This is a genomic window from Bacillus sp. V5-8f (assembly GCF_002863565.1).
Classification (GTDB): domain Bacteria; phylum Bacillota; class Bacilli; order Bacillales; family DSM-1321; genus Peribacillus.
On the sequence record NZ_PGUW01000004.1, the window covers coordinates 690795 to 737412 of the forward strand.

40 protein-coding genes and 4 pseudogenes (1 of these 44 running past the window's edge) are annotated in these 46618 nt (G+C 39.3%); 35 read left to right on the forward strand and 9 right to left on the reverse strand.

The window, feature by feature from the left end:
- The 4 genes from CUU64_RS07400 to CUU64_RS07415 all read left to right on the forward strand — a co-directional run.
- Nucleotides 1-537: the 3' portion of an ABC transporter ATP-binding protein gene (locus CUU64_RS07400; protein ID WP_101632868.1), read on the forward strand. The gene continues 477 nt to the left of window position 1, outside the view; 537 of the gene's 1014 nt are visible here — the last part of the coding sequence; its start codon lies off the left edge, out of view; its stop codon occupies nt 535-537.
- The gene (locus CUU64_RS07405) at nt 530-1513 is read left to right on the forward strand and encodes an ABC transporter ATP-binding protein (RefSeq protein WP_101632869.1); all 984 of its coding nucleotides are present in this window, start codon (nt 530-532) and stop codon (nt 1511-1513) included. The genes CUU64_RS07400 and CUU64_RS07405 overlap by 8 nt, the downstream gene beginning before the upstream one ends.
- Before the next feature lie 28 nt (nt 1514-1541).
- The gene (locus CUU64_RS07410) at nt 1542-3098 is read left to right on the forward strand and encodes an acyl-CoA carboxylase subunit beta (protein WP_101632870.1); all 1557 of its coding nucleotides are present in this window, start codon (nt 1542-1544) and stop codon (nt 3096-3098) included.
- Nucleotides 3099-3302: 204 nt separating this feature from the next.
- Complete coding sequence (locus tag CUU64_RS07415; RefSeq protein WP_101632871.1) at nt 3303-5042, forward strand: AMP-binding protein; 1740 nt, start codon at nt 3303-3305, stop codon at nt 5040-5042.
- A gap of 216 nt (nt 5043-5258) precedes the next feature.
- On the opposite strand, the gene CUU64_RS07420 is transcribed toward CUU64_RS07415, so the two are convergent.
- Both CUU64_RS07420 and CUU64_RS07425 read right to left on the reverse strand, forming a co-directional pair.
- Nucleotides 5259-6902, reverse strand: coding sequence for an alkaline phosphatase D family protein (locus CUU64_RS07420; protein WP_101632872.1), 1644 nt, complete (start codon nt 6900-6902; stop codon nt 5259-5261).
- 431 nt (nt 6903-7333) lie between these two features.
- Nucleotides 7334-7987, reverse strand: a complete 654-nt coding sequence (locus CUU64_RS07425; RefSeq protein WP_257985450.1) for a GntR family transcriptional regulator — start codon at nt 7985-7987, stop codon at nt 7334-7336.
- Nucleotides 7988-8105: 118 nt separating this feature from the next.
- Here CUU64_RS07425 and CUU64_RS07430 point away from each other — a divergent pair, with 118 nt between their 5' ends.
- The 6 genes from CUU64_RS07430 to CUU64_RS07455 all read left to right on the forward strand — a co-directional run bounded on the left by CUU64_RS07430 (nt 8106) and on the right by CUU64_RS07455 (nt 14621).
- The gene (locus tag CUU64_RS07430; protein WP_142383600.1) at nt 8106-9779 is read left to right on the forward strand and encodes a 2-oxoacid:acceptor oxidoreductase family protein; all 1674 of its coding nucleotides are present in this window, start codon (nt 8106-8108) and stop codon (nt 9777-9779) included.
- An 11-nt stretch (nt 9780-9790) separates the two neighbouring features.
- Nucleotides 9791-10615: a thiamine pyrophosphate-dependent enzyme gene (locus CUU64_RS07435; RefSeq protein ID WP_101632875.1), complete on the forward strand. Its 825-nt coding sequence runs from the start codon at nt 9791-9793 to the stop codon at nt 10613-10615.
- Between the two features lie 43 nt (nt 10616-10658).
- Complete coding sequence (locus CUU64_RS07440) at nt 10659-11753, forward strand: Leu/Phe/Val dehydrogenase (protein WP_101632876.1); 1095 nt, start codon at nt 10659-10661, stop codon at nt 11751-11753.
- Between the two features lie 22 nt (nt 11754-11775).
- On the forward strand, nt 11776-12537 hold the full coding sequence (locus tag CUU64_RS07445; RefSeq protein WP_219621862.1) for an SDR family NAD(P)-dependent oxidoreductase: 762 nt from the start codon (nt 11776-11778) through the stop codon (nt 12535-12537).
- 14 nt (nt 12538-12551) lie between these two features.
- A complete protein-coding gene (locus CUU64_RS07450; RefSeq protein WP_180954498.1) occupies nt 12552-12905 on the forward strand; it encodes a cupin domain-containing protein in 354 nt (117 codons plus the stop codon).
- A 249-nt stretch (nt 12906-13154) separates the two neighbouring features.
- The gene (locus CUU64_RS07455) at nt 13155-14621 is read left to right on the forward strand and encodes a sodium/proline symporter (RefSeq protein WP_101632879.1); all 1467 of its coding nucleotides are present in this window, start codon (nt 13155-13157) and stop codon (nt 14619-14621) included.
- A 320-nt stretch (nt 14622-14941) separates the two neighbouring features.
- On the opposite strand, the gene CUU64_RS07460 is transcribed toward CUU64_RS07455, so the two are convergent.
- Nucleotides 14942-15652 (reverse strand): SDR family NAD(P)-dependent oxidoreductase, encoded by a 711-nt coding sequence (locus tag CUU64_RS07460; RefSeq protein ID WP_101632880.1) that lies wholly within the window; start codon nt 15650-15652, stop codon nt 14942-14944.
- 724 nt (nt 15653-16376) lie between these two features.
- The gene (locus tag CUU64_RS21900) at nt 16377-16553 is read right to left on the reverse strand and encodes a hypothetical protein (RefSeq protein WP_180954499.1); all 177 of its coding nucleotides are present in this window, start codon (nt 16551-16553) and stop codon (nt 16377-16379) included.
- A gap of 310 nt (nt 16554-16863) precedes the next feature.
- On the opposite strand from CUU64_RS21900, the gene CUU64_RS07465 reads away from it, so the two are divergent.
- The 13 genes and pseudogenes from CUU64_RS07465 to CUU64_RS07520 all read left to right on the forward strand — a co-directional run bounded on the left by CUU64_RS07465 (nt 16864) and on the right by CUU64_RS07520 (nt 28003).
- Nucleotides 16864-17649 carry an SDR family oxidoreductase gene (locus CUU64_RS07465; RefSeq protein ID WP_101632881.1) on the forward strand — a complete coding sequence of 262 codons (786 nt, stop codon included), beginning with the start codon at nt 16864-16866 and terminating at the stop codon, nt 17647-17649.
- Between the two features lie 330 nt (nt 17650-17979).
- Nucleotides 17980-18285, forward strand: coding sequence for a YciI family protein (locus CUU64_RS07470; RefSeq protein ID WP_101632882.1), 306 nt, complete (start codon nt 17980-17982; stop codon nt 18283-18285).
- 323 nt (nt 18286-18608) lie between these two features.
- Nucleotides 18609-19085, forward strand: coding sequence for a YusW family protein (locus CUU64_RS07475; protein ID WP_101632883.1), 477 nt, complete (start codon nt 18609-18611; stop codon nt 19083-19085).
- Nucleotides 19086-19344: 259 nt separating this feature from the next.
- Nucleotides 19345-19611, forward strand: a pseudogene (locus CUU64_RS07480) (MarR family transcriptional regulator); the annotation flags it as partial.
- 49 nt (nt 19612-19660) lie between these two features.
- A pseudogene (tnpB, locus tag CUU64_RS23325) lies at nt 19661-19864 on the forward strand (IS66 family insertion sequence element accessory protein TnpB); the annotation flags it as partial.
- Nucleotides 19865-19954: 90 nt separating this feature from the next.
- A pseudogene (locus CUU64_RS23330) lies at nt 19955-20128 on the forward strand (IS66 family transposase); the annotation flags it as partial.
- 340 nt (nt 20129-20468) lie between these two features.
- On the forward strand, nt 20469-20903 hold the full coding sequence (locus tag CUU64_RS07490) for a MarR family winged helix-turn-helix transcriptional regulator (protein WP_101632885.1): 435 nt from the start codon (nt 20469-20471) through the stop codon (nt 20901-20903).
- Nucleotides 20904-21237: 334 nt separating this feature from the next.
- Nucleotides 21238-22269 (forward strand): NADH:flavin oxidoreductase/NADH oxidase, encoded by a 1032-nt coding sequence (locus CUU64_RS07495; protein ID WP_101632886.1) that lies wholly within the window; start codon nt 21238-21240, stop codon nt 22267-22269.
- Between the two features lie 145 nt (nt 22270-22414).
- Entirely contained in the window at nt 22415-23626 is a 1212-nt protein-coding gene (locus CUU64_RS07500) for a multidrug effflux MFS transporter (RefSeq protein ID WP_101632887.1), read from the forward strand.
- Nucleotides 23627-23685: 59 nt separating this feature from the next.
- Nucleotides 23686-24510 carry an aldo/keto reductase gene (locus tag CUU64_RS07505; protein WP_101632888.1) on the forward strand — a complete coding sequence of 275 codons (825 nt, stop codon included), beginning with the start codon at nt 23686-23688 and terminating at the stop codon, nt 24508-24510.
- Nucleotides 24511-25215: 705 nt separating this feature from the next.
- Complete coding sequence (locus tag CUU64_RS07510) at nt 25216-26244, forward strand: NADH:flavin oxidoreductase/NADH oxidase (protein WP_101632889.1); 1029 nt, start codon at nt 25216-25218, stop codon at nt 26242-26244.
- 626 nt (nt 26245-26870) lie between these two features.
- On the forward strand, nt 26871-27146 hold the full coding sequence (locus tag CUU64_RS23095; RefSeq protein WP_142383603.1) for a DUF3231 family protein: 276 nt from the start codon (nt 26871-26873) through the stop codon (nt 27144-27146).
- 656 nt (nt 27147-27802) lie between these two features.
- Complete coding sequence (locus CUU64_RS07520) at nt 27803-28003, forward strand: cold-shock protein (protein WP_101632891.1); 201 nt, start codon at nt 27803-27805, stop codon at nt 28001-28003.
- Nucleotides 28004-28335: 332 nt separating this feature from the next.
- On the opposite strand, the gene CUU64_RS07525 is transcribed toward CUU64_RS07520, so the two are convergent.
- Entirely contained in the window at nt 28336-28485 is a 150-nt protein-coding gene (locus CUU64_RS07525) for a YjcZ family sporulation protein (RefSeq protein WP_101632892.1), read from the reverse strand.
- A 109-nt stretch (nt 28486-28594) separates the two neighbouring features.
- On the opposite strand from CUU64_RS07525, the gene CUU64_RS07530 reads away from it, so the two are divergent.
- The 5 genes from CUU64_RS07530 to CUU64_RS07550 all read left to right on the forward strand — a co-directional run bounded on the left by CUU64_RS07530 (nt 28595) and on the right by CUU64_RS07550 (nt 33737).
- The gene (locus CUU64_RS07530) at nt 28595-28789 is read left to right on the forward strand and encodes an N-acetylmuramoyl-L-alanine amidase (protein WP_219621863.1); all 195 of its coding nucleotides are present in this window, start codon (nt 28595-28597) and stop codon (nt 28787-28789) included.
- 391 nt (nt 28790-29180) lie between these two features.
- On the forward strand, nt 29181-29789 hold the full coding sequence (locus CUU64_RS07535) for a DUF5317 domain-containing protein (protein ID WP_180954501.1): 609 nt from the start codon (nt 29181-29183) through the stop codon (nt 29787-29789).
- Nucleotides 29790-29918: 129 nt separating this feature from the next.
- Nucleotides 29919-31736, forward strand: a complete 1818-nt coding sequence (locus CUU64_RS07540) for a diguanylate cyclase (RefSeq protein ID WP_101632894.1) — start codon at nt 29919-29921, stop codon at nt 31734-31736.
- Nucleotides 31737-32552: 816 nt separating this feature from the next.
- Nucleotides 32553-32657 carry a YjcZ family sporulation protein gene (locus CUU64_RS07545; RefSeq protein WP_101632895.1) on the forward strand — a complete coding sequence of 35 codons (105 nt, stop codon included), beginning with the start codon at nt 32553-32555 and terminating at the stop codon, nt 32655-32657.
- Between the two features lie 660 nt (nt 32658-33317).
- Nucleotides 33318-33737: a DoxX family protein gene (locus CUU64_RS07550; protein ID WP_101632965.1), complete on the forward strand. Its 420-nt coding sequence runs from the start codon at nt 33318-33320 to the stop codon at nt 33735-33737.
- A 151-nt stretch (nt 33738-33888) separates the two neighbouring features.
- On the opposite strand, the gene CUU64_RS07555 is transcribed toward CUU64_RS07550, so the two are convergent.
- Nucleotides 33889-36486, reverse strand: coding sequence for an Ig-like domain-containing protein (locus CUU64_RS07555; RefSeq protein WP_101632896.1), 2598 nt, complete (start codon nt 36484-36486; stop codon nt 33889-33891).
- Between the two features lie 607 nt (nt 36487-37093).
- On the opposite strand from CUU64_RS07555, the pseudogene CUU64_RS07560 reads away from it, so the two are divergent.
- Nucleotides 37094-37273, forward strand: a pseudogene (locus CUU64_RS07560) (hotdog fold thioesterase); the annotation flags it as partial.
- Nucleotides 37274-37366: 93 nt separating this feature from the next.
- Here the strand turns inward: CUU64_RS07560 and CUU64_RS07565 are convergent.
- The 3 genes from CUU64_RS07565 to CUU64_RS07575 form a co-directional block, all read right to left on the reverse strand.
- Nucleotides 37367-37696, reverse strand: a complete 330-nt coding sequence (locus tag CUU64_RS07565; protein ID WP_101632898.1) for a cyclic-phosphate processing receiver domain-containing protein — start codon at nt 37694-37696, stop codon at nt 37367-37369.
- A gap of 610 nt (nt 37697-38306) precedes the next feature.
- Nucleotides 38307-38480 carry a YppF family protein gene (gene yppF, locus CUU64_RS07570; RefSeq protein WP_101632899.1) on the reverse strand — a complete coding sequence of 58 codons (174 nt, stop codon included), beginning with the start codon at nt 38478-38480 and terminating at the stop codon, nt 38307-38309.
- 307 nt (nt 38481-38787) lie between these two features.
- Nucleotides 38788-39804, reverse strand: a complete 1017-nt coding sequence (locus CUU64_RS07575; RefSeq protein WP_101632900.1) for a metallophosphoesterase — start codon at nt 39802-39804, stop codon at nt 38788-38790.
- A gap of 499 nt (nt 39805-40303) precedes the next feature.
- On the opposite strand from CUU64_RS07575, the gene CUU64_RS07580 reads away from it, so the two are divergent.
- The 6 genes from CUU64_RS07580 (at nt 40304) to CUU64_RS07605 (ending at nt 46377) form a co-directional block, all read left to right on the forward strand.
- Entirely contained in the window at nt 40304-40678 is a 375-nt protein-coding gene (locus CUU64_RS07580; RefSeq protein WP_101632901.1) for a GntR family transcriptional regulator, read from the forward strand.
- 14 nt (nt 40679-40692) lie between these two features.
- Nucleotides 40693-41394 (forward strand): ATP-binding cassette domain-containing protein, encoded by a 702-nt coding sequence (locus tag CUU64_RS07585; RefSeq protein WP_101632902.1) that lies wholly within the window; start codon nt 40693-40695, stop codon nt 41392-41394.
- Nucleotides 41378-42196 carry a hypothetical protein gene (locus CUU64_RS07590; RefSeq protein ID WP_101632903.1) on the forward strand — a complete coding sequence of 273 codons (819 nt, stop codon included), beginning with the start codon at nt 41378-41380 and terminating at the stop codon, nt 42194-42196. The genes CUU64_RS07585 and CUU64_RS07590 overlap by 17 nt, the downstream gene beginning before the upstream one ends.
- 14 nt (nt 42197-42210) lie before the next feature.
- Entirely contained in the window at nt 42211-43434 is a 1224-nt protein-coding gene (locus tag CUU64_RS07595) for a hypothetical protein (RefSeq protein WP_101632904.1), read from the forward strand.
- Nucleotides 43435-43897: 463 nt separating this feature from the next.
- Nucleotides 43898-44002, forward strand: a complete 105-nt coding sequence (locus CUU64_RS07600) for a YjcZ family sporulation protein (RefSeq protein ID WP_101632905.1) — start codon at nt 43898-43900, stop codon at nt 44000-44002.
- A gap of 1106 nt (nt 44003-45108) precedes the next feature.
- Nucleotides 45109-46377, forward strand: coding sequence for a S8 family peptidase (locus tag CUU64_RS07605; protein WP_101632906.1), 1269 nt, complete (start codon nt 45109-45111; stop codon nt 46375-46377).
- Nucleotides 46378-46618: the final 241 nt, after the last annotated feature.

Genomic DNA, 46618 nt, shown 5'->3' on the forward strand with positions numbered 1-46618 from the left:
TTATCCGGTGGCATGAGGCAGCGCGTCATGATTGCAATGGCACTGGCATGCAGTCCTTCCTTATTGATTGCAGATGAACCTACTACTGCACTTGATGTAACGATTCAGGCCCAAATTCTTACGATCATGCGCGATTTGCAGAAAGAGACAGGGGTCTCTATTTTGCTCATCACCCATGATCTTGGAGTAGTAGCAGAGATAGCCGATAGGGTGCTTGTCATGTATTGTGGTGAAATTGTGGAAGAAGGCGACGTGTTTTCCATTTTCGAAAGTCCGAAGCATCCTTATACGAAAGGCCTCCTTGATAGTGTACCAAAGCTCAGGGGAGCATCGGAAAGCCGCTTGCAAGCTATTCCTGGGGTAGTTCCGAGTCCTCTGGAACTTCCAAAGGGTTGTAATTTTCAAACCCGTTGCGGCTATGCGACTAGTGAATGTCTCACCAACGCTCCAGTTCTTGAACAAATAGACCGGCAAAACCGTGTTTCCTGTTGGAACCCTTTGGAGGTAAAAACAAAAGAGGTGGCCAATCATGCTTGAACCATTAGTCTCCATAAAAAATGTAAGAAAATATTATCCTGTCGGAAGCGGATTGTTTGGGAAGAAGGATAAATGGCTAAAAGCCGTGGATGGAATAACTCTTGAGGTGAATCCCGGTGAAACATTGGGTTTGGTTGGTGAATCGGGTTGCGGAAAATCTACCTTGGGCCGAATGGTGGTAGGGCTGCACGCTCCAACAGAAGGCCAGGTTCTTTTTGAAGGGAAACCACTGTTGTCCAAAGGAAGAAACAAATTTGAGGTAGGTAAAAAAATCCAGATGATATTCCAGGACCCCTATTCTTCACTTAATCCAAGGATGACTGTGACAAATATCATTGCTGAGCCTTTAATTCTTCACCGTATTGGAACTAGCAAGGAACGAAAACGGCGTGTAGATGAACTTCTTGAACGGGTTGGTTTAACTTCCAGCCATGGTACACGTTATCCGGAAGAATTCTCTGGCGGACAACGTCAAAGAATTGGGATTGCGAGGGCCTTGGCTTTGAATCCACGGTTAATTGTATGTGATGAACCCGTTTCTGCTCTTGATGTTTCCATTCAAGCCCAGATCTTAAACCTTTTAAAGGATATACAGGAAGAGATGAATCTTTCCTATATATTCATTGCCCACGGCCTTCAGGCAGTTAAGCATATTAGTGACCGGACAGTGGTGATGTACCTTGGAAAAGTAATGGAAGTAGCAAAAACGGACCAGTTGTTTGAATCTCCCCTTCATCCTTACACAAAAGCTTTGATATCTGCTGTTCCGGAGCCAGATCCCTCGCTGAGGAACCGTGAAAGAATCATCCTTTCCGGGGATCTTCCAAGTCCGGCAAATCCTCCCGCAGGCTGCAGGTTCCATACACGCTGTCCCTTGGTTCACGACCGTTGCAAACAAGAAGAGCCGCCACTTATTAAAACAGGTGAAGGAAGACATGCTGCATGTTTTTTATATGGTGACCAAACGTACTCATGAGAAAAATAACAGTTTTAGGAGGAATAAGATGAATTGGGAGCCGGAGATCAGCGAACTTCGTCATCGCGAAGAATTAGCGAAGCAAATGGGAGGCACGGAAAGAATTGAGAAGCATAAATCGCGAGGAAAACTGACTGTCAGGGAAAGGATAGATAAGCTGCTTGACCAAGACTCCTTCCATGAAACTGGAGCGATTGCTGGAAAAGCAAAATATAATGAGACAGGTGAAATGATCGACTTTACCCCAGCGAATTTTATCTTGGGGACTGGAAAAATCGAAGGCCGAAAAGTTGTTGTCGGTGCAGATGACTTCACAGTCCGCGGAGGTGCTGCTGATGGAGCAATATACGGGAAACAGCATTATGCAGAACGCATGGCACATGACCTTCAACTTCCAATCATCCGGCTTGTAGACGGCACAGGGGGAGGGGGGAGCGTTAAGGTTCTGGATATGCATGGCCACACTTACGTTCCTGTCAACCCGGCTTGGGATTTGGTAGTGGCTAATATGGAACGTGTTCCGGTTGTAGCTGCTTGCATGGGTTCAGTAGCGGGGTTAGGTGCCGCAAGGGTCGCTGCCTCCCACTTTTCAGTCATGGTAGAGGAAACCTCCCAGCTTTTTGTAGCCGGTCCTCCGGTCGTGAAATATGGAATGGGACAGAATGTGACTAAGGAGGAGTTAGGTGGTATTCGAGTACACCGTTCGAGCGGGGCTGTAGATAATATAGCAAAATCGGAAGAAGATGCCTTCCATCAAATTCGCCGTTTTCTGTCTTATCTGCCGTCGAGTGTGTGGGAGCTGCCTCCTGTTTTACCTACTGAAGATGTCATCGACCGCAGGGATGACCGATTGATTTCGGTGATACCTAGAAACCGAAGGAAGACATACAAAATTCGTGATATCTTACCTATGATATTTGATGAAGGCAGTATTTTTGAGATGGGCCGCTATTATGGTGGAGGTACTGTTACATGCTTTGCCAGGCTAGATGGCCATCCAGTTGGCGTAATAGCACCAGATCCTAATATGAACGGAGGAGGACTAACAGCAGAAAGTTCAGAAAAACTTCAGCGCTTTGTTGACCTGTGCCAGACGTTCCATTTACCGATCGTAAACCTGGTGGATCAGCCTGGCATGGTCATTGGTATCCAATCCGAACAAAAGGGAACAATTCGAAAAGGGGTTCGGGCAATTGCAGCGGTATATCAAGCGACTGTACCCATGATAGAAATCATTATGCGCAGGGTATTTGGTGTAGGCGGAGCCGGAATGACGAATGGACATGGTTTAAACTTACGTTATGCATGGCCCTCAGGTGATTGGGGTTCACTTCCGGTCGAGGGAGGCGTTCAGGTTGCTTACCGCCGGGAACTTGAGGCAAGTGAAAATCCAGGTGCATTATTGCAGGAAATACTGGAACGAATGGAATCGGTTCGTTCTCCTTTCCGTACGGCAGAAGCTTTTGGTGTAGAAGAAATCATCGATCCAAGGGATACACGCCCTTTGCTTTGTGATTGGGTGAAGGATGCCTATCGTCTTCTTCCTCAACAGCTGGGCCTTTCCCATCATGGAATGAGGCCTTAGTCTGTAAAATGAACCAATCTCAATTTTTGTGTAAAGTGTAACTTTACTTCTAATAGAGAGGGACTTAGGCCATAAAAATAGAGTTTCACTATGGTCTCCTTTTTAAAAACTCCCTTTGTAAATTTGCAGCTCCAGTACGATCTTGTTCACATCATCTTATTATCGAGACTAGCATGAAACAATAATAAGAGGAGGAAGCAGGCTATGAATCAATTAGAACTATATAAATTAATCGCTTCAGAAGAAGAGGTCGTAACAAAAAGTCTTGAACGTTGGGCTGGCATCTTCGGCGACAAAACCTTTATCTATTATGGTGAAACCGAAAAAAAAATAAGCTATAAGAACTTTGATCAACTAACAAATAGCATTGGACACTGTCTGAAAGCCCGCGGTGTTGAGAAAGGTGACCGAGTGTCCGTTTTTTTGAAAAATCCTCTGATCATGACACTTGCGATGTTCGGAATTTGGAAGTGTGGCGCGGTTTTTAGTCCGATTAATTTTAATTACCGTGGAAAGCTGCTTAGTTATCAGCTAAAGGACACTCAACCCAAGATACTCATAACAGAACGGACAATGGTTCCAATCTTAAACGAAATTCGTTCGGAAATTAGCGAACTAATTACAGCTGTACATAATCCGCAAGAAGGCGACCATGACTTTGTAGCAGAAACAGCGGAAATGAAACTAGATGAGAGGTATGGCGAAACCTCCTTTGAAAAGTTTCTCCAAGGAGATATTAGTAAACCCGATATAGAACTTAACTATTGGGATACGGCGAATATCATTTATACTTCTGGAACTACCGGGCATCCGAAAGGAGTGGTCCAATCACATCGCTGGATCAATGGATATACTCAACGGATGAGGCATATTATGTGTCCGGAAGATGTGGTATATAATGATCTCCCGCTTTACCATGTGGGTGGTGCGTTTGCTAATATTGCAAAGGCAGCGTATGCGGGCTGTACAGTCGCCTTGTGGGATAAATTCAGTCCAAATCAATTTTGGAACCGGATTAAAAAGAGCCAGGCGACAAATGCTATTTTGCTGGATGTCATGATTCCTTGGCTAATGAACGCCAGGCCTAAGGAAGACGATAGGCACAATACCCTCAATAAAGTACACATGCAGCCCCTTCCTAAGTATCATAACGACGTCGCTAAACGGTTTGGTTTTGATATAGTCAGTGCTGGGTTTGGCCAAACAGAGTCAGGAAATCCGATAGGCAGCGTGATCGTGGAGATGGAGGAAGAGCAGGGAACACCTGATGACCTATTTAAGGGTTTAACTCGGCAGGAGATCATTTCTCAATGCGAGAAACATAGCATTCCGGTCATTGATGGAGAAAAAGAGCTAAGTAAAGGCTTTATGGGAAAAGAAACTGTGTTTTTTGAGGTAGCCATTCTTGATGATAACGATGTGGAAATGCCCGTTGGAGAGGTTGGTCAAATTGCGCTCCGGCCCCGTTTGCCACATCTAATATTACAAGAATATTTTAACAAGCATGAATCGACAAAAGAAGCGTTAAAGAACCTGTGGTTCCACACTGGCGATGCTGGATACCTAGGGAAAGATGGATATTATTATTTTGTTGATCGCTTAGGAAGTGTAATCCGTTGCCGTGGGGAGAAAATCTCATCCTATCAATTGGAAGATCTTATGAATGGCCATCCTCATATCGATTTTTGCGCTGCGATTCCTGTCCCCGCAGAGGAAGGAGATGAAGACGATATCGCCGTCTTTATTGTCAAACAGGATGGAGCAACAGTAGAAGAGGTTGATTTACGAGAATGGGTAAAGAATAAAATGCCTAAATATATGTGGCCAAAGTATATCCGATTTACCCAGGAGCTTCCTCGCACACCAACAAATAAAGTAGAGAAGTATAAGTTAAGAGAAGAAATAATGTCCGAATTGAAAGAATTAAAACCGGAAATGGCTTAATGTGAATAATGGAAGAATGTAGTCGTAATTACCTCTGTTATAATGTTAAAAAGCAAGTATGCTAATCACTAAATACATGCCTGCTGAGAAGAAAAATCTAGAAATATAAATATCTTTTAAATATAAAACTCTATAGAAAAAAATCCGTGGATTTCCCTACTAGCGAAATCCACGGTAGTGAAATGAACCTGTTTTTATTTACATAAGCGGGAATGCTTAAGTCAGTGCTACGGCCTGTCCAACGCTTTGCAGACCAGGTTTTCCACTTTCAACCTTAAAAGAAATTCTTGTTGAGACCGGGGCGCCGGGACGGCTTACATAAGGAATGATCCGGTAATCTGATTGCCACGATTGTGGGGTGACTGTACACCGCACATATCCCCGCTGATTGGTATAAAATTTGATATGCGGGTTTTCCTTCAACATGTTCTTTCCATAGCTCGCTATATCGTAGCCGTCTCCACCTGATGTGATAGAGGTGCCGACGAATTCTACGCCGATTGCCGGTGAGTTTGGGTTTGTATAGTCCAGTTTAATATCATTTGCCCAGTTGGTATGTACATCTCCAGTTAAAACGACAAGGTTAGGAATGTTGTGTTCGTTAATATAGGTCAGTATTCGGTTCCGTGCCGCAGGGTAGCCATCCCATGCGTCCATGCTCAGATTATCTCCGTCTCCCATTTTTCCATCACGACGTGCAAAAAACACTTGTTGAGCCAGTACATTCCAGGTGGCGGTTGATTTGCCCAGCTCACCAAGCAGCCATGCTTCTTGGTCATTTCCAAGCATTGTCCGGTTTGGATCTTCTGATTCAGCAGTTGGTGCTTTCCAAAGATCTCCATTTGCCTGGTCATCTCGGAACTGGCGAGTATCCAAAATGTTGAATTGTGCCAGGTTGCCGTATGTAAGCTTTCTGTACAACTGCATATTGTCTTTATGCGGGATTGAGGTACGCCTTAATGGCATATGTTCATAGTATGCCTGGTAGGCGGCAGCTCTTCGGATAGCAAATTGCTCAAGGGTTTGGTCATTCTGGGATGGGACGCCTCCCGCATAATTATCTTCTACCTCGTGGTCATCCCAAGTTACAACCCATGGAAATGCTTCATGCACCTTTTGAAGATCTATGTCACTTTTGTAAAGAGCATAACGATTCCTGTAATCTTCTAACGTATGAATCTCCGGAGTATTATGGATGCGACCGCCAGCTCCATCTCCGCTTTGCCCGGTTTCATATATATAATCACCTAGATGGAACACGAGATCCAAATCTTCCTTTGCCATGTGGTCATACGCAGTAAAGTAATCATTATAATGCTGGCATGAAGCAAAGGCGAAAGTGAGCTTCGAGACATCCGCCGTAAATGGGGGAAGCGTTTTCGTCCGCCCGACCTGGCTTATATCATTGCCTACCTTAAATCTATAAAAATACTCCGTACCCGGTTCAAGACCATAGACTTCTGCATGGACAGAATGGCCAAACTGCGCTCTAGCAAATTCAACTCCATGCTTCACGACATTACGGAAATATACATCTCTGGCAATCTCCCATTTTACTGGTACGTCTTGCTCTTTCATCCCTCCGCCAGTAAGCGGGTCTGGCGCAAGGCGAGTCCAGAGGACAACGCTGTCTGGCAATGGTTCCCCGGAGGCAATGCCGAGCGTAAAAGGATAAGACTTAAACATTGGTGTTTCAGCGGAAACCGAGAGTCCGTTAAACTGGTTGGCTATCGTTAAACCAAGAGCCAGGCTTGCCACTCTGCCAGATGCTTGGAGAAATTTCCTGCGGTCAAGCGATCCAGCAGCTTCTTCCTTTTTTAGAATTCTTCTGACTTCATCAAAACCATGATTATGTTTCAAACTGATTTTCCCCTCTCATTAACCTCTGAAAATTAGCTGGATAATTGTGTTTGTCAAATTCATTTTAAAGAAGGAATATTGGCGAACTATTAAAAAAATTTAATAAAATTATAAATTTTTACTAGAAATGTAAATAGAAACTTTACCTAAATGAGGACTAATGGATGGTGGGAATTTTTGAATTTCATTCTAATTGCTTAAATCAATCATGGTTCCACTACGATCGATATGGCATAAAGTGCTGGAGGGCGATGGAATTAGGTGTAGAGTTGAGAGGGGAATTTTTTTGGTAGATGTATGTATTGTTGTGTTTAAGAATGAAGTCAATTATACTGGCTAAAAAAATGAATCGCAATGGTTCTCGCATGATCTTATACATACGAGAAAGGACTCTCCCACAGGTGAAGTCCTTTTTTTACGCTTATCATCTATTATATAAAATCCTTTAAAGTCATCTGTTTAACCTCTTCTATATGCTCATCCATTAAATCCTGGGCTATCGAAATATTCATTTTTATTAGAGCATTTAGAATATCCTTATGTTTTTCATTTGCACGGCGGGGGCGTTCCGGAGTTTTGGCAACCATTACGCCAATCCAGGTAATTTGAGCCTCGAGAGACTCCATCATTTTGATCAATCGGCCGTTTTTTGAATGAAGCACAAGGGATTTGTGAAAATGTCGGTCAAATTGGAAAAACGACTGATAATCTCCTTTTATGATCTCCTTATCCACATCCAATGCAGTTGCGTAGATGGTTTCTAAATATTGGTGTGAGATATTAGGCATTGCGAGCTTTATAGCCTGCCTTTCAAGAGCTTTTCTAACCTCAAATATTTCTTCGATATCCTTTTGGTTTGGCGTGCTTACGAATGTGCCAGATCGGCTTTTCACTTCAATTAATCCATCCTGCTGGAGTAATTGTAAGGCATCTCTTAATGGAGTTTTACTGACACCTAACTCATTTGCGATGTCATTGTAATCAATCCTTGTCCCGGGCTTTAAGTCGTTATGGACAATTTTATCTCTTAAATAAGAATATATTTTTTGATTTAAATTACGGGTATCCAATTGTGCTTTACTCAAGTTTTTCACTCCTATTCATAGTAATAACTTAAGTTTTAGAAAATATTGTCATTTTTATCTAATATATCAGATATAATGTACCAATATTACTTTTTCTTCACCAAAAGGGGGGAGCTTGTTGAAAAGTATTGCACTATTTGGATTAACAGGACAGGGGATTGAAACCGCTGGTGAAATCCTATCTAAAGCAATCGAAGCTCTAGGTTATGCACATAGAAATTGGCGTGATTTCTCAACCATTATTCGCGGCGGAAATACTTCCTTTGAAATCTACATCGCTGATAAATTCGAAGCCGAACCACCACCTAGAATAGAAGAAATAGATTTGGCAGTTGTTTGGAACGAGGAAGGAGCAGATCGCTATTTATCCAGGCTAAAGGATAAAGCGATGATTTTCGGTCCCGAGAACGTTAAGAGTATATCAAGTGAGCATCAAGGAAATTCTCCGAAACTTGGATTTAACGTTTGGGCTCTTGGAATAGTAAGCGGTTATCTCGGTATTCCGTATCAACAGGTTGAAGTCGAAGTTGAAAGAAGATTTAAAAAAGGGAGAAATACCGATCTGTTAGATGCAGGTTATCAGTTGGGATTATTTGTTACAACGGCGGAGCCGCTCACAAATTTATCGATTGAAAATGCAACCATTTCCGGAAATGATGCATTGTGTCTTGGGGCTATTGCTGGAGATGTTAGATACTACTACGGTTACCCTATTACTCCAGCCTCCGAGATACTGGAAAACCTGACAAAATGGCTGCCGCCACTAGGCGGAGGAGCATACCAGGTTGAAGATGAAATGGCAGCCATACATGCAGCTTTAGGGTGCAGCTATGCCGGGAAACGGACTTTTGTTGCTACGAGCGGGCCTGGATTAGCATTAATGACCGAAGGATTAGGGTATGCTGCAGCAACAGAAATCCCGTTGGTGTTAGTTGATAATCAACGTGGAGGACCCTCTACAGGCATGCCAACAAAAACAGAACAAAGCGATTTATTGCACCTTATGAATGCAGGACATGGGGAATTTCCCCGTATCCTGCTAACCCCAACAAGTGTATTGGATTGTATCGTCACGATACAAGAAGCATTAAACCTCTCTGAGTATTATCAATGCCCCGTAATTATAGCTTTAGATTTAGATCTTGCACTTAGAAAAATATCCCTTCCATGGCAAAACATAGAGAACGCGATCAAATCCATTGAAATAGACCGTGGACCAACCATCTTAGATTCTGAAGTAACAGGACCCTACAAAAGGTATGAGGCAGCTGGCAGCGGATCGCCCGTGCGGACAGTACCTGGGGTAAAAGGCGGTGAACATGTAGTCAGCGGTGATGAACATGATGAAAGAGGACTCATGGAGCCTGATTTTAAAAAGGTTCGCAACACGTTACATATAAGGCGGTTAAGAAAGGCTGATTCCATCCAATACAATCGCCCATTTACAACAATAGGAGATGAGGATGCACTCATTACGATTATTGGTACGGGGGCGATGGGTGAGTTAATTAAGAATTTTGTGAATAATAACTCCGGTTATAATGGCTTGTTGATTCGCCAGCTTTGTCCACTGCCTGATGAGGCCTTGAGAATTGCCTTAAAGAACTCGAATAAAATCATAGTTGCAGAATACAATGCCAAAGCTCAAATACGTACTATATTAGAAGCAGGACTGAAAGACAAAGAAGTCCAATCTCTCCTAAGGTATGATGGCGAACACTATACGGACAGAGAATTTAATGACGAAGTGGCAGCCATATTAACAAGATTTACTAGGAATCTTACATTTTAGGGGGCCATATAATGGTGGAAACATTAACAGCAAAGGATTTTTCGAATGGGAATACACCTACATGGTGTCCAGGTTGTGGAGACTTTGGTGTACTGAGAGGCATCCAAAGCGCATTAGCAAAATTAAATGTCAGGCCGGAAAATGCAGTACTTGTGTCTGGCATCGGATGCAGCGGTAAAATATCGCATTATTTTGGCGGCTATTCAATCCATACAACTCATGGAAGAACATTGCCAACAGCATTAGGGATTAAATCCTCCCGACCTGAGTTAACAGTGATTGCAGCAGGTGGTGATGGAGACGGATACGGAATAGGCGTAGGCCATCTTGTACATGCTGCACGGCGAAATTTAAATGTTACCTATATTGTGATGGATAATTCGGTATATGGAAATACAAAAGGTCAAACTTCACCAACCAGTCCGATTGGGTATCAATCCTCCACTACCCCTGGAGGCAATAGTGACCAGCCAATTAACCCGCTTTTATTAGCATGGTCTTCTGGGGCAACTTTCATTGGCCAGGGTTTCTCAGGTGATATCAAGCATTTGGAAGACTTAATCATCAAGGGCATTCAACATAATGGATTTTCATTAATCAATATATTTAGTCCATGTGTTGTTTTCAATAAAGCTCAGGGATACGATTTTTATAAAAAGAATATAACTTATCAAGAACGTCCTGCTGAAACAAGTCCGGAATTAGTTTCGGTAATCTCTGAAAATCCTTTTAGTGTTGGTGTGCTTTGGCAGAACAATACTCGCAAAACCAAAACTCCACAACCACAAGTAGTGCAAAGAGATCTCATAACCTACTTAAAAGCCAGCATCGGATAAAGTCCCGGGCAAAAGGAGAGTAACGAATACAAGGGGTGATGAAATGGAAGGTAAAATCTTCGAATACTTAGATAAATATAATTATGAAAATCTATTCTTTTTCAATGATAATGAAACGGGGCTAAAGGGTGTTGTTTGTATTCATGATACAACCTTGGGACCAGCAACCGGCGGACTTAGAATGTGGACTTATCAGAATGAATGGGATGCAATCGAAGATGCCCTAAGGCTGGGCAAAGGAATGACATATAAATATGCTGCTGCCGGGGTGGACCTTGGCGGTGGAAAAGCTGTTATAATTGGCGATCCAAAAAAGCAAAAAAGTGAAGCCTTGTTTCGAGCATTCGGACGCTTTATCAATCGATTAAACGGCTTATATATTACTGGGCAAGATGTAGGTACTACATTACGGGATATGGAAACCATCCGGCTGGAGACTCCTTATGTAGTGACTCTGCCAAGAGAGTTTGGCGGTGCAGGAGAAATCTCTCCCTATACTGCCCTCGGTGTTTATCAGGCAATCAAAGCTTGCACAAAGGAGAAGCTGGGAACAGATCGTCTCGAGGGTGTGCGAATTGCCGTTCAAGGTGTGGGAAGTGTAGGCTATCACCTTGTTAAACATCTAGCAGAAGAAGGAGCTATCATTACGATTGCAGACATCGATGCGAAGAGGACGAATGAAGTAGCAGAAGAGTTTGGAACAAATGTAGATTCCATAGATAAGATTCATGCATTGGATGTTGATATTTTCTCCCCTTGTGCACTTGGTAAAGTGATAAATGACCGTTCTATAGAGGAATTGAAATGTTCGATCGTTGCAGGGTGTGCAAACAACCAACTAGCTGAAGAAAAACATGGTGACTACCTGGATGAACTTGGCATCCTATATGCACCTGACTACATTGCAAATGCTGGGGGAACGATTTTTGATACAGATCGTATCAAACCAGGCGGATTTAATGAACAAAGAGGGGTCAATGCTGTGAAACGCATTTATGAAACAATGACAGATTTAATTCATATTTCAAAAACTGAGAAAATACCAACCTATAAAGCTGCGGATTTATTTGCAGAAAGAAGAATTGAGAGTGTTGGAAAAGCGAAGCATGTGCGAAAACAAAGTTCCATCTTTAAATAGTAATTTGAAGGGAGAGATTGATTTGCGGTTAAAAGACAAGGTTTGTATTGTAACAGGTTCTAGCATGGGAATCGGTGAAGCAATTTCGGAAAGATTTGCCGAGGAAGGGGCAAAAGTAGTTGTAAACTCCCGCAGTCAGGAAAGAGCGGATCAAACGGCAAGAAGCCTGCGAGAAAAGGGGTATGAGGTATGTGCGATTGCTGCGGATATGGCGAACAAACAATCTGTAGAGAACCTAGTTGCAACAACCATCCAAAAATACGGACAAATCGATGTATTTGTAAATAATGCAGGGATCAACCGGATCGGCCCTTCCATGGCATTAAGTGAAGAGGATTGGAAGGCTGTACTGGACACGAATCTATCCGGGGTTTTCTTTGGATGCCAGGAAGCAGGAAAAGCGATGGAAAAGGTCGGAGGGGGCTCCATCATCAATATTACCTCTGTTTATGGCCAGGTCTGCGTTCCAATGAGAGCAGCCTATAGCTCGACTAAACACGGCATGATCGGCTTAACAAAGGTATTAGCAGTCGAATGGGCAGAAAAAAACATCCGAGTTAACGCGGTAGCACCTGCTTATATAAAAACTCCATTAGATGAAACGGACCAAGAGGCTGGCGGCTATGATGACCAGGATGTAGTCAGGCGAACACCGCTTCGCCGCTTTGGGACAACAAAGGAAGTGGCAGATGTTGTCTTGTTTTTAGCAACCGATGAATCAAGCTATGTGACCGGTACTACCTATAACGTAGATGGAGGTTGGGTAGCATATGGAGGCTGGTAAAGGGGGGATGTTTATTGGCGGTAAAATTGATTCGCTCGGAAAACTATGAATTTGAAAAAATGGACGGTACCATCGGGCCTGGTGAAGGGTTGATTTCAAGAAGCGTTACAGATGAAGTATCCGAAACTTTGGGTGCCGGCATCGTTATATTAAAACAATGCAAATTTCCTTGGACTCTTTTATATGACGAAACGATTTATGTAATTGACGGCGAGGTAAAAATTGAAACGGATGGAAACAGGTTTATCGGGCATCAAGGAGATTCCTTTTTTATTGAAAAAGGTACATCGATTATATATGAAAGTACAACACAGGCATCCTTTTATTATGCTTTGTATCCAGCAAACTGGAAGCATAAATACAGATAATAAAGTACTTTTAAAGCCAATAGAAGAATCTTTTCTTAATGGAAAGATTCTTCTATATCAATATACACAATCATTCTTCTTTCCCTAACCTCCATTATTCTGCAGTATCATTTACCATCTCATTCCTTTCCAATAGTCTTAGTACATGTAAAATTTTCAAAATATTCTTTAAATTAATCAACTTGTTGGTTGATCAAACGAACTCACAAGGTTGAAAAATTAGTAAATATTGAATGGAGTGTGAAACGTATGAATATGGTCATTCTATTTGAATTGATTCTTTACTTTGTAGCGATGCTGGGAGTTGGAGTCTATTATAGCCGTAAAAATCTTGGGTACGATGACTATCATCTTGGAGGCAATAAAATTCCGGGATGGGCTTTGGCTTTTTCAGAAAGGTCAACTGAGGCTTCGGCATGGTTGTTATTAGGAGCAACAGGTTTTGCTTTTTCGACAGGACTTTCAAGCATATGGCTATTTCTTGGAATGTTAGCAGGAATTATAGTGTCATGGGTATTTTTAGCGAAAAAGTTTATGGAAGAAAGAATAAAGTATAACGTACTGACACTGCCTGATTATTTATCAGCCAAGTTCCCAAAACATGCAAACTTAATCAGGGGCATTGGGGCTATCATTATTATTCCTTTCTTTACTCTGTACGTGGGAACTCAGTTTGGAGGGACAGGGAAGACGTTAGAGCAAACAATGGGCATTGATCCATTAACAGGTATTCTGATCGTGGCAGCGGTTGTAATTGTATATTCTTGCCTGGGAGGGTTTCTATCAGTTGTATGGACAGATGCCATCCAAGCGATTTTAATGGTGACTACACTCGTTATTTTGCCTATTGTAGCATTGATCAAAATCTCGGCATCAGACCTGTCCATAAGTCATGCACTAATTCAAGCAGGCAATGGAGCGGATTCCTGGACTGGTGGTGCAACTGGATTTGCTATTGGGCTTTTAATATATACAAACTTTTCTTGGGCGTTAGGGTATCTTGGAGGGCAACCGCATATCAGTGCAAGGTTTATGGCATTAAAAAACGAACAGGATGCCAAAATCGGAAGAAACTTTGCGATTCTTTGGGGAGTATTAGCCTATGGCGGTGCATTCTTGATCGGTATTACAGGTTTGACGTTATATGGTTCTGATTCAGTAGAAAATGTTGAAATGATTTTACCTTTTATGCTGACCGAGCTGCTTCCAGGATGGTTAGTTGGTATCTTGCTTGCCGGGATTTTAGCAGCTATTATGTCTACAGTGTCTTCTCAGTTATTAGTGGTCACTAGTTCGATAAGTGAAGATATTTTGCACAAGATTATGGGTATCCAGTTCACCGAAAAACAGCTTTTAATGATTTCACGTTTGACCGTTACTGTGGTTGGACTAATTGGATTAGTAATCGGGCTTATGTCTAAATCTTTAATTTATGTTGTGATTGGCTGGGCTTGGGCCGGGGTTGGAAATAGCTTTGCCGCTGCCATTCTATTAACTTTCTTTTGGAAACGAGTCTCGGGTGCTGGTGTCATTGCTGCGCTTCTTACTGGATTTGTTAGCACCATTATCTGGATCAATACACCGCTCGAATCCATGTTTACTTCCCGTGGCGCAACATTGATTCTTGCCTTAATCGCTGGAGTCATTGTCAGTTTGATGAAGCCTGAAGAGAAGGAGGGCTCCTCTGGAGAGAATCGGGGAATATTGACATCGTGATTGTGCGTAAGGGTAAAAAGTCCACATTAATGTGATTCTATAAAAAATCACATGGTGGAATTTTACACTATTACTACGAGCAGCTAATAGCTAGCTCTTTTTTAATTGTTTTAATTTAGATTGATGTTTTTACCGATATTGCTAGGACCTTGCTATAATTGCGGCTACAAGGCGGTTGCCATCAGGCGGGAAAACAAAAGGGCTGAATCCGAGACAATAACGAACTCATGCCCAACTAGCTGATTAAAATTTGGGTCTACCTTTTTTGTTTCAGATACAGCTTCTCCAGTAGTATAATACATAGCTTATATTAATAATGATTACCAAGGAATAATCCCATTTTCATTTAGAATTTTACCATTGTAATTTGTTTCGCTTAAGGCATATTTGACAATGATTTGTGCACCTTCCGCAGTTGTTTTGCCTCCTGGGGCATTTCCGTTAAGGTCAGTGCTGGTAAAACCAGGTGTCACGCCTAAAATTTCAGGGCCGTTTGTGCCAAATTCTTTACCAAAGGTTAATGTTAAAGAGTTCACAGCGGTTTTTGATGAGTTATAGCCTAATATATTGAGTGGTGCAACTTCACCATTCTCGAACATTGTTTGAGAAGCCATATCGGTAGTAACGTTTAGGATTTTTCCGGATGGTGATTTTTTTACTAGTGGTAAAAACGTTTGGATCATTTGAAACGTTCCAAAGAAGTTAACATCAAATTCTTGACGCAGCGTTTCTAATTTTAGTTCACTAGGCAAAATGTTGAAATCGAGTGCAATCCCTGCATTATTTATTAACAAGTCTAGGTGATCCGTAACTTGAAGGATTTTATTTTTTGCGTTTTGAATGGATTGTGTGTCTGAAATGTCAACTTGAACATATGTAACATTCGAAAAGCCTAATGCTTGTACAGCTTTTTCTCCGAGTTCTTCGTTGCGGGCTCCTAAAAATACGTGATAATTTTTTTCTGCTAATTGACGGACAATTTCATACCCAATACCTTTATTAGCTCCTGTTACAAAAGCGAATTTTGTCATCTTTTTTCCTCCAATGTTTTATTGATTCATACAATAAAAAGATACACCTTAAACCTATGATCAGGTCAAGTTTCTTGTGTTTTTTTAGGTCAAACGGTAAAACTTTTTTTATCGGGAACAATAGTTTTATTTAAGGAAATCAGAGTTATTATCCTGCTATGATAAGGTATGGATGGCCACTATTTTTTATTCAGATAATATGTTGAGGATTAGGCTGCCATTAGGCGGATTAAAGGGGGAAGAGGTTAGAAAGGTTTGTTAAAATGTTATTTAATGGGAGTTAATGGATGTACAAGTTCTAAGGTATTTTGAGAATTTAGAATCAAAACACAAGGGAATCCAATATGAATACTTGCTGATAATTAGCCAGAGCTTTTTAGAAAGTTGTATAAAGCTAGTAGAAGGCCCTTTGAGATAAAATCTTTCAAGAATCTTCTTTACTTAGTGTTTTGTAAAATTTTCACTCCACCAACCGGGCAGGTGCAACAAAAGACTTCCATAAAAAGTGGAAAATGTTCTTAAGGAAACAACAGTGTTTCATTAAGCGATTTACGGGAATAAAGGGGGTAGACTAAGTAAAAAAGGAGTAGATGTTGGTGAAAGTTATTTTAATCTTGGCTTTAATTGTTATCGCATATATGGTATATAAAAAGGTTTTTAAACGAAGATAGATAAAACGAGTAATTGAATTTCTTTCCCGAGTCGGTCTTTTTGTACCAGCCGATTATTTAATTGTTTTCGAATAGGCATCACTGTTGTCCGCTGTCTCGGTTGCCTGGGCCAATATTTCTTCCATTTCGGAGACCATCCGATGGATGTTGTGGAATTTTGCGTTCATATATAGCTCAAAGCTCTTTATCTCGTCGGTCAACTGCTCTAATTCCTTTAATAATTGTTTCATGAAAATAACACTCCGTTGAGCCGTCTGTCCGGCAGGATGTTGTTAACTTTTTCTATTATGCTTTGTATCGTTATTGCCATATGCAGTGTAGGAGTTGTAGCATAATTGTAAACGTCTTGAAAAAATAGTTACATAGTTGTTACCCGTCCTATTCTAAACTACTACCGCTCATTGTGTACAGGCGTTTTTCATAGTTAAAAAGACTCAATATTCTTCGTGCAAGAATCGGTAAAGTTCCCCATGTTTGGTTTGTCCTTGCTGCTATTGGGAAAAGTAAATTAGCATGCTATATTGAATGGAGGAATTAAACATGGGGAAAACAATTTTCATTACTGGAGCAGGGACCGGGCTTGGCAGGGGTGCAGCGATCGGTCTTGCTAAAAAAGGGCATCGTGTGATTGCGGCGACAGAGCTGACTTCTCAAAAAACAGACCTTCTTCGGGAAGCTAATGACTTGGAACTGGATATAGATGTGATAAAAGTGGATATTACGAACCCGTTGGATTTGGAACAGATTAAAAAGTATGATTTTGACGTATTTGTTGCAAATGCCGCAATTAATGAACGAGGGCCGCTTGGGGAAGTGCCAATGGACCGCTTTCGGGCACTTTTTGAGGTAAATGTTTTCGCAACCTTGGAAACAGCACAGATAGCTGCGCAGAAGATGGTTGAAAAGGGAAGTGGAAAAATCGTCTTTATGAGTTCCATGTCTGGAATAATGGCATCTCCATATGGCGGTCCATATGCCGCTACAAAGCACGCGATTGAAGCAATTGCCCATACCCTGCAGTTGGAGCTTCAAGGATTTGGAGTGAAAGTTGCCACCATTAACCCTGGTGCCTTCAATACAGGCTTTAATGACCGGGCGGCAGAAGAGTTATGGAAATGGTACGATGAAGAGAAAAACTTCACGAGAAAAGAGGATATAAAAAAGGCGGAAGAGGGGTTAAAGAACCAGTATGACCCGGAAGATATGATTGCAAAAATGGTAGAAATCATCCCAGCTGACGATCATAAATTCCGAACCGCCTATCCTCAGCAAACGGAGAAACAGATGAAGCAAGAAGAACAAAAATGGTGGGAGATGGACATATAGGGCACTCCTTTTATTTTAACCCTGTTGTATGGGCGTTTAATAAAAAGGGAAAAGAGACAAGACTCTTTTCCCTTTTTACATTTTTGAATGTGCTTTAGGTGAGAAAAGACATAGAAGCAATAGGTACTTGATTTTATAAAGGTTTAGATATTAAAGCATGTTGATTTTCTTGTTTAACTAACGGTACAGGTTTCGTTCAATATAGGAATGCAATTTATGTATAATGAATAAAGGTAGCATATGTTTCAATTGCATGAAATAAACAGAAAACATACGGATCAATATGCAAGTGGTGCATGCGAAAAATTTAGTAAAAGGGAGAGTGGAAACATGCAATACATAGTTACAGCTTATGATGGTACTGATGAAAAAGCGATTGATAGAAGGTTAAAGGTGAGGGAAGAGCACTTAGAAGGAGTAGAACGAAGAGTTAAAGAAGGACACCATTTATATGGTGGAGCTATTCTTGATGACGAAGGAAAAATGATAGGTTCAATGATGGTAGTGGACTTTCCATCAAGAGAAGAGCTGGATAATTGGCTCAAAGTTGAACCCTATGTCATGGGAAATGTATGGCAGAAAATAGACATACAACCTTTCAGAGTGGCACCCATATTTATGAAACTGTATGAGTGAAACCTTTATAACAGAAAGGCCCCAGTTACTTTCTTCTTAATTAGTTAGTGAAGATTTGTACTAACACTAGGTACAGACAGGGATTGCTATGGCAATCTCTTTTTTGTATAAAAAGAAATGATAAAAATCTATATAGTATAAAGTTTCAAGGTGTGATGTATTGGATAATAGGCTGATAGAGATTTGTAATTATTGAATCCTGAAAATTTACAATTATGAATATTCCCCCCAATTAGCTGATTGTATATATCATTTGTCTAACAAAATGTTTAACTACCGGCCAGAAGGTAATATAAAAAGTAAATCATAAGGAGGGGAATTCCTTGAAAGCCTTTCATTATATTTTAGGTGTACCATTGATGACAATGTTTGCGTTGAGTGGCTGCAGCGACAAAGATGAAGTGGAAAATCCGCCTGTTGCTGAAGATGAAAACCAGGCCGGCACTAATCCTGAAACGAGTGTGGGGAGCTCTCATAAAATGGATTTCACATTTAAATCATTCGAATTGAAGGTAGAGGATGCCGAGGGTCAGGAATACGAGGCTGAATATGATACAGAGGGTACAGAAACAGAAGCTTCGATTGACGACGAAATGAACGACAAAAAGTTATCCGGCGATGAAGCGATGGACGAACTGGGGCCTCAGCTGGAAAAACTGGAATTTAATCAAGATGCTCCTGAAGATGAAGTAATTGCAGAAGTGGTGAAGGATTTTGGATTTGAAGAAGATTACAAGAATCTGGAGCTTGACATTACGTATAGTGATGGTGAAACAAAGGAATACACGAAGTCAAAATAAAGAAGGATTCTTACACAGTAGGGATCCTTTTTTCTAGCAAAAACGGAAAATCGGATTGTAAAATTCATATAATCTAACAGTGAAACTAGATAGTATGAATTAATATTTATATTTAAAATTTGCCAGTAAGCTTTAGTAGAAGTATTGTGGTTGACTTTATAGAGGAGGCTCATGCTCTTGCGAGATATAACTGGATATATCATAATAAAATATTACATGCTATGTTATAAATAGATAGGGATGAACAGGTGGAATGTCAATGGAAACCAACCAAGAAAAAGAGCTTTTAGATAATTGGATATCCATTACCAATATTCAAATGAACATGACAAATGAGCTGGAAAATGCATTGCAAAAAAATCATGGTTTGTTATTAAAAGAATTTTATGTTCTTTACTTTTTGTCACAACAAAGTGATAAAAAATTAAGGTTACAGCAATTGCAAGAATCGGTTGGCTTAAGTCAAAGTGCGATGTCAAGGCTAGTAACTAGACTAGAGGCAAAAAGTTGTGGAGCTTTAGAAAGGTAAGCGTCAAATATTCCCCACCTACTACTTGTAAATAGCTCATGAGATAATCTCCTTACATTCTTCTTGTTTATTTGTCTTTTGCAATCGCTCACGCGATAAACTAAAGATTCTAGTGTGGGAACATAATGGTTTTTGGTTGCATTATCGCAGATTGGAAAAAGGAAAGTTTGACTGGCCAACTCAACATCCAAATGTGCCACTTACCATTTCAAGAAGGCAACTGAGATGGCTTCTTTATGGATTTCCATTTGACCAAAAACAAGGGCATCAAGCTGTATATGCGAGCACAATCCTGTTAAAAATTCATATATTTAGAAGGGATTTGATTCATTTTGTCGAAATGGATTCATCTATGAAAACAACATCCTCTCATCAAAATCAACCTACAATTGAATCTCTTCAAGCTCAAGTAGAAGAACTCACGGTAAAAGTGAGATGGTATGAAGAACAATTTCGTCTTAGCCAACAAAAACGGTTTGGTACGTCTAGCGAAAAAACAACGGAAAATCGGGTAACAACAAACAATATACGCTTTTGATTGGTCATTATGTATTACCTCCCGAAATTTGGGTGCATTTAAGAGGAAATAAGTCATCTCATCTATTCTAAAATTTATTATCTCCGTATTTTTTAAAATCATTTCATCAAGAGAGCCAAACAAGTAAGAAAACCTTCAATGGAGCTTTTAAAAAAGCAGGATGTCCTGTATGCTCTCAATGTTCACTCGCGAGTGAACATTGTCCCATTTGACTATTAAAATGTTTGCTTGTTACTATAGAAAAAAAACCAATAAATTTGTAGGGCTAACGCATTGCTTGTATAGAGCTAACTTGAACCTAGAACAGGTGGGACGAATGGAATTAAATCAAAACAAACAATTGATAACAAATTGGCTTTCTTTAACCCATATACAAATGAAAATTACGAACGAACTAGAAGGTATACTTCAAGAAAATCATCAATTATCATTAAAAGAATTCTATGTTCTTTTATTTTTATCCGAAGCCCCCGAAAAAAAATTAAAGTTACAACAATTACAGAGTATGGTGGGACTTAGTCAGAGCGCCATGTCAAGACTGGTCAGCCGATTTGAAGCAAAAGGCTGTGGAACATTAAAACGTTATATTTGTGTAGACGATCGTAGAGCCATCTTCACTTCCTTAACACCTGAAGGAGAGGAAAAGCTTAAAAAGGCGACTGTTACGTTTCATGACACCCTTGAAAAGGCTTTTTCTCAAGATATGATTCGCGAAGAGCTATATCGATTACTTGATCAATTAAAACCATGACGGGATGATGGGACAAATGTCCTAGTTCTTCGAATTTGGGAGGGTTCATGTTATGCCGTCTTTTGGTTGAAATCAGTTAAATTGACGAAGTGTTTTGTTTCATGCTATTTTATATGCATGCGCATACATTTAATAAATAATTACTAATAGCTTGTTATCCGTCTATCACAAATAGGAAGACTTAGGTTGAACGAAAAAGTACCAATAACCTCGTGAAAAAGGAATGTGGAAACCGTAAATTTATACATACGCCTATATAGAGCATGGGTGTAAAGCTTTTTTCACTATAGAGGTAAGTAACTCTTGCTAATACACCAAGAAGGAGTTTGATATCATGGATCATTTATTTACCCCTTTTCTGCTCAAAGGAATAAAATTAAAAAACCGAGTGGTTATGCCACCTATGTGTCAATATTCGGTAACGAATAAGGATGGAATTGCAACGGACTGGCATTTTATGCATTATGTTAGCCGTGCCATTGGAGGTGCGAGCTTAATCATTATCGAAATGACAGATGTTGATCCAGATGGCCGTATCACCGATTATGATTTAGGATTATGGTCAGATGAGCAAATCCCGCAACTTAAACGTATTGTTGATGCTTGTCATCAATATGGGGCAAAGGTAGGTATTCAAATTGCTCATGCTGGGCGTAAAGCAGAAGATGCCGAGATTCCAGTTGCACCGTCTGCGATTCCCTTTGATGTAAATTCAAAAACGCCAAGAGCACTCTCTACAGAAGAAGTAAAAGAAATGGTTGGAAAATTCCGTATGGCTGTACGTCGTGCCGTTCAAGCTGGAGTAGATGTAATCGAGCTTCATGGTGCACACGGTTACTTGATTCACCAATTTCAATCCCATATCACCAATCAAAGAACAGATGAGTATGGAAAGGAATTAACGAAATTTGGTAAAGATGTCATTCAGGCTGCAAAGAGCGAAATGCCAGAGGATATGCCGTTGATTATGCGAATATCTGCTAGAGAATACGTAGACGGTGGATATGGCATCAATGAAAGCATTGAATTTTCAAGGGAATATCAAAAAGCAGGGGTTGATATGTTTCATGTGAGTGCAGGGGGAGAAGGACCTATTGCTGCAGATGGAAGACCTGGTACACATGTAGCTTATCAAGTGCCATTAGCAAGAGCCATTAAGCAAGCTCTTAATATCCCTGTCATTGCGGTTGGAAGATTGGATGAACCATCATTAGCGAACTCCGTTATTGGAAATGAAGATGCGGATCTGGTTGCGGTCGGAAGAGGAATGTTAAGAAATCCTTATTGGACACTGGAGGCTGCAACTGTTCTTCATAAAGAAACAGGAATTCCAAGACAATACGATCGAGGTTTTCCTAAAAATTAGTAAAAAGTAATTACATGGAAAATCAAGGGCGAGTGCCCTAGTGGTGCCTGTTCTTGATTTTCCACTAGATATGTAAAGTAAATTTTTATAAAACAGTTTTTTAGATTAATGGAAAATGATTGTTAAATAGAAAGGCGAGAAATAGTTGAATAAATTAACAGGTACCAAACGATTGCAACTTGCTTTACTCTTAGGGTCACTTGCACTATTAGGTCCTTTTACAATCGATATGTATTTACCTTCATTCCCTACTATTGTGAAAGAATACCATACAACAGCTTCCTTAGTACAAATTAGTTTAACGTCTTGCCTTTTAGGATTGGGATTAGGTCAATTGATTATAGGACCAATGAGTGATGTTCAAGGCCGCCGTAAGCCATTGAGGATTTTCCTCCTCCTGTATTTAATCGTTTCTGCAATATGTGCATTTGCACCCAATATTTACACCTTTATCGGGGCTCGTTTCCTACAAGGTTTTGCAGCAGCAGGTGGGCTCGTGATTTCTAGAGCAATTGTTCGCGATGTGTACAGTGGAAGGGAACTCACCAAGTTCTTCGCTTTATTGATGTTGGTAGGGAACCTTGGGCCAATTGTAGCACCGATTGCTGGAGGGATTATACTAGCGTTTACTAATTGGTCAGGAGTTTTTCTTGTTTTAGCTTGTATAGGTCTCGCATTGGTTTTCATGGTTTCATGGAAACTCGAAGAAACATTACCAAAGGAAAACCGTGTTCCAAGTAATATTTCACAAATAGTGAAGAATTTTGGCTCTTTGTTAAAAGATCGTCAGTTCACTGGATATGCCCTTACTCAAGGCTTCATCATTGCAGGAATCTTTGCTTACGTTTCAGGTATTCCTTTTGTCTATCAGAATATTTATGGTGTAACTCCCCAAGTGTTCAGTCTATTATTTGGAGTGAATGGAGTTGCTCTAATTATTGGAAGTCAGGTGGTTGGTCGCTTTACAGATATCATATCAGAGAGGACTTTCCTAAAGATTGGGTTATTGATTTCTAACTTAGCAGGTGCTGTTTTATTGGTAGCTCTTCTATCAAAGGCTCCCCTTATCGCTGTCGCCATTCCCATTTTCTTTTTTGTATCTTCGATAGGAATCATTGCTGCAACTTCTTTTTCATTAGCAATGGAGACACAAGGACATATTGCAGGAAGTGCCTCTGCACTATTAGGACTCCTACCCTTTATACTCGGATCATTAACGGCTCCACTCGTAGGAATAGCCGGAGAGTATACAGCCATTCCAATGGGGGTTGTTATTTTTTTAGCAAGCTTAATGGCTTTCTTATCGTATTATGGATTAGTCGGAAGAGCTTCTTTAAGGGTTCAGGATACAAAATAATACAATTTATTTTTAACTGAAAGGTAATAAAAAACGAGGGATAAAAGGAGAAATGTACCATGAATTTTGTTACTCTAAATAACGGATTAAAAATGCCGCAGCTGGGATTTGGTGTTTGGCAGGTTGAAGACGATCAAGCAAGACTAGCAGTTGCAAAAGCAATTGAAGTTGGTTACACATCTATTGATACGGCAATGATCTATAAAAATGAAAAGGGCGTTGGAAAGGCTATTGCTGAATCATCTGTATCTCGTGAAGAGTTATTTATTACAACGAAAGTTTGGAATAGTGATCAAGGATTTGAAAATACGTTATATGCATTTGATGAGAGCTTGGAAAGATTAGGTCTTGATTATGTTGATTTATATTTGATTCACTGGCCTACTCCGCAATTTAACCAGTATATTGAAACCTATAAAGCGTTAGAAAAGCTTTATCATGATGGCCGAGTGAAAGCAATTGGAGTTTGTAACTTTGAAATTGAACACTTAGAGCGCCTTTTAAAAGAATGTGAAGTTGTACCAGTATTGAATCAGATTGAGTGTCATCCATACCTTGCTCAAAATGAGTTAAAAGAGTTTTGTGCAAAACATAATATCTTTGTAGAAGCTTGGAGCCCTCTTGACCAAGGAGGAGAGGTGTTGCAAGACGAAGTAATTCAAAGGATTGCTACGTCACACAGCAAAACGCCAGCTCAAGTTGTGTTGCGCTGGCATTTACAAAATAACACAATCGTCATTCCAAAATCTATTACACCATCACGAATCGAAGAGAACTATAATGTATTTGATTTCGAACTAACTTCAACTGAATTGAACGAAATAAATAAACTTAATCGTAATCGACGTAAAGGTGCACATCCAAATGATATGAATATTCGATAAAAATAACAAGGAACCTCTAATTTTCCATTAGACTATTGTCTCTAACCCATTTTAGCTTTCAACTGGAATGGGTTTTTTTCAAGGGAATATTCTTTTTTATACGGCTATAAATCAATGAACGAATCTATAATAAAAGGACCATATTAAAAAACTCCATTAAAGCTTAGCAGTTAGTAATAAGCCTTTGAACCTTGTTTCACCTTCTAGCGAGGTCTAGAATTATTAAATTCATTTACCTAGTTTCTTCCAGAATGTTCTTAGTTCCCTTTTGGAAACAGGAAAAATTCAACGAGAACTTCAGTCTTTAATAAAGAAGTTATAATTTTTGATTCACGAAAGAATTTTATACGAATGTACTTTGTCTTAAGCCCGGTAAACTTCACTTGGGCTTTTTTTTATAAGCCTATATATTCACATCTCTATTTGCATAATCGTCTACAGTGCTAAACATTCTAAACTTTTAGATTAACAATCAAATAACGAGGATGTTATTTCGTATTTGGGAATATGTATGTACACATTTTTAAGAGGATGTGGATGGTGATATTTGTTGACATGAAGAAATGATTATTATAATTTAAATGCATGCACACGCATGTATTTTACTTTATCAAGCTTGTACATAATGTGATGCTATAGGACATAACAGAAGAAGGATGCTTTTATAGCATTCTTTCAATTATTTTGCATAAAAGGAGTTTTAAAATGGAACATTTATTTAGTCCTTATACGTTCAAAGGTTTAGAGTTGAAAAACCGCGTCGTAATGCCGCCAATGTGTCAATATTCAGTTGAGAAGAAAGACGGTATTGCTACAGACTGGCATTACTTGCACTATGTAAATCGAGCAATCGGCGGGGCTGGTTTTATTATAATGGAGATGACAGATGTGGAACCGGATGGCCGTATCACAGACTTCGACTTAGGTTTATGGTCAGATGAACACATTCCTGCTTTAGCACGAATTGTGGAAGCTTGCCATCAGTATGGAGCTAAAGTGGGTATCCAGATTGCTCACGCTGGACGTAAAGCGGAAGACGCTGAGGTACCTGTCGCTCCTTCAGCCATTCCATTTGATGAAAATTCAAAAACACCTAGACCACTTTCAACAGATGAAGTAAAAGAAATGATCAATAAGTACCGTAAGGCTGTACAGCGTGCAGTAAAAGCAGGATTTGACGCGATTGAGATCCATGGTGCGCACGGATATTTGATTCATCAGTTCCACTCGCCTTTAACCAATCAGAGAGAAGATGAATATGGAAAGGATCTCACGAAGTTTGGCCGAGAAATTATTGAAGCTGCAAAAGCCGAGATGCCAGAAGATATGCCATTAATCATGCGTATATCCGCAAAGGAATATGTTGAAGGTGGATATGGTATTAATGAAAGTATTGAATTTGCAAAAGAATATCAAAAAGCAGGAGTAGACATCTTCCACGTCTCTTCTGGTGGAGAAGGTCCTATTGGTGCAGGTGGAAGACCTGGTACACATGCAGCATATCAAGTACCATTAGCACAAGAAATCAAGAAAGCTCTTAATATCCCCGTTATTGCAGTTGGCAGATTAGATGAGCCAGCGTTAGCAAATGCTGTCATCGGAAATGAAGAAGCAGATCTAGTGGCCGTTGGAAGAGGTATGTTGCGTAATCCTCATTGGGCATTAGAAGCTGCAGCTACACTGAAAAAGGAAGCAAATGTACCAGCCCAGTATGTAGATGGATTTAGACGATAAATTAGATTAGCAAACCGCCTTATCATGTCATGTAAGGCGGTTTTTGGTGTTGAAGAAGATGAATAAGTTGTTTATTAGAAATGATCGGCGTAAAACCAATATTAACAGCTATGAGTCCTGAACTCGCATTGAAGGCTTTTAGTACTGATATGAAAACTTATAAGCCGCCTTTGTCGAGTATCTATAATACATATTGGAAACCACAATTTATAGGTGCAAAACGAATATAAAATACATATCTTGGAAAAAAGACCTGGAATCAGGCCTTTTTTTAACGGATAAATGTATCAAGCTGTTGTACAGCTCTCCGAATATTTGTCAGATTCTAGTTCGAACAAATAACCTATTAACAGTGTGCTGCCTTAGTTTCTTTTTCATTAAATGTAAGATTGCATAAATTATAAGGCTCTTGAATTTAATATAGTGGAGGTGCTTCGGCAGCTCCTATTCTGCTTCGGACGAGTGTTGAATAACAAATTTACATAAGACTAAAAATCTCAGGCCTTGGTTATTTTATGAATGGGAGGTGTTTCAATGGACAATATTTTTGAGACTGCGACGACTGCATTGAAGGCAATGCTGACCAACGAAAAAAAGCAGCCCCCTCATGTCGGTGAGGTCATGTCGTGTTGGATCTATCTATCGATGTTGGAATATGGATGAGCTTTGAAGAAATGGGACTGAATACGACAACTGATGAAGAAGTGAAGGATATGTTAAAGGAAGCGGTTAAACTGTGCCACAATCAGGCCAAGGAGGTAAGGAACCTGTTGATTCACGAAGGGGTGGCACTGCCGAACGGCCGGGAACCTCGGCCTAAGTCCAATCAAAACGAAGAACCTAATGGAGTTAGGATGACGGATGACGAAATTGCAAATAGCGTTTCCATCAAAATCGCCTAGTCAATCGTGAAATGTGCCATGGTTCAGTCTGAAGCAATCAGGACGGACATTGGGTTGATGTTCTTGAGATTCCAGCCTCAACATATTACCTTTGCCGCCACATTGAGAGCGCTCATGCAAAAAAGAGGGTGGTTGAAGGTCCCGCCTTATTATCAACCTCCTGGATTGCCTGATAAGGAATAAAAGAGAGAAAACCATACAATAAGTCACTTGATTGCGGCTTTTTCTATTACTTTAATACGGTAGGTTAGATAAGTCCGAATTGGCGAAAAGAGTGTTTTTTTTAATGGTTTCTATTAGGCAGGCATTAGTATTAATATCAAAATGGGTGTGTTAGTCTAAAAAAGGACACTTATCATTTGGTTAATAAGAGAGTAAATTAATAAGTATCAGCCCAGAGCTAAACGAAAGGTTAAAATAAATCTCTTTACAATTCATCTTATTGTCAGGAAGAAAACGGAATTATGAAACATTGGATAAAGGTTTTTTCTTCCCTTCCAATAGAACTTGTAGTTTTTTCTATGTTCTGTTATGATTAATAAGAATTATTTTTGTTCGGTGTAAAGGATAGTATTAGTTTTTGACTTTTCGTCTTAAAGATCACATTGGGCAAGGATAGTAACAAAATGTGCTTATCGCACTAGGAGGCAACACATATGGAACAAGGTACAGTTAAATGGTTTAATGCAGAAAAAGGTTTCGGATTTATCGAACGCGAAGGTGGAGAAGATGTATTCGTTCATTTCTCTGCAATCCAAGGCGAAGGTTTCAAATCATTAGACGAAGGTCAAAAAGTTACATTTGACGTTGAGCAAGGTGCTCGTGGCCCTCAAGCTGCTAACGTTCAAAAGGCGTAACTGAAATATACAAAAACAGGCTCAAATAATGAGTCTGTTTTTTTTTTGTTTTTTGCATAACCCTAAAAAACTCCCTACTCTTTAAGAAGGAGGGGGGGGGGGTACAGGCAAATTAAAATGATTAAAGCCTCAAAGATTATTTACAGTATGCATATTGGATGCAATATTGTAACGATTATTCAAAAACAAAACCCCGAAAGGCTAGTTTTTATCCCCAAATCATTGCGACGTTTTTGGTAATAAATGAGAGGGGGCTAAACTTTATAGAAGCTCATTTTTGTAGTTGGAAATTAGTAGTAAGAAAAAGAAAAAAACCTAAAGAAAGGCTTTTCTTAACAGTAGGCTCCATATCCGTATACTGGGCCAACTGGAGCATACCCGCGACCACAGAAGCATCCTAAAATAACCAGAAGAATGAACAGAACTATGATCAAAGCAAATCCGTTACCGAACCCTCCTGCAACAGCCACTGCATCTGACATAATATCACCAAACCTTTTTTTAAAAAATAATTTCCTGGGTTAATACATAGTATGTTGATCTTTCCTAAAGGATACAGATATTATATGTCCCAAATATTTAAGCCATTTTGTGCGAATAAATCGTAAGCATAATGCTGTTTTGTTTACAAGTATCCATTACAATTCCAGCACAAGCAAGAACGCTAGTGAAGTCGACACCTTTTATGATCATGCGCATGTAAATGAGGCAGAATTAGCAAGATATATCCAGGCTGAGCTGGTGAAACAGACAGGAATGAAGGGCTGTGGCGTTCAAGCTGTTTGATATTATGTAGTAAAAATAATGAGATGCCAGCTGTTCTTGTTGAACTAGATTTCATCTCTAACCCCCAAAAAGAATAAATTATTACAACAAATGCTTCTCAACAAAAAGCGGCACAAGGAATCTTTAATGGCTTAAGTATGTATTTTAGACAATAAGTTATGGGCTGTTTGTGAGGAAGTTTACAATACTCGGATTTGCTGAGATGTTAGGTTATTTGATCGTTTAGCTACGGATATTGCTATGTGTCTATTTTTATTCATAAGATTCCTAGTAATATAACTAGAGTTATAAAAAATACTATTGTGAATTAGAAATGGCAGTGATAGTATAAAATTTCAAATACTAGTCATTTATCACTATCTTTGCATAAATTTCTAAAGGGAGTTAGTTCATGGTTTTTGATGGGATCCTTTTGTCTTTACTCATCGGTTTCCTGCGTGGTGGAAACCTTTATGGGTTAGCGACACTGAAAATAAGATGGGGGGCATTTTTTCCTTTATTGCTTTTATTTGAAGTTACAATATTTATTTTTCAGCATCAATTTTCATGGCTGGAAACTGTGAGCGGCCACCTATATATCTTGATTTATATAGTAGGTTTGCTATTTTTATGGGTTAATAGAATTCAGCCTGGATTCATGGTCATATTATTAGGTGTCCTGTTGAATTTTATCGTAATATCCATAAATGGCGGCAGGATGCCGGTTTCTATGGAAGCTGCGAAAATATTAGATCCATTTTATATAGAAACTTTAAAAAATGGAGTTTATGCGAAACACACTTTGCTTACGGAGCATACCCGTTTGGGGTTTCTGGGTGACATCATTCCGATTACAAACCCATACCCGAAAGATCAGGTTGTGAGCATCGGAGACATTGTAATGAATATAGGAATTTTTCTATTTATACAATCACTAATGGTTATACATAAAGGCAACAGTCTCAATGAAGGAGGTGGCGTCAATGAACAACACGGAAGAAAAGAAGGAGTTAAATGTTAAAAATGTGTTATTTAACCTTGCCGTTATTGGTTCGATTATTGTAGCTTTAACTTCAGGTTATAAATTAGGTTAATGATAAGGGCTAAAAGGGATATTTCCCCCTTTTAGTTCATTGGGAAGTGAATATTCATGACTAAAATCAATGTTATAAAAAATAAAGCTGAAATGTATGTTGGAACGATATGTCTTGTTGGATTACTAGTCTTTATCTTTATTAACACACCAAGCTTTTCTTATGAATTAACAAAATGGGTATTGATTTTTTCTATTCTAGGATCCATTATACTTGTCAATCATTTTGCCATATTATTTCCTCTAACTCAAAACTCCCTGTCGATGGATTCAGCGATTTTCCTGGCTTCGCTTTTTATCTTTGGTTTAGATATGACTTTATTCGTTCTGCTCCTCGCTTCGGTGATTAATTTTATCTATCAACGTCAGACGGTTTGGTGGAAGCATTTATTTAATTTTTCCAATTATGTGATAATGCTTGTTGGAGCTCATGGAGTTTTCATTTTTTCGAAGGGAGAGGAAGGTTTATTCAATTCCGAGAATATATTACCGTATGTTCTTGCGATGCTTGTTTACTCTGTTATTAACCTCGCGATTTTCGGCGGTTATTTCTATATGATTGGTTCACCAAAGTTTATTTTAACAAACATTGTTAAAAACACCTTATCTACTTATATTAGCACTCTCATATTATCGATTGTTTGTAGTGTTCTGATCGTTTATGAACAAGTATTTGGTCTTGCATTATTCACCATTATAGTTGTATTACTTTCCATTGCTTTTAAACAATATAATGAACTCTACGAAAATCTTACAAAAAAAGCCAACACAGATGAATTAACAGGATTGTACAATCACGGTTATTTTAAAGAACTCCTTGTAAATTATATAAAAGACCGAAAATACTACCCGCTTAGCCTTGCCATTTTAGATATTGATGATTTCAAAAAATATAATGATCGGCTTGGCCATTTGGAAGGGGACAAGCTGCTCAAAACCTTTGGGTCCTTACTACAGGAACGGTGTGGCGAAGATAAAATTGTATCCCGTTACGGCGGAGAAGAATTTGTCATCTTAATGCCGAACATAGAAAAAGATGAAGCGTTATTATTTATGGACCGCTTAAGAAAGAGTGCGAATGACACATATATTGATGGAGTTGAATTACTTCCGCATGGCTGTCTCTCGTTTTCAGGGGGAATAGTGGAGTATGAGGAAGGAATGTATGATAGCGCTGAATTTTTAGGCAGGGCGGACCAGGCTTTATATGTTGCTAAGGCAAAAGGGAAAAATAATGTTCAGCTGTTTCATGATGAACATGCTAGTAATCATTTTGAATGGGAGCATGAGCTAGAACAGCTAGAACAGCAATTGCGGATCTTTCTGTCAAAAGATGTGAACACCTATCAGCATAGTAGAAGAGTGTACGGATATGCAGTAGACTTCTGCAACAAATTGGAACTTACAGATAGAGAAAGACAATTGTTGATTATGGGCGCGTTGGTTCATGACATTGGAAAGCTGGAAATTCCGAGAGACATCATCAATAAAAAGGGAAAACTCGATTCACACGAGTGGGAAATTATGAAGAAGCATGTGATATGGGGGAAAGAAATTATCTCTACCAACAAGGCTCTACATGATTTGATCCCCCTTGTTGAATTGCATCATGAAAGGTTTGACGGCAAAGGCTATCCATATGGATTAAAGGGCTACTCCATTCCAAAATTGGCACGTATTTTATGTATCATAGACTCTTTTGATGCTATGACGACTGAACGGCCTTATCAAAAAACCAAGTCTTTTGATGAAGCAATTGTGGAGCTGGCAAATTGTAGCGGTGATCAATTTGACCCCGAGTTCGTCCCTCTATTTATAGAGATGCTCAAGGAAAAATATCCATTACATTTCAGAAAATCACAGTATAGTCATTAAAAGTACTTCAACAAAGTTTTAGAATTGTGGAAGATCGAGGCAGCTATGGGACAGATTAAGGTGTTCGAGTAGTTCCGTAGAACAGTCATAATATTTAAAAGAATATTAGTTTGTGTAGTATAACAAAGCATCCTTTTAAGGGTGTTTTTTTTATCATGAAAAAGCCTAACAATAGGCTCGGACTAAAAGAAGGCTTGGCCAATTATTAGGCTCGCACGACTTAATAGCTGCTTAATAGAAGAGGAAGAAGGCTAAAATGATAACCAACAGAACGAAAATAATAAGAATAAATGCAATTTCTGCTATTCCGAATTCATCCATAGTTTTCACTCCTTTATTAGCGGTTTGTCTGTCATTTCAGTTAACGGTATATAGAGCGCTTATTTTCATAATATGTACAAGCTTTCAAAGTGACAGCCTGAATTTGTAATAAACCAGTACCATCGAATGAAAGGCTTAAAGCTGCGGTAAAAATACCAGATTTTATAACAATTGCACCTCGTATCAGAGAAATTACTTGCTTGATCAATTCCGTTTATATAAAGATATTCCAAGCCAAGGTATAGCGACATATTGAAAATTTTTTGAAAGCTTCTTCTTACCATATGAGGGGGGCTCGCCCATTTTCAAGTTGTTAACCAGTACAATCTATGTATAAGTGACAGCCCTTTTTAATCCAGATACTACTTAAATATACAATTGGTGAAAAAACACATTTTCATTAGGACAAACTCTCAACCCTGTCCGTTTCAATTAATTAAACATAGGATGAAGTGTACGGTAGGTTTTCCATTACAAAAAAAAGGGGGATACTAAATGAGCGGTTACGCTGGTGGCTTCTACGGTGGCAGCTTTGCTTTTATCATTGTAATATTCGTATTATTGGTAATTGTCGGCTGCGGTTGCTTTGGCGGCTATTAATCTCCAAAAGAAAGCCTGATAATGGTTTGAACCGTTATCAGGCTTCTTCATTCCAAAGATCATAAAGTGGATCAATGTCTTGAGATTGTTAAATAAAACCGTTACAAGTAACTATCTAGCCTTTATAGACTTGAATGGACTTTACTCGAGTAGCAGTAAACTTATTTATTAGGGTTTTGGTTAGCTGTTAAGGCGTTCTGGCCATGTAAAAAAAGCGGGCTTGATAAATTATTACTTGACATAAACAAATTGTAAAAATATAATAACTTACATAAAGTAAGTAACATATTAAAAGGTACTATTATACTTTTTGATTGTAAAACTTTATTTTTTTCGTGTATGGACCAAACACACCGATTTTGTCATTGAGATGGGGGAGAGGCAACTGGAGTGTGAAAACCTTATTCACGGTTAAATTTCCATTCTACCTGTTTTAAAGAAAGGAGCTGGTCCAAAATGAATGGAAATATTAAAAGGATGGGAAGCAAGGAGGTTGTTGTTTACAATACTATTTTAACATTTTATAGTGGTAAAAATCTCGAATTAGAGATAGTTTAATTGAAAATAATTACAAAACAAGAAATATGTCTTCTGAAATTAATCAGAGATCCTACTTTCAATATAAGTATGGAAAAAACGAAAAAGGAGAGGCTTAATAAAATGTTGAAAAACGAAGTTGGAGCACTTATTTTACGGATTACTTTAGGCATCATATTCTTCATCCATGGTTATGTAAAGTTTCAGGGAGGAATCGAAAATACGGTCGGTTGGTTCCAGAGTATCGGGTTGCCAGGGTTTATGGCATACGCTGTTGCTTTAATAGAGTTGATCGGAGGAATTTTATTAGTAATTGGTTTTGGTACGAGAATTGTATCTGCTTTATTCATTGTGATCATGTTAGGGGCGACAATAAAGGTGAAATGGGCAGTCGGTTTTTTAGGAAATGGACAAATGGCTGGATATGAATTAGATCTAGCATTTCTTGTTATTTCTGTATTCCTTGTCATCAATGGAAGTAACTTGTTTTCCCTGAGCCACTCATTGTTTAATAAACAAAAGTCTTCTGATATATCCTTATAAAGAGTTACAGGCGAGGGAACTTTTTTGATATAAATATTTATTCATACCTACATGTCGTCATTGGGCAACTCCTATTAAAAGAAGGCAACTAACCCATATGGGAGTTGCCTTCTGATATTTCTTGGGATTGTTCCGTTCAGGTTGGTTTTTCTTACAGAACGCTTGCTGTACGGAATGGACTCTTGTTGATTGCTTTGTCAACTGCCTGTAATTTTAATGAGGTTCCCTTTCTTTGCGGTTGAATGGATATTTTATAATTCCCTAGGGAATCAACCGTTGATTTGCTTACTAGTCTGCTTCCTGAGTATAGATACACGATCGACCCTTTTTCTGCTTTTCCGGTTATTAACCGTGTTTGGGTTGTAATTTTGTTGACGGTCGGAGCAGCTGGCGGTGTTTTGTCAATGGTTGTTACAACTCTTGAAGCACTTTTATTACCGGCAGGATCCTTGGCGTATAGGGAAATCTTCGTTCCTGCTTTTTGTTTTACCATACTGATTTTGTAACTGCCTTGCGGTGTTGCCTTAGCAGTTCCGATAATTTTGCTGCCCACCAATGCAGTGACAATGGAATTGGCTGCCGCTTTGCCTGTTATCGCTGTATGATTATCCCAAACAGGATTGACCGCAGGCGTTGCTGGAGGGTTTTTATAAATATTCAATACGGTAAAGACCTTGGTTGTCTTATTGCCTGCCATATCTTCCACAGTGAAGGTGTATGTTCCGTTTTTAGAGACTGGAAACAACGCATTATTCCCTTTTGAAAAAGTTCCTCCAGGCAATGTGATTCCCTTTATTGTATTGTTGTCATTGGCATTCACCACAAGTACAATGTCATTTTTAGTTGGAGTAGTCGTACTTGATATGATGCTAGCCTCCGGGCTGATTTTATCAATATTTGTTACATTCAAGGTAGAGGAAGCAACGTTTCCAAGCAGATCCTCTGTTTCAAAGAAATAAGACCCATTTTTTGTTACCGTGAAGGTTGTATTAGAATCTGCTACCCTTTTGCCATCTGGTAGTCTGATGTTTTTTATCCCGATGTTGTCGTTGGCTCTTACTGTAACCTGAACATTTCCATTCGTAGGGTTGGTCTTATCGGGAACCAGGGTGATGCTCGGTACAATATCGTCCTTTACAACCTGGCTGAATTCATATGACTTTTCAGATGCCTCCTCGCCCTTGCTCCGCACTTCTACCTTAAACGAGTAAGTCCCATTAGCTGCAGGCCTCCAAACCGTACTCTGGCTTGAGCTATAGTTCTGGATGACCTTCCACTCTCCGTTCGCCTTTACTGAATATCTGTATTCAGGTTCAACGCCTCCACTTGACGAGGCGTTGAAGGTGTACTGCAATGGCGCCTGGCTGTCGTTTACAGAGACGGAAAGATTTGATATAGGGGGATTGCTTGTATAGAAAGTGAAGGTTCTATCACTTTCAAGCTTTTCACCTGAATAGCCGCTGACTGCCCCTTGGCCAATTGTCAACGTATACTGAGTACTTTCATATAAATATTGCGGCTTGATATACAGGATCCCATAATTCAAATCAGTTGACACCTTGATTTCACCATTTGGTCCCTTCAACGAGATTGTGGATGGATCAACAAGGTTAACCTTTTGATTGAACTGTAAAACAAAAGAACTGTCTGCAGGGACCTTTCGAATGCCATTGTAAAAATCGTACGGCTTGATCCCTTGGGAGTCGGAGGACAGGAATAAACCGTCAACATAATTAAACGGCTGGGATTTATAATCCTGGATAAATTCTACAAAATTCTTTCCGCTTTCATCCTCATAAATGGCTATCAATCCATCCTTATAGTACAAGTGGTTGACCAACACATCTTCTTTGAGGGAATACAAGTAATGGTCTGTATTATACTCATAAATGTCAATTCCGCCATAATTGCTCGCAGCGAAGGTTAGCTTTTCGTGGAAGGCAAAATCATGAAATTCATCACCCATATCAAAACTGTATACCATGTCTCCAGATTTTAGTGGGGCAAGTTCAAAAACATAGCCACTATCGTTATACATGTATTGTCCGTCTGGTGTGATTCTCCCTTCAAAATCAATGTCATAGTCTCCATGATACGGAGAGTCGTATGTTGCCGTGATATCCCCTTTATTCACTTCAAAGGCATCTATATCCCTGGGGGAAAGAGTAGAGTCAATCGTATAAATCTTTGAGTTTTCTGCACTGTAATAAATGGTCGACCTTTCATAAACATTTGCCTCATGGCCGTTTGGGATTTCCGTTTTATCAAGTAAGGAATAAGCTTTTATATTTTCCCATTGTCCGGATCCTGGTGAAATATAAATTATTCCGTCTTTATCAATAGCAATGTCATATGGGTCCGTCGCTACTTCCATCAAGTCAATTAATGTGAAGTCGTTGGCATTCACTTCAGCGATTGCACCAGAATACGGCCCCATATTATAGGTGTTATGGCTAGTTTTAAGCTGGGTTACGTACAATTTGTCGTTGTACATCTCTATCTTTTCTGCTGCGTAAGGCAGAATAAGGGTTTTTACATCCCCGGTTTCATAGTTCACGGAATAGATGGTCTTGCTTCCTAGCTTTGTTAAATAGATAACAGGACGTTTCGGGTCTACAACCGAATCGTAAGGGTGAAAGGCAATGCTTACAGGACCTGCAGCTGCGTGAGCAGTATCAGGTTTTAGCATGGGAAACTGGCTGAAAATTAGTAAAATGACAACGGTAAAAAAATGAAAAATACGTCTCAAAATAAATCCTCCCATAAAACTACAATATTAGTTAAATTATAGTAAGATTCCTATATATTTATATAGAGGTAATTATTTACAATAACAATAACATACGTATTTATTTCACAGAAAAAGCTCTTCTCAAACGAGAGGGGCTTACTAACTAAGGCCTTGGAAAAAATAAAACCAAAATCAATAATATATAAAAAATAAGATTATAGACTTTAAACTAAGTAACCTTAATCCGCGGTTGATTTGGAAAAAGGAGAGGAGGCTTCTTAAACTAATAATAGAAGACTTAAAGAGCCCTGACTCCGATGAACGGATGGAGGCCATCGGGGCTCCGTACCGATTTCATTTGGCTCAAAAAAATCATCCAGATTTAATATTTGAAATATATTTCTAGTATATAGCTGGAAAATAAAAAACAGCGATTGTTATAATATTGTTTAATGGTTACATAAGAGCAGTTATATTTTTTTGCGACGTATGGTTGACGAGGTAACAGGCAAAAAAAGCAGGAACTATTTCAATTATTGATTGTGGTAAATTAACGTAAAATTGAAGGTTCTTGTCTTTTTAAACGCACACTAATTTTACATTTTAAGGGGAATTCAACCCGGCAGGTATGGAAATCAATGCAAACTATATTCGAAGTAAAAGTGATGGCGTTGTCACGGCAATAGCTACCCCTTTTCATAAAGGGCGTACAACAATGGTCTGGGATATTAAAATTACTGATGTGGATGGAAAACTAATTTGTATATCTCGATGCACTATTTCAGTTGTTAGTAGAAAACAATGATTTTTTGTGGAATGGTTAGCGATCTTCTATAAGTACATCGCTTTTTTCTCGTTCATTTATAATCATGAAGAAAAATGTAGCGGAATTAGAAGATCAGCGATTCAGGGGAAGTGGTCTTAGGTGAACTCTAATACTGTTCGGGAATGTTCCTTGTCTTTGGGCTTGTTTCAAGAAATTATACATAGCTTTACCACCAACAGCATTGGCAGAGTGAATCGTTATACTTGCTGCATACAGATCGTGCTTAACCATCAACTGAACAAGTAGAAAACCATTTCTAATCTTATCGGTGAGGTCGTGATCCAATGACAGGTGTTCAATTTCAAAATTCCTCAATAATTCTAAACAATCATCTATTGTCTCAGTTAATACATATCCATCAGGTGGCTCTCGGTAATCATCCAGGAATACTCGAATTTTCATATCTTCTCACCTCGCCTCTAAGGGAGGACTAAGAAAAGTCAGATATCCCAGATTTTTTATTTGATTTAAGTTTAACACAGTTATTATAACTCGTGTTGGAATATTCTGAAATTATTTACTTTTTCACTCAGGCATATAAATCTGCCTTGTTTTTAAAATGTAAAAGGGAGTTCGATTGAAACAGATTCTGATTTCAAAGATTAAGTCTGCCTTATATTCCAGTTTCATTCTCGGAGGGCTTTACTTTTTTATAGAACTCGGAACAGGCTCGACCATCTATTTTATGATAGTGCTTTATATGCCCTAATAGGTAGTGTTATATATGGGGTACCTGTTTCCTTTTTATCAGATTATGTAACAAAAAAGAGGGGCATGTATCGATTTTTTTAATGTTGAACATGCTCCCCGGCCTGAAAAAAATGGGGATTAAACGGTTTATCGATTAAATGAGAAAGGTTACACACACACCTAGCCCGCTTCCGCGTAGTTAAGGGATCATAGTAGATTAATATTATTATATTGATAAAGACGGGCATAAAGAAGGATTGCAAACGGATGACTACGACTTATGAGAAGCTATTCTTAAAATGCCCGTTTATTTGTTCACTGGCTACGGTAGTGTTGCACCACGTTTGCTTAGTTCTTGAAGTAGTTCGCGGTAATCTTTTATTGAAATCTTACCTAATATATACTCTTTTCTAGCGTGGTCCAGCAAGACATTTGCATGCGTTGGCAAATGAGATTTACTTATTATAAAATTTGTAATTAAACGTTCAATTTTCATCTTAGTCTCCTGAAATGTTAATAAATTTCCAAGGAAAAATATAACATGATTTGAAGAGATATCCCGAATTTTGAAAATTCAAATTAACGACATGAAATTACATAAACTTCTAAATTTATTAAGGGAATTAAGTGATTATCAGGAATCATCTATGGTAAGAGGTGCGTCCAGATTTTGACGAATTGTTAACTAATGTATTAGGGGAACATAAGAAAACTACACAGGTGGTGCACCGTAATCTATAGATTTGAACACGAGATAAAAAGACAAGGGAAAAGAATCCCTTGTCTTTTGAGTATGTACTGATTTAGTTACGTGCCTTTTTGACTTGATCGTTATATGCGTGTTCGCTGTCTCGATGCTTGCCTTTGTTTTCTTGGTCCTGATGAATCCAGATTGTGCGATCTGGTTCGCGTCCAAAACCGTCAATTTCCAGCCGATCCTTGTATGCCTCAATTACAGAAAAAGCACTCGTATCCGCCGTATCCAGCATTCCTCGGAAATTCAAGTAGGTGATGCCGTTTTTCTCAGCAAAATTACCCTCGTGGTTATGCCCGTTAAAGTAAGCAACAACATTGCCTGCACGTTCCAATACCTTGACAATTTCAGTGTCATTCCATGCGTTATGTTCGTTGGCTGGATAAACTGGATGGTGTCCGATGACAATGACTTTTTCGTGTTTCTTCTTTGATTCTTCCAAAACCTTTTTTAGCCAATCCAGCTGCTCTGGGCCTACGCCTCCATTCCATGTCTGTGCATTCGCCGCACCGGTAGCCATCAGTTGGTTATACATCTGTTCCGATTGCTGGTACTGGGCAGAACCCTGTTTGTGAGCGTATAGCGAGCGGTCATTCGTATCCAGAACGACAAAGCGATAGCCTTTCTTGGCAAAGTCATAATATTGATTCGGCATATCTAAAATGTCTGCGACTTCATCAGTTGTCACGGGGAAATCATGGTTCCCCAGGGTGTGGTACCTTTTTCCTTGAATCTGGTTGAAATAAGGCAGGATGGTGTTAAAGCTATCCACGTTGCGGTCGATCAAATCGCCTGTCTGAATGGTGAAGGCCAAATCATGCCGGTTAAGTTCAGCTGTTGCTGCCTGGAGCTTTTCAATGGAATTCCGGTAAAAGCGGACACCCTGTGTATCGCAGTCACAGTATTGAATATCGGCAATAAGGCCAAATTCAAAGGAGGGCTTTTTGTCATAGCGTTCGTTCTTCTCCGCCGAAGCCAAACTTGCGGTAAATAGGGAAGCACCCAATGCGACAGACGCTCCCATCACCATTAATTTTTGTGCGATGCTTGATTTCCGTGTTTTCATGAACAAGTTAATCCCCTTTCGTCTTTGAAAAATTACATTTCTAAATATAGCGTATGGAAAAATGAAAATTGGCAATTTTACAAAAGACTTAAAACGAATTAATAATGATATTGAATCTTTACATATTCCATGACTCTCGTTACTGGAGGATTGGTCGATATTATGTTAATGAACTATATAATTAGATTTTTCAACGATCAAAGATCAGTCTTTTAAAAATATGAATTGGAGGAAGATCCTGTCCTAGAGCACTCTCGTTAAAGGTGAGGACTAGGGAATACGTCTTTATTCATGTGATTAAGTAACCCTGAAATCCGCGGGTAACTATGATTCAATGTGTGATGAATAAATTTTATTAAAAATGAAACAAAAAAAGCTATTGACGACTGAGGTGTATTAACTATATAGTACACTTATAAAGTGTATGAACCATGTAATACATACACTAACGATTACCAATTCAGCTGTCGTAAATTTAGGCTGCATGGGAGATGTTGACATGAATGTTACCTTTAATAACCGCGATCCGGTGTATTTGCAGGTTGTCCGCCATTTTAAGGAGCAGATTGCAATAGGTGCAATTATTGCTGGGCAGGAAGTGCCATCAAGACGGGAGATTGCAGGCAGCTTAAAAATTAATCCAAACACTGCTCAAAAAGCGTATAAGGAAATGGAGGAACAAGGTTTGATTTACACGGAAAGAAATCATCCAAGCAAGATTACAACGGACCAGTCGATTTTAAATGCAGTGAGAGAGGAACTGATTCACGAGGCAATCGATGCGTTTCTGAAATCAGTTCATCGAATCAATGTGCCAATTGAAGAACTGTTGACGCTGGTCAAGGAAAAATATGTAGAGAGCTTTGAGGAGTAAGGGGGCAGGCAAACGTGATTGAAGTTAAGAATATCTCGAAAAAGTTTGGCAGGAAAAAAGTGCTGGACGGACTATCTTTTCAGGCAAACAAAGGGGAAATCACCTGTTTGATCGGAATCAATGGTTCCGGTAAGACGACGACATTAAAAGCAATCATGGCGTTAACACCTATTTCCGATGGACAAATCTTGATTGATGAGGCGGCAATTTCAAAGAATATGTATGAAAAAGTTACCTTTATTCCTGACACGATCACTATGTTGCCCAACATGACGATTAAGGAATCGATGATGTTCATGAAGGATTTCTACAGCAATTGGAATGAGGAACGCGCTTCCACGCTGCTGTCGTTTTTCAAGCTTGATGAACATACTCGCATATCAGAACTTTCAAAGGGGAATGCAGCCAAAATCAACCTGCTGCTTGGATTGTCCATTGATGTGGATTATGTACTGATGGATGAACCATTCTCAGGAATAGATCTATTTAGCCGTGAGCAAATCGCTGATGTTTTTGCCAGCCATTTGATTGAAGACAGGGGCGTAATTATCACAACGCACGAAATCGGTGACATCGAGCATTTGATAGACAAGGCGGTCTTGATCGGAAACGGGAAAGTCCTGAAAGAATTTAAAACTGAGGATATCCGTATGGAGGAGGGCAAATCAGTCGTTGATGTAATGAGGGAGGTGTATCTAGATGAAAAGTTATCTTAAACTAGTGGATTTTGAAATCAATAGGGCATCTAGATTTTTTGGGTCACTGTTGGTGATTGTGGCCATTTCGCAATTTGCCGGTGTTGTTGTAAGGTCAAAAACCTATTTAAGTGAAGCAAGCAGGGTCATGAGGGATCAATCAATCACACAAGCAGAATTTCTTACTAGCCACGGCACGATAAGCTTTTCACAAATCGTTACAAGCCTCTGGTTCCTTGCTCCAATCGCACTGAGCGCGGCTTTGTTGATTTTGTATATCTTTTTCATTTGGTATCGTGACTGGTTCGGCAAGAATACGTTTATTTACCGGCTGCTGATGCTGCCCACTGTACGAATCAACATCTTTTTTGCCAAGGCTACAGCTATTCTCCTGTTGGTCCTTGGATTGATCGCATTTCAGCTTATCCTGCTGCCACTGCAGCAGACGCTCCTTGAATCTCTGGTGCCGGCTGAGTTTATCGGTTATTTGGACTATCATCATGCACTAAACAGCTTCTGGTTTTTATCCATGATTATCCCGCATTCATTCGATCAATTCCTGGTGTCATATGGTATTGGCATTATGGCCGTGTTTCTGCTGTTTACCGCGATATTATTCGAGAGAAGCTTCCGGTGGAAGGGAATTGTAATGGGGATTCTTTTCATCCTATTTGCCGGGTTGCTGCTGTTAACACCGTTTCTAGTGGGAGAAATGTTGTATCCGAAAGAGCTGCTGTTACTCGAGGGCGTGCTGCTTATGTTAATCACGGCATTGTCAATTGTCATCAGCCGGTTCTTATTAAATAAAAAGGTAACGGTGTGAGGAGGGGTGAACAAATGAAACGATATTGGAGGACACTACTGATTACTCTTGCTGCTTTGATTTTCATAGGCTCTTTTTATATCAAGAATGCAGTATCTGAAAGCAGCCTTCCGCAGTTTACATTTGTCAAAGAGTCCGGTGACGATAAAGAAATCATGCCGGTCACATTCGCAGGCTCCTTCGACCGAGCTGGCCATTTTGGACGTTCGGAGGGCCTCCTTATCTCAAATAATCAGATTGATTACAATAGTGAGCAATCGTTCGTGCAACTATTCACCAATGGTTATGGAAACGATGGGGAAATAAGAGAACTTCAGGAGAAGTATCCTTCCTATATGAGAGGAAAGTGGGGAGCAGCTTCTCTTTATGAAGATAAAGATTTCCTGGTGCATGCTACCATAAAGGAAGAAGAGAAAAGTGAGAAGAAAGAATATTCCTTCAACATTTCACTCTTAGACAAGGAAAAGGAAGAACGAACGGATACTAAGGTTAAAATTCTGACGGAAAAACCAGTTTTATTTATGGGGGAATTGGATGTTCAGATGGTAGGCGGGATGTTGAAAGTCGTTGCAGTACAAAGTCTCCATTCATATTCAGATGTGGAGAACAACGAGGTCCATATTTACACAATCGATTTATCTAGAGAAAAAATCATTGCAGATGAACTTATTTTTAAAACTGAACAGGCAGGGAGCACCTTCATTAATTATCAAAAGTTGAGAGAAACAAATGTACGGAATCCAAACAACTATTTCGTATATGAAAAATATGAGCTTCAAGAAAGAACGGGCAGAAATGGGAACAAAACAATGGATAAACAAGGAAGCGAACTGATGGTTTATAATTTTGAAACTGGAAAACAACAAAGTATTCCAAATTCGAAATACACTGGATATGAATCGTTTTACAATGATACCGCCATTTATGTCATTCATCGAAAGGCTGAGAGATTACAAATCGAAACACATGATATAAACAAAAGGCAACTGATAAAATCTTTCGAATTTTCAATTATGGCCAGCCAAATGACGGAAGATACTAAGGTGATTATTAAAAACAGCCGAATTTACTTATATTCTGCTGATGAAACCTATCCCCGCAAAACTAAACAGCCGCCGGGTCAATTGATAGTTGCTGACCTAAACACTGGCAAGGAATTGTACAAGGGTCAGCTGAAAGCGAAAAAAGGAACGGAAATGGAAGGGATTCTCCGGATAAATTACATGGAAATACAATAAAAGGGCGTGCCAGTACATGTCACCTTTGAAGAAGAGCACAACACTCGTGTTGGTATGGTAACCAAAATGGGAAATCCGCTGTTATGACGAAAGTGAAACCGAACATCTCCTGACTAAAAAGCTGTTTTAGATCTCTATGTACATTCAATGGAGCATATTTATTATGATTGACACACGAAAAAAGCCTTAATTAGGATTGCTAATTAACAGGCTTTTTTCTTTGTAAGATCGTTTTCCAAAGGAGGTAAATGGAGAAGCTGGTAGGTTGCGGCTTAATTTATCATATGTACAAGCTATTAAAGTGACCGCCCATTTTTAATAGAAAAAAACTCATTTACTAAAATTACCGAAAAGACACATTTTTACGTAGGACAAACTCTCAGCCCTGTCCAGTAAATTGGGTTGTACATAGTATGAAAGTGTAAGGTAGCTTTTCCACTAACACATAAAAGGAGGGTACGACATGGGTGACTACGCTGGCGGTGGCTACGGCGGTCAATTTGCTTTCATCCTTGTAATCTTCGTATTATTGGTGATTGTTGGCTGCGGTTGCTTTGGCGGTTATTAATCATCACATAAAGCCTGATAACGGGTTTGAACCCGCTATCAGGCTTTCTTTATTTATTTGGGAATTGTCCGTTATCAAGTTTATTTAGCCGAAATGAAGGATAATCTATCCGAATTCAAAATAATTTAGCGAAAATGAAGGATAATTTGTCCAGAAATCAGATTAATTTAGCCAAAATGCAGGATAATCTGTCCGGACTGGCAATCATTGTTATCAGCTTACAATTTATTGATATAACTGGCACTCATTGATATCAGCTCCGAATTACTCGATCTAACAGAAACTTCATAGGTATCACCTTTATATTTATCGACATAAAGGCTGGCTCTGCGGATATAATGTTGGCAATTTATTAGCTAATGAAAAACTTTTGTAAAACTAGAACATTGTGCCAATTCTCTAATTAATGTTTGTTCCTAGATAAATAGGATAGTAGGTTAGTGGTTATTTCTGAAGGATAAAACATAACACCAAAGGAGTAAGTAGATTGTTTCCAGTAGAACTCATTAACCATGAACTTAAACGATTAGTTGACGATTATTATCAATGTGATAATTTGCAAATAAAGGAACAAATATACCATGATATGCTGCTTTTAAGTGAAGCATTGTTTTTTTCTGATCAACCAGAAGTGCAGAATAGCTGACGCAAATAAGGTGCGTCAGGGGATATTATCATGTAAAAGTATCCGTAAACTAAACTAAATTTGCATAAATCCATATAAACTTACATGAAAGTGCCGTGTTCCGGCACTTTTTTTATATACCTGTAGTGTGGAGTGTTTGAAGGGGGAACTGCGAGATAGAATTTCTACTATCTAGTTTTATTTACATAATTTGTAAGTTACCTAACTGGGTAATAGAATGATATATTAGGATATGTATTTTGAAATTTGGAAATTTCTAAACTTTCTTCCATAAATAAGCCATGTGATAAGCTTGTCCCTTAAATTAACGATTGCAGGTTGTTTTTTGGTTTTCCACTAAACATGCATTAAATTTTTATACTTGGAGTTTCTGCTAGATTGCTGTCATATTGTTACTTTTTCAAAAAAACAGTCTCATAGACTAGGATTATAGAAAATAACAGGGCGAGAGGGGAACATAATGAAGAAAAAGACAAAGTTCATGACGTTATTGCTTTGTACTGCGTTTAGTTTATCCATGATGGCTGACGGGGCTGCCGCAGTTCAAAAAGATTCAGCCGGAAGCGAAGAACAAGAAATCAGAGTTTTAGTAACCGGAGAGAAGAATAACGTAAAAAAAGTAAAAGAGCAACACAAGGAAAAATGGGATTTCGGCACGGAAGGATTTACTATGGACGTTAGCCAGACGGACTATAATAAATTGAAAGGCAATAAACAGCTGGAAATCAAAAAGGTTCCTGTCGTAACCATTTCAAGACCTCAAGCTACAGCCGTAAGTGCTGCGGCTGCTGTTTATCCCTCAATGCGAGTTCCATGGGGGATTAAAGCGGTATATAACGATTCATCCCTTCAGACAACATCAGGAGGGAATGGAACCAAAATTGCCGTTTTGGATACAGGCACGACAACTTCACATATTGACCTTGCAGCAAATGTAGAGCAATGTAAAGATTTCACCTCTACAACAGCCACTATTGTTAATAATTCTTGTACGGACCGTAATGGACATGGTACCCATGTGTCTGGTACTGCTCTAGCAAATGGTGGTTCAGATGGTCTAGGAATCTATGGAGTAGCACCGGAAGCAGAGCTATGGGCTTACAAGGTTCTCGGAGATGATGGATCTGGCTACTCGGATGACATAGCAGGCGCGATCCGGCATGCAGCAGATCAGAAGACAGCCACAGGTACGAGAGTAATTATCTCCATGTCTCTTGGTTCAGCGGGAAAGGACACCCTGATTACGAATGCTGTAAACTATGCATATAGCAAGGGATTATTGGTGATCGCAGCCGCTGGAAATAGCGGATATGCAGCTAACACAATCGGCTATCCAGGAGCCTTGCCGAATGCGGTGGCGGTGGCGGCTTTAGAAAACCGGCAGGAGAATGGAACCTATAGGGTCGCGAACTTTTCATCCCGTGGGAACCCTAATACAGATGGTGATTTTGTGATCGGGGAAAAGGATGTAGAAATTTCTGCTCCTGGAGCTTCCATCGAGTCCACTTGGATTGACGGCGGATACAATACGATTAGTGGAACATCCATGGCAACCCCTCATGTATCCGGGCTAGCTGCAAAGATTTGGTCAGCCAATCCAGGACTTACCCATGCGCAGGTTCGTTCCCAGCTTCAATCAAAAGCCAGGGTGTATGACATAAAAGGTGGATATGGCTCTGCAACAGGCGATGATTATGCGTCAGGCTTTGGATTTGCGCGGGTAAAATAACTGAACATATTGATATCCGAACCCGGACAATGGACAACCATGCCGGGTTTTTCCTACATGGCTACTTTTGTATACGGGACATTGGAGTCATTTTATGTATCTAGTCTATTAAAGGCGTTTTATTTTGCTATTAGTTTTGAAAAAAAGTCTAATAATTGCGATTAGGCGAATTATTAGACTAATACTCGCAAGGAGGAATTTGGTGAATATGGCTTACTATATAATATGTACAAGCTATCAA

Bases quoted from the DNA above. Each gene is read 5' to 3' on its own strand.
- CUU64_RS07590 (WP_101632903.1), top strand. From the start codon at position 41,378: ATGAAAAGTTATCTTAAACTAGTGGATTTTGAAATCAATAGGGCATCT.
- CUU64_RS07510 (WP_101632889.1), top strand. From the start codon at position 25,216: ATGGAACATTTATTTAGTCCTTATACGTTCAAAGGTTTAGAGTTGAAA.
- CUU64_RS07495 (WP_101632886.1), top strand. From the start codon at position 21,238: ATGGATCATTTATTTACCCCTTTTCTGCTCAAAGGAATAAAATTAAAA.
- CUU64_RS07575 (WP_101632900.1), bottom strand. From the start codon at position 39,804: ATGAAAACACGGAAATCAAGCATCGCACAAAAATTAATGGTGATGGGA.
- CUU64_RS07435 (WP_101632875.1), top strand. From the start codon at position 9,791: ATGGTGGAAACATTAACAGCAAAGGATTTTTCGAATGGGAATACACCT.
- CUU64_RS07525 (WP_101632892.1), bottom strand. From the start codon at position 28,485: ATGTCAGATGCAGTGGCTGTTGCAGGAGGGTTCGGTAACGGATTTGCT.
- CUU64_RS07470 (WP_101632882.1), top strand. From the start codon at position 17,980: ATGCAATACATAGTTACAGCTTATGATGGTACTGATGAAAAAGCGATT.
- CUU64_RS07455 (WP_101632879.1), top strand. From the start codon at position 13,155: ATGAATATGGTCATTCTATTTGAATTGATTCTTTACTTTGTAGCGATG.
- CUU64_RS21900 (WP_180954499.1), bottom strand. From the start codon at position 16,553: ATGAAACAATTATTAAAGGAATTAGAGCAGTTGACCGACGAGATAAAG.
- CUU64_RS07440 (WP_101632876.1), top strand. From the start codon at position 10,659: ATGGAAGGTAAAATCTTCGAATACTTAGATAAATATAATTATGAAAAT.
- CUU64_RS07550 (WP_101632965.1), top strand. From the start codon at position 33,318: ATGTTGAAAAACGAAGTTGGAGCACTTATTTTACGGATTACTTTAGGC.
- CUU64_RS07540 (WP_101632894.1), top strand. From the start codon at position 29,919: ATGACTAAAATCAATGTTATAAAAAATAAAGCTGAAATGTATGTTGGA.
- CUU64_RS07605 (WP_101632906.1), top strand. From the start codon at position 45,109: ATGAAGAAAAAGACAAAGTTCATGACGTTATTGCTTTGTACTGCGTTT.
- CUU64_RS07535 (WP_180954501.1), top strand. From the start codon at position 29,181: ATGGTTTTTGATGGGATCCTTTTGTCTTTACTCATCGGTTTCCTGCGT.
- yppF (WP_101632899.1), bottom strand. From the start codon at position 38,480: ATGAAAATTGAACGTTTAATTACAAATTTTATAATAAGTAAATCTCAT.
- CUU64_RS07565 (WP_101632898.1), bottom strand. From the start codon at position 37,696: ATGAAAATTCGAGTATTCCTGGATGATTACCGAGAGCCACCTGATGGA.
- CUU64_RS07595 (WP_101632904.1), top strand. From the start codon at position 42,211: ATGAAACGATATTGGAGGACACTACTGATTACTCTTGCTGCTTTGATT.
- CUU64_RS07415 (WP_101632871.1), top strand. From the start codon at position 3,303: ATGAATCAATTAGAACTATATAAATTAATCGCTTCAGAAGAAGAGGTC.
- CUU64_RS07405 (WP_101632869.1), top strand. From the start codon at position 530: ATGCTTGAACCATTAGTCTCCATAAAAAATGTAAGAAAATATTATCCT.
- CUU64_RS07490 (WP_101632885.1), top strand. From the start codon at position 20,469: ATGGAATTAAATCAAAACAAACAATTGATAACAAATTGGCTTTCTTTA.
- CUU64_RS07505 (WP_101632888.1), top strand. From the start codon at position 23,686: ATGAATTTTGTTACTCTAAATAACGGATTAAAAATGCCGCAGCTGGGA.
- CUU64_RS07580 (WP_101632901.1), top strand. From the start codon at position 40,304: ATGAATGTTACCTTTAATAACCGCGATCCGGTGTATTTGCAGGTTGTC.
- CUU64_RS07460 (WP_101632880.1), bottom strand. From the start codon at position 15,652: ATGACAAAATTCGCTTTTGTAACAGGAGCTAATAAAGGTATTGGGTAT.
- CUU64_RS07545 (WP_101632895.1), top strand. From the start codon at position 32,553: ATGAGCGGTTACGCTGGTGGCTTCTACGGTGGCAGCTTTGCTTTTATC.
- CUU64_RS07520 (WP_101632891.1), top strand. From the start codon at position 27,803: ATGGAACAAGGTACAGTTAAATGGTTTAATGCAGAAAAAGGTTTCGGA.
- CUU64_RS07465 (WP_101632881.1), top strand. From the start codon at position 16,864: ATGGGGAAAACAATTTTCATTACTGGAGCAGGGACCGGGCTTGGCAGG.
- CUU64_RS07600 (WP_101632905.1), top strand. From the start codon at position 43,898: ATGGGTGACTACGCTGGCGGTGGCTACGGCGGTCAATTTGCTTTCATC.
- CUU64_RS07410 (WP_101632870.1), top strand. From the start codon at position 1,542: ATGAATTGGGAGCCGGAGATCAGCGAACTTCGTCATCGCGAAGAATTA.